This is a genomic window from Oceanobacillus sp. FSL W7-1309 (genome assembly GCF_038002145.1).
GTDB classification, from domain to species: Bacteria; Bacillota; Bacilli; order Bacillales; family Amphibacillaceae; genus Oceanobacillus; species Oceanobacillus profundus.
Map to the genome: position 1 here is coordinate 346,029 of NZ_JBBOBX010000002.1, position 57,671 is coordinate 403,699.

Here is a 57,671-nt window from a genome sequence, read left to right on the forward strand (position 1 = left end):
AATCATAATGAATCTGCAGAACGATATACGATAGAGTCTGCTATACTTTTACTCGAGAAAATGAAAACTAATTTTGAAGATGCTGAGAAAGCGGAATTAGACAAAACGTATCAACAAAAATTAAAGGATATAGAAAAAGAAAACGAAAAGCTGAAAAATCAATTATCACGTTATGATAACGCATGGCAGGAAATGAATAAGCTATGGACTTGGGTAAGAGAAAGTAAGCAAAATTAATTCAAGATGAATGTAGAAAGTGAAACCATGATCTAATTATACTTTCATAAATAGTAAAAAAAACCTGAATGGAGCCGATCCATTCAGGTCTTGCTTTTCATTAATTGGGGTTGATTTCCTTTTCTTGAACACCTTCAGGAAGCCAGATTAGTGGGTTTTCTCCTAAATCTCTTTCCATTTCATAATGGGCTTTTACAAATCCCATCTTTTCCCAGAAACCATGGGAATTTATCCGTGGACTTGTTTTGATCGGTAGTTTAGACTCTTTTGCAAAATCAACCATTAATTTTCCAATCCCTCTACCTTGGTAATCTGGTAGAACTTCAAGCTTCCATATTGTTAAATAGTCCTGTTGTGGTGAAAAGTAATAATCGTATTTTTTATTAACCTCGTATAAACTCATTCTTGCAATTAGATTATCACCATAGTAAATTCCAAAAAATGGAGACTTACTATCGTTTTCAATGATGTTATTTTGTAAGTCTTCCATCATCGTTAATTCTTGATTTCCATATTCTTTAAATCGCTTAAATTTTTCGAGTGTCTTATAATTGACTAAAAGATTTTCGACTTTTAAATGATCCATTAGCTTTCTCCCCTATCTAAAGTTAGTACCTATTTTCCCAATGTTCCTACCTGGAACATTGCGGAAGCGTTTACCTCATGTGAGTCAAGTGTCTGTATAAATACAGTATAATACAAAAATGATAATTTTTAAATAAATTGTAAACCTATGAATGTATAATCACAAAATAACTAGAAATTTTAATCCATCTTGTATGCTTATCTGTTACAATAAAAAATAAGTTTATTGGGATGGTATTTAAAATAATTGAAGGATAATAGAAAAGGAGAAAACAAAAGCACATGCTTGATTATTTCATTTATAGTATTGCGTTTTTTATTACAATTCCACTTGTTGCAACTATACTCATTTATATAATTTCCATAAAAAAACATGGAAACAAATTGCGAGCCTTGCATCAAGCTGTTAATTGGACAACTTGTTTTTATATTATCGCAGTCTCGATTATGCTAAAACTAATTGTTGGAAGCAGCTTTGCTGGCTGGATGGTTGTTTTATTTTTGATTGCTCTTGGGAGTGTAATTATATTCCAATGGAAAAGCCAGACTGAGATAGTTTTTCGGAAGGCGATAAAGATCATATGGCGATTGGCTTTCTTGTTGTATTTTACAATGTACATATTACTAACATTTATCGGGGTCATCCAGCGGTTAATAGGTTAAATGATGAAGTATAAACAGATTAGGTGAAATGGATGCAGTTTTTATGTACAATACAATTTGTACATAATGATATATAGAAGGAGAACGGAATCCATGCGAATCAACCCTATACAACTGAAGACTCAAAGTCAGCTGATAACGGATTACCGTAATAATGCAGGTACTATTATGGATTTCTTTGATTATCTACCTCATGATAATTACTATCAGCGAGTCAGAGATCTACATGAACGTACTTTTGAGCGGAAACAGTTAACGGATGTATTATTTACGATGAATAAGGAGTGGGGCGCACCAGCGTCAACTTTGAATAATATTGAAAGGTTAAAAGAAACGGATAGTGTTGTGGTGATAGGAGGACAACAGGCGGGCCTCTTAACAGGACCAATGTACACAATAAATAAGATTGTCTCTATTATCCAACTCGCCGGGCAGCAGGAGGAAAAGTTAGGGATTCCGGTAATTCCTGTTTTCTGGATTGCTGGGGAAGATCATGATTTTGAAGAAATTAATCATGTTTATTTACCTGATGCCAACAATATGAAAAAATATAAAATCCGTCATCGTTTAATGGATAAACGCTCTGTATCGAATATATCCATTAATCGATCCGCTCTCGTTGAATGGGTAGATGAATTGTTTGAGCAGTTGAAAGAGACCAAGTTTACGAAACGAATTTATGCTACTATTCATGAAGCTATTGAGTTATCAGACACCTATACAGACTTTTTTGCTCGAGTGATTTTTCATCTATTTAATGAAGATGGACTTGTCGTTGTTGATTCTGGCAGTGCTAAGACAAGACAGCTGGAAACAGAACATTTCAAGAAAATGATAAGGCATCAGGAGGAGATCAGTTTGGAGGTGTTTAATGCTTCTGAACGACTTGCTAAAGATGGATATGCTATATCTTTAGAGCTAAGTGAGGCGGTCGGCCATTTGTTTTACCATAAAGATCAGGAACGAATACTCCTTTTTAGAAATGATGAAGGGGAATGGGTTGGAAAACAGAATGAAGTGTGTTTTCAAACAAATGAATTAATTTCTATTGCTGAAAACTACCCAGAACGGTTAAGTAATAATGTGGTAACCCGCCCATTGATGCAGGAGTTACTATTTCCAACATTAGCATTTGTTGGCGGACCAGGTGAAATTGGTTATTGGGCTGCATTACAACCTGCATTTCATGCTTTGAATATCAAAATGCCGCCAGTTGTTCCTAGACTTTCGTTCACTATTGTTGAAGACAAAGTGAAGAAAGCATTGGAAAAATTTGATATTGATATAGCTGATGCTATCAATAAAGGTGTTCGCGTTACAAAGGAAAAATGGCTGCAATCAAAAAGTAATCCTCCAGTTGAAGATTTATCCATTCAAATGAAGGAAGTTATTGAGACAGCGCATCAGCCGCTAAGGAAATTAGCTAAGAGTATTCGAGCTGATATTGGCGATTTGAGTGAAAAGAACTTAGAATATCTATATCGCGATATTGACTTTTTAACAGAACGGATCGTGAAAGTTTTAGAAGAAAAGTATGAAAAAGAATTACGAACCTTTGATGAAATAGAAAGGACGTTACACCCGCAGGGGGGATTACAGGAACGGGTTTGGAATCCGTTGCCATGGATCAATACCTATGGGATAGAGTTTATTTCAGAGCTAACATATCGACCTTATGATTTTGAGAAAGGTCATTATATTATTTATATTTAATTGTTTTAGGGAAACTTTCACCACTATCCCCCACCATTTTATAAAACAATAAGAAGAAGCTGTCAAACGTTGATATGACAGCTTTTTCTTATTGTTATTATCTGGTAAAAAAGACCTATTTTAATAAGAGGTAGATATTTTTTATTAAATAAAGTGGAGGATAGTGGAGGGATGTGGTAATATAAAAAATATGAAAGTGGGGCGGACTAGATGTTCATGGGCGAATACCTACATAGCATTGATACAAAAGGTAGAATTATTGTCCCTTCCAAGTTTCGTGAAAATCTCGGAGCTAGCTTCGTGGTGACGCGCGGATTGGATAAGTGTCTATTCGCATACCCTATGGAAGAATGGAAAATTTTGGAAGAAAAATTAAAGAAACTCCCACTTACTAAAAAGGATGCCAGAGCGTTTACTCGTTTTTTCTTTTCCGGAGCTGTTGAATGTGAAGTGGATAAGCAGGGAAGAATAAATATTCCTCCAACGCTTCGCAAGTATGCAAACCTGGAAAAAGATTGTAACGTTATCGGCGTATCAAACCGTGTAGAGTTCTGGGCAAGTGACAGCTGGGAAGAATATGTTACAGATTCTGAGGAATCCTTTGGAGAGATTGCCGAAAATCTAATGGATTTTGATCTTTAATAATACGAAAGCTTAGGCGCAGGGCGCTGGAGCTGGACGTAATCTTCTTGGAAAAGCTTTTTCACAGAGCGGCTGGACATTAGTCGTAAATCAATAAAGTGGGTGTAAGTATGTTTGAACATTATAGTGTTTTAAGAGAAGAAACGATAAAGGGATTGGCGATTAATCCGAACGGTACATATGTAGATTGTACGGTAGGTGGTGGTGGTCACTCGCTAGAAATCGCCAAGAGACTGAGTGAAGATGGATTACTAATTGCATTTGACCAGGATCTTGATGCCTTAGAAGCTGCGAAATCAAGGTTGAAAGCATATGAGGATAGAATATTGTTTGTTCATTCCAATTTTCGAGGATTGGAAAAGGAACTGACAAACAGACAAATAACGTATGTAGATGGAATTTTATTTGACCTTGGTGTTTCCTCACCCCAGCTAGATAGAGGGGAAAGAGGATTCAGCTATCATCTCGATGCCGAGCTGGATATGCGTATGAATCAGACAGAAGAGCTGACAGCTTATGAAATTGTTAATACGTGGTCTTATAGTCAGTTGGTCTCTATTTTTTTCAATTACGGAGAAGAGAAATTTTCAAAACAAATTGCAAGGAAAATTGAGGCCTACCGTGAGAAAGAGGAAATAAGAACAACTCATCAATTGGTAGAAATTATTAAAGAAGGTATCCCCGCAGCAGCAAGACGTAAAGGTGGACATCCTGCAAAGCGGATTTTCCAAGCGTTGCGTATCGCAGTAAATGATGAATTGGCGGCATTTAATGATGCACTGCACCAAGCTGCAAAAATGGTGGGTGTAGAAGGCAGAATTGCGGTTATTACTTTCCATTCGCTTGAAGATAGACTTTGTAAACAAGCATTTAAGAAATGGAGCACGGAAAAGGATACACCAAGGAATTTACCAATAATTCCAGCAGAACATCAAGCGCCATTTAAATTAATTACAAGAAAACCAGTTATGCCAGGGGATTATGAATTAGATGAAAATCGAAGATCGCGTTCGGCAAAATTACGTGTTGTTGAGAAAGTAACTGAATGGAGAAATGAATTTACTTATGAAGAAGGGTGGAAGAAATAATGAGTGCTAACGGAGCCCGTAATTGGCAGCAAATCAATCCACAGTATACTCCAAACACAGAAAAAGAAAAGAAAGTTTCTGTTAAAGTAAAAAATAATGGATGGATAACTAAAGGTGAGAAAGTTATATACTCCTTTATTGGGGCGTGTCTCGTCATTTCCGGTATTTATATGGTGTCATTTTCTTCGACAACTGATACAATAAATAGGGAACTTCAGCAGCTTGAACAAACCGTTAATACGCAACAGGTAACAAATGATGGTCTCATGTTTGAAGTGAAGGAATTGTCAAGACCGGAACGAATTATCGAGATTGCAGACAAAAATGGATTGAAAATCCAAAATGCGGAAGTAAAGCAAGCGCAGACGTTTAACAACTAAGCAAGGGGCTTGACATATGAATAAAAACAAGACAACGCATTTGATGGCGGGAGTATTCATCATTATCTTTGTCGCTGTTTTCTTAATTCTAACTGGACGGTTTATATACATCCAGGCAACAGGCGAAATAAATGGTGTTTCATTGGAGGAATGGGCCGAACAAAAACGGACCTCATCCTTTACACTAAGTGCTGAAAGAGGAAAGATTTACGATAACAATGGAATGGTACTTGCGTACGATAGACCAACTTATCGAATGTATGCAATTATTGATGAAACGTATTCTGAAAAGTCAGAGGCGCCCCTGCATGTAGAAGATCCACAAAAAACTGCAGAAATATTGGCGCCTCTTTTAGATGTAGAGGTAAGTGATATACTAGATCCTTTGAAAAGAGGGCTTGAGAATAATAGATTCCAAGTAGAGTTTGGTAAAATCGGTAAAGAGATTCCGCAAAAGAAAAAAGATGAGATTGAAGAATTAAATATTCCAGGTATTCAATTTGAAGAGGAAGCCTTAAGGTACTACCCTAATGGAATGTTTGCATCTCATATCATTGGCTTTGCTCGGGAAACTGAGGTTGAAACAGAAGAAGGAATACGAGATGAAATTGTTGGGATAGCTGGTATGGAAAATGAAATGAATGAACTTCTTGGTGGAAAACAAGGTTATATTTCTTATCAGCGGGATAGATACAATAAAAAGTTATTGGATCCCAAGGAAATCATTCACCTACCTGAGGACGGCGATGATGTTTATTTAACAATCGACCAAAAAATTCAAACTTTAATGGAAGAAGCATTATCTCAGGTTGATGAGCAATACAATCCTAAGAAAATGACTGCTATTGTTATGGATCCGAAAACAGGAAAGGTGTTAGCGATGAGTAGTCGCCCAAGCTATGATCCTAACAATCCAACAAATGTTGAGAACTGGTATAACGATGTTATTTCCACTCCATTTGAACCTGGCTCTACGATTAAAATGTTTACTTGGGCAGCAGCGATTGAAGAAGGGGTTTATAATGGTGCAGAAAAGTTTAAATCAGGAAGCTATCAGCCAAATGAAAAGATTAACAAGATTAATGACCACAATGGTGGGAAAGGCTGGGGACCGATTTCCTACGATGAAGGCTTCCAACGTTCTTCCAATGTTGCAGCTGCAAAGCTTGCATGGGAAAAACTAGGTGCTGATACATTTTTAGAGTATTTACACGCTTTTGATTTTGACGAAGAAACAGGTATTGATTTGCCGGGAGAGGTAAGTGGACAGATTTTGTACAATTGGCCATTGGAAAAAATTACAACTGCTTTTGGTCAAGGAAGTACAACAACACCAATCCAGCAAATGAAGGCAGCGACAGCAATTGCAAACGGCGGAAAGATGCTTCAGCCTTATGTCATCGATAAAATTGTTGACTCATCAACTGGTGAAACGATAGAACAGAAGGAACCAAGAGTGGTTGGTGAGCCAATATCAGAAGGAACTTCACAGCAAGTGCTAGAATTACTAGATTCGGTCGTTAATGGGGAAAATGGTACCGGGAAATCATATCAGCTAGATGATTATACAGTTGGCGGAAAAAGTGGTACAGCTGAAATACCGAACCCTGATGGACCTGGTTATTTAACAGGAAGAGAAAACTACGTCTTTTCATTTCTTGGTATGGCTCCAATTGAGGATCCGCAGCTAATGATGTATGTTTCTGTACAGCAGCCTGAGTTAGAACCAACGGAAGCTAGGTCTGCTCCAGTTTCGTTTATTTTTAAAAATGTAATGGAAAATAGCTTGCACTATTTAAATATCGATCCAAGTAACGAAGAAAAAGATGTCGTCCAACAATTAACCGTTCCTAAAGTAGTTGGCGGGAATTCTTCAGAAATAGTTGCGGAACTGAAAGATAAAGGGTTAGAAGTCTCCCTGGTAGGGGACGGAGAATCCATTGTTTCTGCAAGTGTTGAGGAAGGAGAAACGGTATTTCCAAGTGAGCGTGTTATTCTAGTTACAGATGAACCTGTGATGCCCGATATTACCGGATGGTCTCTAAGAGATGTAATGAAATTAGCTGAATTAATGCAATTAAAGACAGAGACATTTGGTAATGGATATGTAGTGACTCAGAACATACCTAAAGGAACTCCGCTTAAAAAGAATGATTACTTAGGAATTGAATTATTACCTCCAAATGAGGAGAAAGATGAAGAAACAAATAATAATGAAGAGGGTACGGAGGGAATATCAGACGAGTCCACGTCTCAAGAAGAGTAAATTTAGTCTTCGAATAACAGTTATGTAGTTAAACAGTGTTCTATTCAGTTTTTTTTACTCATATAGTGATTACAAACCAGCCTGGGAAAAGGGGATGGAGAATGAAACGTGTATCCACTGTTACAGTAAAAAAACGAATCGTCACTGTTTTTCTTTTGGGACTTCTTCTATTGGCGATTATTATTATTCGATTAGGGTATGTGCAATTTGTTATGGGTGAACGATTAACCGGACAAGCACACGACCTTTGGACGCGGGATATTAGTTTTCAAGCAGAACGTGGCTACATATTGGATGCAGAAGGAGATATTTTAGCTGAGAATGTTACTGCGCCTTCGGTAATCGCGATTCCGCGACAAGTAGAGGAACCAGAAGATGCTGCAGGAAAGTTAGCAAAAATATTGGGCATGCCAGAGGAAAAGGTTTTAGAAAATTTAACGAAAAATGAATCGAGTGTAAGCTTTCGACCGGAAGGAATTAAAATTTCGGAAGAACAAGAAACAGCAATACGGGAATTGAATATGAAAGGTATATACTTGGCAAAGGATTCAAAACGACATTATCCATATGGAGATGACTTATCTCATGTTCTCGGTTTTACAGGGATTGATAATCAAGGACTAATGGGACTGGAGTTGTCGTATGAAGATAAACTTGCTGGCGAGCCTGGAAGCCTCTCTTTCTATTCGGATGCGAAAGGACGAAGGCTGGATAATTTAGCGGATGTTTATAAACCTCCAACAGATGGCTTGAATTTAAAGACAACAATTAATTCCAAGGTACAAGCTATTATGGAGCGAGAACTAGATGCAGCTGTTTTAAAATATAATCCAGATGGAGCATTGGCAATAGCTGTTAATCCGAAAACCGGCGGTGTTCTCGGCATGACAACCCGTCCAAATTTCCATCCGGAAAATTATCAGGATGTAGATGCATCGATATTTGGTAGGAATTTACCGATTTGGAGTACGTATGAGCCTGGTTCGACTTTTAAAATAATAACACTTGCTGCAGCATTAGAGGAAAAAGTGGTTGACCTTGAAGAAGACACATATCATGATACTGGGCATATAACGGTAGGTGGCGCAAAAATCCGCTGCTGGAAAAGTGGAGGACATGGACATCAAAGCTATTTAGAAGTTGTTCAAAATTCATGTAACCCGGGATTCGTAAATCTCGGCCAACTCCTAGGAACAGAAAAATTGTTTTCGTATATTGATGCGTTTGGATTTGGAAAGAAAACGGGAATAGACTTACAAGGAGAAGGCAATGGGATACTCTTTAATCCTGAAAATGTAGGTCCTGTCGAATTAGCCACTACTTCATTCGGGCAAGGGGTTTCTGTTACACCGATCCAGCAGGTGATGGCAGTTGCTGCTGCGATTAATGGTGGCTATCTATATGAACCATATATAGCGGAAGAATGGATAGATCCGGTCACAGGTGAAACCGTTGAAAAGGTAGAGCCGAATATGAAACAGCGTGTGATTTCAAGCGGTACTTCTGATGAAGTTCGCAGTGCACTAGAAAGTGTAGTTGCACAAGGAACAGGCCGGCCTGCATATGTAGATGGTTATCGTGTTGGTGGAAAAACAGGAACGGCGCAAAAGGTTGGTCCAAATGGTGGCTATTTAGAAAATAATTACATTGTTTCGTTTATTGGGTTTGCGCCAGCGGATGATCCGGAGATTGTTGTCTATGTAGCAGTAGATAATCCGAAAAACACCATCCAGTTTGGTGGTGTCGTCGCTGCGCCGATTGTAGGTACAATCATCGGGGACAGTTTAAGAGCAATGGAAGTTAAGCCAAGAGATGACGGTTTGGAAAAAGACTATCTATGGCCGGAACAGCCAAAAGTCGAAGTTCCAGATATGATAGGACAAACGAAACAGGAGCTGGCCGAATATTTACTTGATTTGACGATTGAGACTAATGGAGAAGGTGAATATATTGCGGACCAGTCTCCAAAACCAGGTACAAAACTGGAACCAGGATCTACCGTCAGAATTTATTTATCTGATGAAAAACATCGTTAATTGGACGGAAATTTGCTATAATAAGGGAAGTAAAAATCAGTAAATGCTTCTAAATTAAGACAACTATATAAAAGAGGGTGGAGAGCACCCTCTTAAAAAATACAATTATGTAGAATACATATGTTGGATATAAAATAGATAGGGTGTTTGCTATGAATTTAGATGAATTACTACATGTGTTACCTTTTTATAAAACAACATCGATGATTGATGAAATAAAAGTCGATGGTATTGAAATGGACTCACGAGAAGTAAAACAAGGAAGTGTTTTTGTTTGTATTCCTGGATTCACAGTTGATGGTCATGATTTTATAGACGATGCAGTAAAACAAGGAGCCGTTGCGCTAATTGTTGAAAAACTTGTTGAAGCTCCTGTTCCAGTTATTTTGGTAGACGATACAAATCGGGCGTTATCCATGCTCGCAGGTAAGTTCTTTAATTACCCAACATCAAAACTGCCATTAATCGGAGTTACTGGTACGAATGGTAAAACTACAGTTACGTATTTGTTGGAAGAGATTTTTAAACAACAGATGAAAAAAACTGGCGTTATTGGAACGATTCAGCTGAAAATTGGAGAGGAATCATATTCGATCTCGAATACAACTCCAGATGCTCTAAGCCTGCAACGAACATTCCACAAGATGCTTGGAGAAAATGTAGATCAGGCTATTATGGAAGTTTCTTCCCACGCATTGGATATGGGGAGAGTATACGGGTGTGATTATGATATTGCCGTATTCACCAATTTATCCCAAGATCACTTAGATTATCATTCCGATTTACAAGATTATCTTCGAGCTAAAAGCTTATTGTTTTCGCAGTTAGGAAATAACTATGATGAAAAGAAACGGAAATTTGCTATTTTAAATTCCGATGATGCGGCAAGTGATTTATTAAAACGCAGTACTGCGCAGCATGTAATGACTTACGGTTGTAATAATAAAGCTACTGTTATGGCTAACGGAATTCAGCTTGACGCTGCAGGAACATCCTTTACGTTAACCTCACCGGTTGGAGATATTGAAATCTCAAGTCGTTTAATTGGTATGTTTAATGTGTATAATATGCTAGCTGCAAGTACAGCGGCAATAGCTGCTAATGTATCATTAACGACTATTAAAACGGCACTTGAGCAGCTAGAAGGTGTAAATGGTCGTTTTGAGCCAGTTGTAGAAGGTCAGCGTTATGCAGTTATTGTTGATTATGCGCATACACCTGATTCGTTAGAAAATGTGTTGCAAACTGCAAGGGAATTTGCGAAGAATAATGTATATGTGGTCGTTGGATGTGGTGGAGATCGAGATCGTACGAAACGTCCGCTAATGGCATCAATTGCAGTAAAATATGCAGATCATGCATTTTTTACATCTGATAATCCAAGAACAGAAGACCCACAGTCGATTTTAGATGATATGACAGCTGAGTTAGAGGAAAGTAGTAGTTATGACGTAATCGTTGATCGGAAAGCAGCGATTTCTCAGGCTATCGAGCAAGCTACTTCAGAGGATATAATACTTATCGCAGGAAAAGGACATGAAACATATCAAATCATTGGACATACGAAATATGATTTTGATGATCGAGAAGTAGCGAGAAAAGCAATTCGCAATAAGGAGAAATATTGATGTTATTTACTACAAATTGGTTAGCTAAACAATTCCCCACTAATCAAGGGGGAATACAAGACAATATAACTATAAAACAAGTAACGACAGATAGCAGAGCAAAGGGGGAAGGTCTATTATTTGTTCCGCTTGTTGGAGAGAACTTTGATGGACATGAATTTGTCAAACAAGCAATTGACAATGGTGCCTGTGCTATTATTTGGGATGAAAGCAAGCATTTGCCAGATGACATCCTGCCAAACCTCCCAATTTACTTTGTAAAAGACACCCTGAGTGCACTTCAGGATTTAGCGTCTGCTTACAGGACTGAGATTGATCCGATTGTAATCGGAATAACAGGCTCTAATGGTAAAACAACGACGAAGGATCTGACTTCCGCTGTTGTAAAAACGACTTATCGAACTCATGCTACGAAAGGAAATTTCAACAATCATATTGGATTACCATTAACAATTTTATCAATGGATCGAAATACCGAAGCATTAATTGTAGAAATGGGTATGAGTAACTTCCAGGAAATTGATTTATTAACACGTATAGCTAGACCAGATGTTGCAATAATTACAAATATCGGTGAGTCACATATAGAATTCTTGGGATCACGTGAAGGTATTGCTAAAGCGAAGCTGGAGATTGTTAATGGTTTGGATGAAGATGGAGTACTAATTATCGATGGTGATGAACCGTTGCTCCGTGAGAAACACATAAACCAGAAAAAAATTGCGTGTGGCTTTGGTGCAGAAAATGATTATGAAATTTCAGAGGTTAAGATACATACAACGGGAACAGAATTCACGCTTTCCGATGGCATGACTTATCAAGTTCCACTTTTTGGCAAGCACCATACAAAAAATGCTGTATTTGCGCTTGCTATAGGCAAGCTTTTAAACATTCATGCAGAAAAAAGCAAGCAAGCTTTGCAAAACCTTGAGCTAACTGGAATGCGGTTTGAACTACTAAAAGGCATAAATGATGTATCCATCATCAATGATGCTTATAATGCATCCGCAACTTCAATGAAGGCAGCTATTGAAGTAGTGAAACAAATGAACGGATTTGAGGAGAAGGTGTTAGTGCTCGGTGATATTCTTGAGCTAGGAGATCGTGCAAGAGAATTTCATGAGTCGGTTGCCGAAGTAATTGAAGCACCTATCACTGTGCTCTTTACATATGGAGTCCATGCTGAATGGATTCAAGCAGCAGTTCAAGCGAAGAGCCTTAATCTAAAATATACTCATTTTGCATCGAAGGAAGATTTAGTTCAGGCACTTAACCCCTATTTAACAAAACATTCACTAATATTATTTAAAGCATCACGAGGGTTAAAATTTGAAGAAATGATCGAAGCTATTACTACTGATGAGAATTAGATTACTACAAGGCAAGATAAAATTTTACTAAAAGTACAACCTAAAAAATAAATGAAACGTATTGATTCATCCAATCTATTTGGACGGTTATGTATGAGGAGGAAAGAAAGTGAATTTAACTGTTTTATTAATCACATTAGCGATTGCATTTCTCATTACCGTTCTTTTATCTCCAATATTGATTCCATTTTTAAGAAGATTAAAGTTTGGGCAAAGCATTAGAGAAGAAGGACCAAAATCACATTTGAAAAAAACGGGTACCCCTACAATGGGCGGTATCATGATTATATTTAGTGTTATTATTACGTCAATTATAATGGCTGCAAGAGTAGATGAATCTGGAATTGGTTATGAATTATGGCTACTCGTTTTTGTTATCTTTGGATATGGGTTACTCGGGTTTCTCGACGACTTTATAAAAGTAGCGATGAAACGAAATCTTGGTTTAACATCATTGCAAAAGTTACTTGGGCAAATTGTTATTGCACTTGTATTTTACTTTATTTTACGTAGTCAAGGATTTTCAACAGCGGTTCAAATACCGGGAACGGATATTCAGTGGGAACTAGGCTGGGGCTATGCACTATTAATCATATTCATGCTTGTCGGTGCTTCTAACGCTGTAAACTTAACGGATGGTTTAGATGGACTGCTAGCTGGTACAGCTGCTATTGCGTTTGGAGCATTTGCAATCCTTGCTTGGTATGGTACTGGTCAAAACGAACCAGCCATCTTTGCATTGGCTGTGGTTGGGGCATTACTTGGATTTCTGGTATTTAATGCACACCCAGCAAAGGTGTTTATGGGAGATACAGGGTCACTCGCGCTTGGAGGAGCGATTGCAGCTATTTCTATTTTGTTGAAAATGGAAATTCTGTTAGTAATTATTGGTGGCGTCTTTGTTATCGAAACACTTTCTGTAATTATTCAGGTTATTTCATTTAAGACAACAGGAAAACGTGTATTTAAAATGAGTCCATTACATCACCATTATGAACTGCTCGGCTGGTCAGAATGGCGGGTTGTGACGACATTTTGGCTAGTAGGACTTTTATTTGCCGCACTCGGCATTTATATTGAGGTGGGCTTATAATGAAGAGATTAACAGAATTCCCTTATTCTAACATTGTTGTTTTAGGACTTGCAAGAAGTGGAACAGCAGCAGCTGAAGCCCTTTTAGCAAATGATAAAACTATTCGAGTTCATGATAAGCAAGCAACAGAGCAGGATGAGACTGTTATACGACTGAAAGCGATGGGTGCTGAAGTTATAATAGGCTCTCATCCTATTTCCATTTTAGATGGAATGGATCTTGTTATTAAGAATCCAGGTATATCCTATGATAATCCGATTGTAGCAGAAGCAATAAGACGAGATATTCCCATTATTACGGAAATTGAATTAGCTTATTATTTATTTGACGGTCCAATAATTGGAGTGACAGGCTCGAATGGGAAAACAACAACCACTACTTTGGTAACGGATATGCTTAAGAAAAGCGAACGGCCAGTTAGAGTGGCTGGTAACATTGGGATTGTTGCTACAGAAGCAGTGCAATCCATGCAAGATGATGAAGCTCTTGTGCTTGAATTATCGTCTTTTCAACTACAAGGGACTGAAAAATTCAGACCAACAACAGCAATCTTATTAAATATATTTGAAGCACATTTGGATTACCATAAAACGTTGTCCAATTATAAGCAGGCAAAGTTTAATATCTTTAGAAATCAGACGAAGGATGACTACCTCATTTATAATGCTGAGGATAAAGCTATTGCAGAGGAAGTAAAGGACGCACGTGCAAAACTCATTCCTTTTTCCGTTCACCAAAAGCTTGAAGCTGGTGCATGGATCGATGACAAGTATGTTTATTTTAAAAATGAAAAAATCATCGAATTGAAAGAAATTGTTTTGGTCGGAGAGCATAATTTGCAAAATATATTAGCTGCAATTGCTGCTGCAAAGTTAAATGGAGCAACAAATGAAGGTATTTATCGTGTATTAACGACGTTTTCCGGAGTAGAGCATCGTTTACAATTTGTTGAAAATATTAATGGACGATTATTTTACAACGATTCAAAAGCAACAAATATTTTGGCGACTCAAAAAGCATTAGATTCATTTAAACAACCGACGATTCTTTTAGCAGGTGGACTTGATCGGGGGAATGAATTTACCGATTTGAAGCCACACCTGAAACATGTTAGAGCTATGGTTGTATTTGGCCAAACTGCAAGCAAGTTAAAAGAGTTAGCCGCTGAAGTTGGGATAGAAAAAGTAATTGAATCTGAGAATGTCGAAGATGCAGTCCATGCAGCATATTCGATTTCAGAGGAAAATGAAGTTATTCTTTTGTCACCAGCGTGTGCAAGCTGGGATCAATATCGAACATTTGAAGAAAGAGGAGACATGTTTGTACAAGCCGTGCATAAGCTAATGTAGGGGCAAACACAAAAAATGATTCGGTTGGTCATAAACATTGAACAGAAGTAAGATATCTATACCGAGAGTCTTAATTATTAAAACGATATAGAGCATACTACAAATGCCCCTGATCCAAAATTGGAAAAGGGGTGTTTTTTTGTTAAATAAATTACTAAAGGAGCAAAAAAGGCCAGATCTGCCTTTGCTTTTTATAATCGTTATTTTATTAGTCGTTGGGATTGTCATGGTTTACAGTTCATCCTACGTTTGGTCTGATTACAAATTTAATGATTCCTTTTACTATTTAAAAAGACAGCTTCTCTTTGCTGGTGCAGGAGTGGTTGCGATGTTTTTTTTCATGGTCATTCCGTATTATACGTGGAAAAAATATGCAAATTTAATACTGCTATTTTGTTTTATATTATTACTGCTTGTCTTAATCCCTGGAGTAGGGTTGGTTCGAGGTGGAGCACAGAGCTGGATAGGGGTGGGTGCATTTAGTATTCAACCATCCGAATTTATGAAGCTCGGGCTAATCATTTTTCTTGCTGCGATCCTTTCTGCAAATCAAAAATATATAACTTCTTTTAAAAAAGGCTTTCTTCCATGTATTTTACTTGTTTTTACTGCTTTTGGTCTAATTATGCTGCAACCAGACCTTGGAACAGGAATGGTTCTTGTCCTTACATGTATGATTATGATTTTTGCTGCTGGTGCAAGGTTAACACATTTTTTTGGTCTTGCTGCAATTGGAATGCTCGGTTTTGTAGGCTTGATTGCATCTGCACCATATCGAATTAGTCGAATTACGGCATTTCTAAATCCGTGGGAGGATCCACTTGGGGATGGTTTTCAAATTATCCAGTCCTTATATGCGATTGGACCAGGTGGTTTAATGGGATTAGGATTAGGGAATAGCTTGCAGAAGTATTTTTATTTACCTGAGCCACAAACTGATTTTATTTTTGCTATATTAGGTGAAGAACTTGGATTTATTGGCGGAACTGTTATCATTGTTCTATTTTTCCTGCTTTTATGGAGGGGAATTAAAATTTCACTCGAAGCACCAGATCTATTTGGACGTTTTCTAGCACTTGGAATTGCAGGAATGCTTGCAGTACAAGCGATGATTAATATAAGTGTTGTGATTGGTCTGATTCCAGTTACAGGGATTACATTACCATTTCTAAGCTATGGTGGTTCATCTTTAACATTGACTTTATGCTCTGTTGGCGTTTTGCTAAATATTAGTATATATTCTAAGATTTAAGGTGAAGTTCTTTTCCGTTCCTTGCTTGGAAAAAATTCACAGCCCTGTAACTGGAAAAACTTGATAAAGTATGGTAAGTACACTACATCTTCCGCTATGTTTTATGATATAATTCATGTAACAGATAAAAACGGCTTTAAGATTTGCCGTTTTATTCTTTTGCTAACGTAAATAAATGTAAAAAGGAAGAAATGGGGATGAGTAAAAAGAATATTGTTTCGATTGAGGATCGTATTCCAAAATTGAAACAAGCACGTAAGAAAAAAGCAAACCGTCGACTTATATTTTATCTTTCAATCTTTTTTTTCTTGATATCTATCATCGTATATTTACAATCACCATTGAGCCATATTAAAACAATTGCCGTGAATGGAAATACGTATGTAACAGATGAAGAGATTATCGAAAGTAGCAATTTAACGACTGATACAAATATATGGACAATTAACCGAGCAGAAACTGAACAATTAATAAATAAGAACCCTATATTAGAGTCTGTAAAAGTAAGCAGAAAATTACCATGGACAATTGATATTCATGTAAAAGAACAGCAAATCATTGGATATATTCGTAACGAAACAGCGTATAAACCAGTATTAGGTAATGGTGAAATTCTAAATGTTACGAATGGGACGTTCAATGGCGAAGCTCCGCTAATTTATGGGTTTGATGATGAGGAATATCTACATAGAATGGCAGAGGAGCTAAAGGAACTCCCTGGTAGCATCAGGAATGTTATTTCGGAAATCCATTGGATCCCAACTGATGAAAATAAAAATACGGTGCTTTTATACATGAATGATGGTTACCTTGTAAAAGGAACGATTCGCGACTTTGCTGAAAAAATGGAAGTTTATCCGTCAATTGTTGCACAGCTTGATCCAGAGGAAAAAGGAATCATTCATATTGGAGTCGGTATCTACTTTGAGTCTTTTAATCAGGAAGAGGACGAAGATATGACAGAAATAGAAGGAATTCAAGACAATGAGGAATCAACAGAATCCGAATAAATAAATGTTGTGGTAGGAAAGTCATATAAATAGTTGTGTTTACGAAAGATATATAAGATACTCATAAAAGGTTGTTCAAAAGCCTAGGGAAAAGGACATATCGACCTTCGATGCATAAGCCGTACTCGTATTGGCCTTGCAGTGGGGCCAAAACTCCCCAGAAATTATGACTTTAGTAGACTTGGGTCTTTTCTTTCTCTTTTGAACACATTTTTTTAGAGGAATTTAGTTTTTTTAAAGCGTTAAGAAGGGATATTGCCACCTTTTGTGGAATAACCTATATATGTTTTATTTTTTTACTGATTTCCTATAAAATAGTAGATTATACAATAGATAAAAAAGGAAGTTCATAGAAACGACAGTAATACTGGAAGTTTCTGATTCTGGAGGTGCCTTTCGTTGAATAATAGTGAAATATTAGTAAGTCTTGATATAGGTACAACAGCGATTAAAGTCATTATTGGAGAAGTTTTGAACGATTCATTGAATATAATCGGGGTTGGGACCGCTAAATCAAATGGTATGAAAAAAGGTGCAGTTGTTGATATCGATCAAACGGTTCATTCAATCCGAAACGCGGTAGAACAAGCTGAGCGCATGGTAGGGATGCAGATTGAAAGTGTTGTCGTTGGTATAAACGGAAGTCATGTTCAATTACAGCCTTGTCATGGGGTAGTAGCAGTTCAAAGCGAAAACCGTGAAATTGGTGATGAGGATGTGACAAGAGTCATCGACGGAGCACAGGTAATCTCAATTCCACCAGAACGTGAAATTATTGATGTTATTCCAAAACAATTTATTGTAGATGGTTTGGATGAAATCACGGATCCGCGTGGTATGATTGGCGTTCGGTTGGAAATGGAAGGTACAATTATTACATGCTCAAAGACAGTACTACATAATATTTTAAAATGTGTAGAACGTGCTAACTTGCAAGTGTCTGATATTTGCCTTCAGCCACTTGCAGCCGGAACGATTGCTCTTTCAAAAGATGAAAAGAATATGGGGGTTGCTCTAATTGATGTGGGTGGTGGCTGTACTACCGTTTCAGTTTTTGGTAACGACCATCTAATTTCAACAAGTGTTATTAGCTTAGGTGGAGATAATATTACGAAGGATTTGTCTATCGGTCTAAGGACATCTACAGAAGAAGCAGAAGATATTAAACTGAATTATGGACATGCATTTTATGATCATGCTTCTGAAGAAGAAACATTTGAAGTTTCAATCATTGGAAGCAACACAAGAGAAACCTATAATCAGCTGCAAATTTCTGATATGATTGAAGCAAGACTGGAAGAAATTTATGCTTATGTAGAAAGAGAAATTAGAAAAATGGGTTACGGCGAGCTTCCAGGTGGGTATGTATTGACTGGTGGAACGAGTTCGATGCCAGGAAGTCTTGAGCTTGCTGAGGACTTATTCCGATCAAATGTACGCGTTGCTATCCCAGATTACATAGGTGTAAGAGAAGCACAATATACAGCAGGTATTGGAATATTGCAGTTCGCTTATCATAATGCGAAGATACAAGGAAAAGATTTGTATCCATCTGTAGTTGAAGATACAACAGAACCGAAACCAAAAAGACCGCAAAAACAGCCAAAGGTCAAAAAAGAAACGAAAGAGAATAAGAAAAAAGACTCTAGTTTTGCTAATTTATTTAAGTATTTCTTTGATTAAGAATAACTGATGTGAATTCAAAAGGTAATGGAACTTTTTGACAGATAAAAAATATAAAACTTTTATTATTTGCATAAGTGCAACGAAGTCATTTGCCTAAAAGCCTGGCAAACGCCAAGTTTTCTAAAAAGATCACATTGAAATTAGCTTCTGGTATTCTTGTAATTTTGCACATTAGGAGGAAAGAAATATGTTAGAGTTTGATACAAATATGGAGGAATTAGCGACAATTAAAGTTATCGGTGTAGGTGGCGGTGGAAATAATGCTGTGAACCGAATGATTGAGCATGGTGTTGAAGGTGTAGAATTTATAGCGGTAAATACTGATGCTCAGGCTTTGAATTTGTCTAAAGCAGAAACAACAATACAAATAGGTGGTAAACTGACACGTGGTCTTGGAGCAGGTGCAAATCCGGAAGTTGGAAAGAAAGCTGCCGAAGAGAGCAAAGAACAGCTGGAAGAAGTATTGCAAGGTGCTGATATGGTATTTGTAACTGCTGGAATGGGTGGTGGCACTGGAACTGGTGCTGCTCCTGTAATTGCACAAGTTGCTAAAGATCTTGGAGCATTAACTGTAGGTGTTGTAACACGTCCATTCTCTTTTGAAGGAAGAAGACGCTCTACCCAAGCAATTTCTGGAATTGATACACTTAAAGGAAGTGTTGATACATTAATCGTAATTCCAAATGATCGCTTACTTGAAATTGTAGACAAAAACACACCAATGCTTGAAGCATTCCGTGAAGCAGATAATGTGTTACGACAAGGTGTACAAGGTATCTCAGATTTAATTGCGAAGCCAGGTCTAATTAACGTTGATTTTGCTGATGTTAAAACAATTATGTTTGATAAAGGTTCTGCACTCATGGGAATTGGTATTGCAACTGGTGAAACGCGTGCAACAGAAGCTGCGAAAAAAGCAATTTCATCTCCACTACTGGAGACTTCTATTGATGGTGCACATGGTATCCTAATGAATATTACTGGCGGTACGAACTTAAGCCTTTATGAAGTTCAAGAAGCTGCAGATTTAGTTACTTCAGCAGCAGATAAAGAAGTGAACGTTATCTTTGGATCCGTTATTAATGAGAATCTAAATGATGAAATTGTTGTTACAGTAATTGCAACAGGTTTTGATGAGACTGTACAACCAAAAGCAGAAATTAAGCAAAAACAGCATCGTCCTATGGCTAGTCATAACCAGCATGCTGCCACGAGGGAAGAACCTGTTCAAAGAGAGCAGCGCGAGCAGCGTGAGCAACAACAGCCACAGCCTCGTGTTAGACAAGAGGACGACGAGCTTGATATTCCTACATTTTTAAGAAATCGAAACCGTAATCGATAAAAAATAACTTGTACGAAGACATAATAGAGCAGATGAGCTACATTCATCTGCTCTATTTTCAATTCCATAACCTCTATTCACCACCCGGCATAGCTTCCTCCAAAACAATCCTTAACATTGCCCTCGAGGCGTGATGAACATATTCTCTATTTTACAATTAATATAAACTTCTAATTAATGCGCATTGAGAGATTGTGCGAATACCCGCTCCGGAAACACACTACGCTTTTCGCGGGTGACCCGTGAGCCTCTTCGAACTCCGTTCTTCAGAGTCTCACTCTGGCCACGTATCCCGCAGAAGTCTACGTGTGTTTCCTCCGCTAGTGCTGGTTCACTGGCTATACTAACATGGTTTATCAAAATAAAAATGTTGTTCTAACCAGTCCGGGTGAGCGTAGGGCGGTGACTCCTGTGGGAACAGCACGTGTCTGAAGACTCGCAGGAAGTGGTTTTCTTCCGGAGAGGCTGAAGCCGTGCCCACGGAAAGCATCCGCCCGGAGCGATCCCGGACGGCGATTGTTCCACAGATTAAGCAAATATTCACTAGTTCGGATTTTCTTTCAAATGTGATGAAGCATCTAGAATAGTGTTAGTTTACGTTAGCGCAGCAGATCACAAAGCGTATATATGTGAAGGCTTTGTATTTATATAGGAAGAATTATACAATTCCAGTTATATTGGTTTAGCGCTATTTTTATGCATGTTGATTTTAGAAGTATTTGACATAAAACGCAAAAATCGATAGACAGTCAATCCGTATGAATATACGTTAGCTTTAAAAGAGACAAATTATCCCCGACAAACTTATAGACAAATAGTGAAAATTAGCTTTTATACGCACACAAGAAGTGACAGACTTTGCTTCCGCACTCTACTATACTCGTTAGTAATTCCTCAAATCTGGGGTTTCGATTATCTATGAAAATACCTCCTGAAAATAAATATTCCGAAAATGATTTGCCGGGAAGGAAGAGAGAAATTGACCATTTATCTTGATGCCGTCTGGGCATTGAATTTTTTTCTGGATTTAATGCTGTTAATGCTTACAAAAGCTTTAGCAAGGGATGCAGTAGGGAAAATACGAATCATTTTTGGGGCATTTATCGCTTCATTAATTGTACCCATTACGCTATTTTTTCCAGACTCCTTTATAAATGGGGTACTGGGTAAATTAATTTATTCATTCTTTATTATCTTATGTACCTTCGGATATGCAGGTTTTTATCGCATGATGAAATTATTATTATTATTTTACTTTACATCATTTGCAATTGGAGGTGGATTGACAGGGATATACTTTATGCTTGCAAACCCTGTGTCAATTACAGGCAATGGAATTTTAACATTTAATAAAGGATATGGTGATCCAGTTAGCTGGCTGTTTATCTTAATCGGATTCCCAATCGTATGGTATTTTACAAAGCACCGTATGGACGAGCATGCAAGTGAGAAAATTCGTTATGACCAATTATGCGAAGTGACCATTCAAATGAATAACAATTCATTTATGACCAAAGGGTTTATTGATAGCGGTAATCAGCTAGTTGATCCACTAACGAAAAGGGCAGTAGTTATTTGTGATGAAATATTTCTGAAGCAGTGGTTTTCTGAAGAAGAATGGAAGCAATTAGAGGAAGTGCATCATCATTTAGCACTTGATCAAGTTCCAGAAAAATGGCAGCACAAAGTACAAATGATTCCGTATCAAGGTGTTGAAGGAAAAAGTGGTTTCCTTTTAGCGATTAGGCCAGATCATATTGAAATACATTATGGGAGTCAGAAGCTTACAACAAGCAATTTACTAATCGGTATTCAGTTTGGCGTATTAGTTAGGGATCAAAGCTATCATTGTTTATTGCATCCGCAAATCATTAAATTAGCTACTATACAAACAGCATAAGGGAGTGGAGAGTATGGCTCTATGGAAAATCAAACTGAAATTGCGCTGGTACAAATTATTAATTAAATTAGGATTAAAGTCATCAGAAGTCTACTATATTGGTGGAAGTGAAGCATTGCCTCCTCCCCTTTCGAAACAGGAAGAACAAGAATTATTAATCCTATTACCGAAAGGCGACAAGGCAGCGAGAGCGATGCTGATTGAGCGTAACCTTCGCCTTGTCGTCTATATTGCACGTAAATTTGAAAATACAGGTATCAATATTGAGGACTTAATTAGCATAGGTACAATTGGCTTAATAAAAGCGGTAAATACATTCAATCCAGAAAAGAAAATTAAGTTAGCAACCTATGCATCAAGATGTATTGAAAACGAGATTCTTATGTACTTGCGTAGAAATAATAAACTTAAATCGGAAGTCTCATTTGATGAACCATTAAATATCGATTGGGATGGGAATGAGCTTCTATTGTCCGATGTTCTCGGTACGGATGAAGATATAATTACAAAAAACCTCGAATCAAATGTGGATAAAACTTTGTTGAAAAGTGCATTATCAAAATTAAATGCCCGTGAAAAACAAATCATGGAGCTGCGTTTTGGATTAATTGGTCAAGAGGAAAAGACCCAGAAGGATGTTGCGGATATGCTTGGAATTTCTCAATCCTATATTTCACGTTTAGAAAAAAAGATTATTCGCAGATTGAAAAAAGAATTTAATAAAATGGTGTAGCCATATTTTATAAGGTTTTCATCAACATTTTACAGTATTTCTAAAATCTGTACGTGCATAAAAACCCTCTGCCGGGGAGATACTGTCCTTGAACAGCATCACCGACTGGGAGGGTTGACTTAAATGACTAGACATAAAGTTGAGATATGTGGTGTTGATACATCCAAACTACCTGTACTTAAAAATGAAGAAATGAAAAAGCTATTTGTAAGAATGCAGCAGGAAGGAGATATTTCTGCTCGAGAAGAACTTGTTAATGGGAATTTAAGGCTTGTATTAAGTGTGATACAGCGATTCAATAATCGGGGAGAATATGTAGATGATTTATTTCAAGTTGGCTGTATTGGACTAATGAAATCAATCGATAATTTTGATTTATCACATAACGTAAGATTCTCCACGTATGCTGTTCCGATGATTATTGGAGAAATAAGACGATACCTCAGGGATAATAATCCAATCCGAGTATCTAGGTCCTTACGTGATATTGCATACAAAGCACTGCAGGTGAGAGAAAAATTAATTAGTAAGACATCAAAAGAGCCTACTCCTGCAGAAATTGCCGCTGAAATGGGAATTCCACATTCCGATATTGTGTTTGCTCTTGATGCGATTCAAGATCCTGTATCATTATTCGAACCAATCTACAATGATGGTGGTGATCCAATATTTGTTGTCGATCAGATTAGTGATGATAAAGACAAGGATTCAACCTGGGTTGATAAAATTTCATTAAAAGAAGGGATGCACCAATTAAATGAACGTGAAAAAATGATATTGAATAAACGATTCTTTCAAGGGAAAACGCAAATGGAAGTTGCTGATGAAATTGGCATCTCACAAGCACAAGTATCTCGTTTAGAGAAAGCTGCAATCAGTCAAATGAATAAGCAAATGTTTGAATAAAGATTTAAATAAATCATGCAAAATCAGGAAGGACAGGTTTTTCACCTGTCTTTCCTGATTTTTTCTGTGTAAAGATGAAATAAATTGATGTGTTCGCATATAGTTTAATAAGTACGTGTTCAAAAAGAGGAGGACGAAAAGGACCGAGCAGTATAAGGCGTCGATGCATTGAGCGGACGTTCTTGCGGACAGTAAAAGCGATTTTCTTCTGCAATGAGTGTAAAAGCAAGCCAACGATCTTCTCGCTTGTTGTTTTGACTTCGATATTGGACACAGTACGTGTCGGTACTTAATCGATGGTCTACTGCTCTCGAAGTGTCATTTTCAACGGACTATTTTGACAACTAATAAGGCAGGTGAGGACAATGATTAAATTATCAGAATTACAGTTGAAAGAAATTATAATAATTGATGATGGTAGAAGGTTTGGCCATATTACAGATTTAGAAATTGACGGTAATACAGGGAAAATTATTGCAATTGTCGTGGAAACGAAGGACAAAAAGAGTGGAATGTTAAGAAAGGCGGACGAATTATTGATTTCCTGGGATCATATTGTTCGAATTGGTTCCGATGTGATTCTTGTCAATGATGTCCAGGGACCAAGTTTATATGGTACGGTAAAATAGAGATTGCATGAAAAAGCTTAGTTGAAAGCCAAAATATGATAAAATAAGACAAGTCTATTTTTGCAGTAAAGAAAATATAAAAATTTCTTTACTGCAGAAGTGCACTGTAGCATTAGCCAAGAGGATTGGTGAATGCCAAGTTTTCTAATCAGGAGGATTATAATGAATGAAGTCTTTAAAGAGAAAGATAACGCATATCTCAACATAGAAAAGTGGCAAACAGAACACCCTGGACTTGTCGTGGGCTTTACTACTAGAAACGGTGGTGTAAGCGAGTACCCCTATCATACATTGAATTTTGGGTTCCATGTTGCTGATGAACAGAAGCATGTTATAAGTAACCGTGAACGATTAGCAGATAAGCTGAACTTTTCACTGCAAAACTGGGTGTCAGGGGAACAAATACATCGAACGGAGATTGCACATGTTACGGATCAAGATAAGGGGAAAGGTTCAACTTCTTATACAAGCTCCATTAAAGGCACGGATGGGCTCTTAACCAACCAAAAAGGAGTATTATGTACAGCTTTCTTTGCAGATTGTGTACCCTTATTTTTCTTCGATCCGATAACGGAATATATTGGAATTGCCCACGCTGGCTGGAAGGGATCTGTTAACCGAATTGCTGAGAAGATGGTGGAAGCTTTTGCAAAAGTTGGTGTGAAACCGGAAAACCTATTCGTAGCGATTGGTCCTTGTATTTCACAGCAGAATTATGAAGTAGATGAGCGGGTGATTCAATCGATTCGAGCAGGGGAGAGGGAAAATGCGGTACGTTCACTCGGCAAAAATCGATTTTTATTAGATTTAAAGCAATTAAATGTAGATATCCTTTTACAATCTGGGGTATTACGTCATAATATAGAGGTAACAAATTATTGCACTTATCGTGATGATGAATTATTTTTCTCTCATCGGAGAGACCATGGTAAGACTGGAAGAATGTTAGGGTTTATTGGATTTCAAGGGTGATTACATGATGGAGGAGTTATACGTATTATGGAAGTCGCAGCAAATTTGGCAGTCATTCAAGAGAAAATAGGACAAGCATGTAAAAATAGTGGGCGCAAACCTTCCGAAATAAACGTTATTGGGGTTACGAAATATGCTACAATAGAACGAACCGAGGAAGCAGTTGAAGCAGGAGTTAAAAATCTTGGCGAAAATCGAAATGAAGGTTTTTTAGAAAAGTATCATCACATTGCTGATAAAGTAACATGGCATTTTATTGGAACCTTGCAGTCACGAAAAGTAAAAGACATTATTGACAAAATTGATATGCTCCATGCTTTAGACAGGGCTTCACTTGCAAAAGAAATTAATAAACGAGCATCAGCACCTGTCGATTGCTTTATACAAGTAAATGTCAGTGGAGAAGCTTCCAAACATGGCTTGAGCGTAGAAGAGGTAATTCCTTTTATTGAGGAAATCGAGAAATACGAAAAAGTTCATGTAGTTGGATTAATGACAATGGCACCCCATATTGAAGACAAAGAGGAGATTCGGAAAGTATTTCGGGATTTAGCATTATTAAGAGACCGTATCAAAGCAAAGAAATTGCATCATGCACCATGTGAATTTCTTTCGATGGGGATGAGCAATGATTATGAAGTTGCGATTGAAGAGGGTGCAACCCATATCCGCATTGGCTCCCAATTAGTTGGTGAATGATCGCAAACTTAAGTAAAGAGGTGAGAGAATGAGTATTAAGAATAAGATTAAAAATTATTTCACCATGGATGACGAGTATGAGTACGAATATCAACAGGAAGAGATTACCCCAGAGAGTAAAGAAAGTACGAAGCAACAAACACAAAAGGTTGTAAGCTTAACTAGTATGCAGCAATCTACATCAAAAGTGGTATTATGTGAGCCAAGAACCTATAACGAAGCGCAGGAAATTGCAGATAACATTGTAAACAGACGTGCCGTTGTCATTAATTTACAACGCGTTGATCATCAACAAGCAAAACGTATTGTTGATTTTCTAAGTGGCACGGTATACGCTGTTAATGGTGATATTCAGAAGCTAGGCTCTGAAACATTTTTATGCACCCCGGACAATGTTGAAGTTTCAGGAACAATATCCGAAGCATTTGCCCAACAAGATGAATTTGAAAAAGGATGGTAGTAGTGGATGGTTGAATTATATACAATATTACATTATGCATTTGTATTCTATGGATATGCACTCATTGTGTATATTTTCATGTCATGGTTCCCAGGAGCAAGGGAATCATCCTTTGGTCAAATGTTGACCAAAATTTGTGAGCCTTACCTAGAGCAATTTCGTAAATTTATCCCACCAATTGGTATGATCGATATTTCGCCAATTGTTGGGATCCTTGTTCTTCATTTAGCTCGAGCAGGACTGCTTCAGTTTTTCCAAATGTTTTTATTTTAGAACGTATAGCGTTATTATGCTAAAAAGATTTTGACGAACAAAATGTTAAAGGAAGTAACAGGATGGATATTTACCAGCATTTTAGAAAAGAAGAACAGCCTTTTATTGATCAAGTATTGTCGTGGAAGGAACGCGTTGAGCAGACATTCCAGCCAAAGCTGACAGACTTTCTCGATCCACGCGAACAACAGTTAGTCGAAATGCTTGTCGGTTTGAATAATCCTGAATTAAAACTTGATAAGCATGGCGGAGGATTAAATACGGAACGAAAACGAATGGTAATTGCTCCTTTTTATGAGGAAATAGCAGAAGAATCTTTTCAGCTGACCTTATTGCAGACAACCTATCCAGATAAATTTATAACCATTGAACATCGGGATGTAATGGGCGCATTTTTATCAATGGGGATAAAGCGTACGAAGCTAGGAGATATTTATGCGGCAGACGGCCTCATTCAAATTGTACTGGCAGATGAAGTAAGTCCATATGTTACAGCAAATCTGAATGCAATAAAAAAAGCGACGGTTACATTTGGCGAGCAGCCGCTTACTCTTTTGAAAGAAAAACAAGAAAGATGGGTAGAAGCAGACAAAACAGTTTCTTCTTTAAGACTTGATGCTGTTATCAAGGAAATTTATCATATTTCAAGAAAAGATGCTTCAGCATTTATTGAAAAATTGCAGGTGAAAGTGAATCATAAGGTTGTTGACGATACTAAATTTCAACTGCAAGAGGGCGATATGATTTCATTGCGTGGAAAAGGCCGAAGCAAATTAACTGCTATAAATGGGATGACGAAAAAGGATAAATGGAAAATTAGTATTGCATCTTTAAAATAATTTATAGTTCTTGCAGGATTTCCTGTTTTTTTGTCGAATTGATTTAAATACAACTTTGAGAACATTCGATTTTACGTTAATATATTTATACCTTGAGGAGGTGGCCACTGTGCCATTAACACCATTAGATATTCATAATAAAGAATTTACGAGAAAAATCCGTGGTTATGATGAAGATGAAGTAAATGAGTTCTTGGATCAAGTGATTAAGGATTATGAAATGGTCATTCGAGAAAAGAAAGAGCTGGATGAGAAAGTGAACCAGCTGAATGAAAGACTCGGTCATTTTACAAATATTGAAGAAACCCTAAATAAGTCCATTCTTGTTGCACAAGAAACAGCAGAAGAAGTAAAAGGAAATGCAACAAAGGAATCCAGGCTTATTATAAAAGAGGCAGAAAAAAATGCTGACCGTATCATTAATGAAGCGTTAAGTAAATCGCGTCGTATTTCAATGGATGTCGAAGAATTGAAGAAGCAGGCTAAAGTTTTCCGCACAAGATTACGCATGCTTGTACAGGCTCAATTAGATATGCTTGGTACGGACGATTGGGAAGAATTATTTAAAACAGAGTTAGGCGAAGAACTCGAGTTGATTGAAAATGAATCATAGTTCTTGACGTTCTTAAAAATATTACATATAATTCATACAAGATATGTCAATTATAATAACAATACGTTGAAAGAGAAAGTATAAAAGGACGTTGCTGAAAAGCGAGCTAGGAGATGGTGTGAGCCTGGTACAGCACTCTTTTAGAAAATCACTCTTGAGTATCCATTGTGAAATTTAGTAGTGATGGACGGCTTATCCCCGTTACGGATGTCGAGTGAATTTAAAATATCAATTTTGAATTTATAAGGGTGGTACCGCGAGTCTTCTCGTCCCTTTTGGGATGAAGAAGGCTTTTTTGTATTCAAAAGCGCAAGCGCCATTAAATAACTTAAGGAGGAAGCATAAATGGATTATAAAGAAACATTATTAATGCCGAAAACAGAATTTCCTATGCGAGGAAATTTACCAAATAAAGAGCCAAAACGTCAAGAACAATGGGAAGAAGCAAATCTATACGAAAAGAGTCTTGAACGTACAAAAGAAAGACCGTTATTTGTTTTACATGACGGACCACCGTATGCAAATGGAGATCTTCATATCGGGCATGCATTGAATAAAATTTTGAAAGACTTTATTACCCGCTATAAATCCATGACGGGTTACCATGCCCCATATATTCCAGGATGGGATACACATGGACTGCCAATTGAAACAGCTTTAACGAAGAACAAGAAAGTCAAACGAAAAGAAATGAGTGTAGCTGAATTTAGACAGCTATGTGCAGAATATGCACTCGGACAAGTGGATAGTCAACGCACACAATTTAAACAGCTTGGTGTACGTGGTGACTGGGATAATCCATATATTACACTGACGAAAGACTATGAAGCTGCACAAATTAAAGTATTTGGGGAAATGGCAAAAAAAGGCTATATCTACAAAGGCTTAAAACCGGTTTATTGGTCTCCTTCTTCTGAATCGGCATTAGCAGAGGCAGAAATTGAGTATCAGGATAAGCGTTCAGCTTCTATTTATGTGGCGTTTGAAGTTCGTGATGGAAAAGACTTATTCGATGGTGGAGAGAAATTCATCATTTGGACGACAACACCATGGACCATTCCAGCTAACCTGGGAATTAGTTTGCATCCCGATCTAGAGTACAACGTAGTAGAAGCAAACGGTGAAAAGTATGTACTTGCACACGCTTTACTGGAAGATGTTGCTGAAGAACTAGGCTGGGAAAATGTAAAGGTCGTAAAATCATTTAAAGGTCAAGAAGCAGATCGTGTTGTAGCAAAACATCCTTTCTATAATCGTGACTCGCTCGTAATGCTTGGTGAACATGTAACGACTGATGCTGGAACTGGTTGTGTTCATACCGCTCCAGGACATGGGGAGGATGACTTCTATGTGTCAAAAAAATATGGCATTGAAGCATTTTGTCCAGTTGATGATAAAGGAGTATTTACGGAAGAAGCTCCTGGTTTTGAGGGTTTATTCTACGATGCTGCCAATAAAGTGGTTACCGAAAAACTGGAAGAAACAGGTTCACTATTAAAAATGAGCTTTATTACACATTCCTATCCACATGATTGGCGTACGAAAAAGCCGACAATTTTCCGTGCAACAGCTCAATGGTTTGCATCTATTAAAGACTTCCGTCAAGATATTCTTTCTGAAATTAAGGAAGTAAACTGGTATCCAAACTGGGGTGAAACGAGACTTTACAATATGGTGCGTGACCGTGAAGACTGGTGTATCTCAAGACAACGAGCATGGGGTGTTCCAATTCCTGTATTTTATGGTGAAGACGGTACACCGATTATTACAGACGAAACGGTTAATCATGTTTCTGAATTGTTTAAAGAACACGGATCAAACGTATGGTTTGAGCGTGAAGCGAAGGACTTGCTGCCAGAAGGATTTACATCAGAGTATAGCCCGAATGGTCAATTCACGAAGGAAACAGATATTATGGATGTTTGGTTTGATTCCGGCTCCTCTCATGAAGGAGTATTAATGAACCGTGATGATCATCGTAGACCAGCAGATATTTATCTTGAAGGAAGTGACCAATATCGTGGTTGGTTTAACTCCTCATTATCAACAGCAGTAGCAGTTACAGGGAAAGCACCTTATAAAACGATTATCAGTCATGGGTTTGTACTTGATGGTAACGGAAGAAAAATGAGTAAATCACTTGGAAATGTCATCGTGCCATCCAAAGTGCAAAAACAGCTTGGCTCTGATATTTTACGTTTATGGGTTGCTTCTGTTGATTATCAATCCGATGTACGTATTTCGAACGATATTTTGAAACAAACTTCAGAAGCATATCGTAAAATCCGTAATACATTCCGCTTCCTGCTTGCGAACCTTGCTGATTTTAATCCAGCAACAGATGCAGTAGCTGAACATGAATTGGAAGAAGTGGATCGTTACATGCTGCATCGCTTACAGAAATTGCTATCTGATGTGCGTGAAAGCTATGAGAAGTATGAGTATGCACCAATTTTCCACCAAATTCATAATTTCTGTGCAGTTGATCTAAGCTCGTTCTATCTAGACTTTGCAAAAGACGTTCTCTATATCGAGGCAGCTGACAATAAACGTCGTCGTAGTATTCAAACTGGCTATTATGAAGTATTGACAACATTGGTTAAGCTACTCACACCAATCATTCCACATACAACAGATGAAGTGTGGGAATATATCCCAGGGGCAGAAGCAGAGAGTGTACAATTGACAGATATTCCAGAACCAAGAGAAATTGCTGGAATGGACGCATTAGCTCCGAAGTGGAATCATTTTATGAATGTTCGTGATGATGTACTGAAAGCATTAGAAGAAGCACGAAATGATAAAGTTATCGGTAAATCATTAGAAGCAAAAATTACAATTGTTCCAAAAGATGAGGAAACAAAAGAAGTCTTAACAAATATGGAACATTTACATCAATTCTTAATCGTATCTGAAGCTGTTTTAAGCGAAAGCAATGCATCTGCAAAAGAATACAAGTTTGTTGATGTAGCTGTTGAAAAGCACCCTGGGGAAAAATGTGAACGTTGTTGGGTTGCTTCAGAAACAGTTGGCGAGGACCATGACCATCCGGAACTATGCTCGCGGTGTGCAGCAGTAGTAAAAGAGCATTATACCGAATAATGAAAAGCGTGTAATTCATAATAGCCCTCTTGAAATAAGGGGGCTATTATTATTGAAAAAGTGAAGAATAAAGTATACTATAAAAAAAGACTTGATAGAGGTTTTTAACTTCTTGTGAATACGGATGAAGCGGGGGATAAAAGATGATCTGGTATTATGTCATCGCGCTCTTTATTATCGGAATCGATCAACTAACAAAATGGATAATTGTAAGCACGATGGAACTTGGTGAGCGGATAACGGTAATCGAAAACTTCTTTTATATTACATCACATCGAAATTCAGGAGCAGCCTGGGGAATCTTACAAGGTCAAATGCTGTTTTTCTATATTGTAACAGCGGTCGTTGTAATCGGCATTATCTATTACATGCAAAAGTTTGCCAAAAACGATACATTACTAGCAATTGGCCTTAGCTTCGTTCTTGGTGGCGCAATCGGTAACTTTATTGATCGTTTATTCCATCAGGAAGTAGTTGATTTTGCTGATTTCTATATTTTTAATTATAATTTCCCTATTTTTAATGTTGCCGATTCTGCTTTAACTATCGGTGTTATTATCGTCATTATTGCAACGATTATGGATGAACGAAAGAAAGGAAAGGCCAAAAAATGACACAATTTCAACATGAAGTAACAGAGGAACAAAATAAAACAAGAGTCGATAAGCTGCTTGCTGCCATTAACCCAGAGCGATCTCGCTCGCAGATTCAGGGATGGATTAGTAAAGGGCATGTATTCGTAAATGAAGCGGAAGTAAAGGCAAATTATAAATGTCAAACAGGCGAAGTGTTAACATGGTCTATTCCAGAAGTTGAAGAGCTGAATATTCAAGGCGAGGATATTCCATTAGAGATTATTTATGAGGATTCTGATTTAATAGTAATTAATAAACCAAAAGGAATGGTTGTTCACCCTTCTGCAGGACATCAGACTGGTACATTAGTAAATGCACTCTTGCACCATTGTAAGGATTTATCCGGAATCAACAGTGTAGAAAGACCGGGAATTGTTCATCGTATTGATAAGGATACGAGTGGCCTGCTTGTCGTAGCGAAAAATGACCACACACACATGAAGTTATCAGAACAGCTAGCAACGAAGGAAGTAAAACGTAAATATGAAGCGATTGTCCATGGAGAGATCGGTCACGAATCCGGTATCATTGATGCACCAATAGGCAGAGATCCAAAAGACCGACAAAAAATGGGAATTGTTGATAGTGGTAAACCTGCAGTGACGCATTTTAAAGTTATCAAGCATTTTCCTGACTATACCCATGTAGAATGTCAGCTTGAAACAGGACGTACGCATCAAATCAGAGTACACATGAGGTATATCGGTTTTCCGCTTGTTGGTGATCCGAAATATGGCCAACGTAAAACACTAGATGCAGATGGTCAAGCTCTTCATGCGAAGACATTAGGCTTTACGCATCCACGAACAAATGAATGGATGGAGTTTGAAGTGGAAGCTCCAAAAGTCTTTCAAGAAGTCCTGGGAAAAATAAAGAATATGTATTGACAGATGATAATTAGTTTGTAATAATGAATGAAGATTAATAAAGGTGACCTTTAAATAATAGTCCTGTGAGGCTAAAAAGGAACGGTTTGTTCGTTAGGTATCGTATGTTCAAAACCCTTTTTTCCTACAGGAGAAGAGGGTTTTTATTTTTTATGCAGATAAGAAAGTATAAAACTTTCCTACCTGTATAAGTGCAACTAAGACATTCGCCTAAATGCTTTGCGAATGCCAAGTTTTCTAAGAAACGGGGTGCAAGTGATTGAATAAAAAAACAGAGATATTAGATACAGCTGCCATCAATAGGGCATTGACCAGAATGTCCCATGAAATATTGGAGAAGAATAAAGGCGGCGAAGATATAGTGCTTGTAGGTATAAAAACAAGAGGAGTTCCACTTGCTAAACGAGTTCACGATAAGATTAAGCAAATAGAAGCGATCGACGTTCCACTTGGTGAACTTGATATTACACTTTATCGTGATGATTTGGAAAAAGCGACAACAGATAATGAACCAGAAATTAAATCTGCAACGATTGATGTAGAGTTAACAGGAAAAAATGTTATTTTGATTGATGATGTCCTCTATACAGGACGCACAGTTCGCGCTGCAATGGATGCCGTAATGGATATTGGCAGACCGTCAAGAATCCAGCTTGGTGTACTTGTCGATCGGGGTCACCGAGAGTTGCCCATTCGCGCAGATTATGTTGGTAAGAATATTCCAACCTCTGATAAAGAGATTATAGTCGTTCAACTTGATGAAACGGATGAAGCAGAACATGTTTCGATCTATGAAAAATAAATAGTTACAACTTTTAAGCAAATCCAGAGAGATTTGAAAGGTTGTGTTAAGAAATGCGTGTATACACTACACGTCTACCTCTTTGCAGCCTTTTTGCAAAGAGGTTTTTTTATTGCTCTTGTAACTATTCAAATGGGAACCACTGTAGGTAACTGGAGACCCGTAATCACATCCATAAAGCATTGAAGTTCGACCCGAAATCCTAAAACGCTCACTTAAAAGGAGAGGATATGATGAGACATTTTATATCGGTTGATCAGCTAACAGAAAAGGATATTTATTCCATGATACAAAGAGCAGAGAGCTACCGAAACCAGAAGATGAAGGATTTGACTCGGCAATTGTTTACAGCCAATCTCTTTTTTGAACCTAGCACGAGAACAAAAATGAGTTTTATCGTAGCGCAACGAAAAATGGGATTTGAAGCACTTGATTTTCATGAGGACACATCAAGCGTACGAAAAGGAGAGTCGCTTTATGATACAGCAAAGACATTTGAAGCAATCGGAGCGAACCTTTTAGTTGTGCGCCATCCAGATGATAATTGGTATGAGGCGCTAGAAGGAAAGATTTCCATACCAATGATTAATGCAGGGGCTGGTAAGGCAGAGCATCCAACACAATGCATGCTCGACCTCTTGACGATTTATCAGGAATATGGACGGATCGAAGGATTGAAGATTGTAATCGTCGGGGACATCAAACATAGTCGAGTTGCTCACTCCAATGCAAAAGCACTTGCTAGATTGGGTGTAGAAGTATACTTATGTGCTGCTCCCGGATTTGAGGACCCAGAGCTTGAATTTCCTTATATTTCAATTGATGAAGCAGTAGAGATATGCGATGTTGTGATGCTTCTCCGAATTCAACATGAGCGACATGTGCAAAAAAATGAAACAAACAATTACTTGGATCTTTATGGATTAACAAAAGAAAGAGAAAAGAAGATGAAGGAGGAGGCAATTATTCTTCATCCAGCGCCGATTAATCGTGGAGTAGAAATTGATACCGATTTAGTAGAATGCAGACGCTCACGAATTTTTAAACAAATGGAAAATGGTGTCTATGTAAGAATGGCAATTATGTCACACGTATTAAATGAATGGGGGATTATGAATGAAAACTTTATTGAAAAACGCCAAAAAGTTAGCAGCTACTAATGAATTCGAAGTATGCGAAATTTTAATCGAAGGAAAACAAGTAAAAGAAATTGCACCTATTATTTCTGAAGAAGCAGACGAGATAATTGATTTACAAGGAAAGCTTGTTTTGCCAGGATTTATTGATGTCCATATTCATTTACGTGAACCAGGTGGAGAGCATAAGGAAACAATTTTGACAGGGACAGAAGCTGCAGCACGTGGAGGTTATACGACAGTATGTGCTATGCCAAATACAAATCCGGTGCCAGACAGTAAAGAAGCATTGGAAGCACTATGGGGAAAAATTAACACGGATGCGAAAGTTCGCGTTCTCCCTTATGCAGCAATAACAAAGGGACTAAAAGGGGAAGAACGAACAAATATTAAGGAATTACAGGAACTAGGCGCATTTGCTTTTACCGATGATGGAGTAGGCATTCAAACGGCTGACCAAATGCTTTCCGCCATGAAGGAAGCTGCAGCATGTGACGCAGCAATTGTCGCACACTGTGAGGATAATTCAATTGTGTATGGTGGTGTCACTCATGATGGAGAGGTTAGTGAACGGTTAAACCTACCAGGAATTCCTTCTTTAAGTGAATCGGTACAAATTGCAAGAGACGTACTGCTTGCAGAAGCTGCGAATTGTCATTATCACGTTTGTCATGTAAGTACAAAGGAATCTGTACGTGTAATCCGTGACGCAAAGCGAGCAGGTATCCATGTTACTGCGGAAGTCACACCACATCACCTACTATTAAATGAAGAAGACATTCGCGAAGCAGATACGAATTTCAAAATGAATCCCCCACTGCGTGCGAAAGAAGATCAGCAAGCACTAATCGATGGATTGCTTGATGGGACGATTGACTTTATCGCAACAGATCATGCACCACATGCAGCCGAAGAAAAAGCAAAAGGGTTTATCAAAGCTCCATTTGGAATCGTAGGACTTGAAACGGCATTCCCGCTTCTATATACACATTTAGTAGAGACAGGGAAGATTTCACTTCTGCAGCTAGTTAAATGGATGACGGCAAAGCCAGCAGACGTTTTTAACCTTCCGTATGGATCGTTTGAGGTTGGAAAGGTTGCAGATATTACAGTAGTTGACCTTGAAAAAGAAAATGTTATCGATAAAGACACGTTCTATTCGAAGGGAAAGAATACGCCATTCGACGGCTGGCGTGTTAAAGGTACCCCAGTCGTAACCATGGTAGAAGGTAAAGTAGTGTATAAGGAGGCAGTTCATGCGTAAAAGACAATTGGTTCTTGAAGACGGAACGATATTTATTGGTGAAGCGTTTGGAAGTGATTGTGAATCAAACGGAGAAGTTGTATTCAACACTGGAATGACTGGCTACCAAGAAGTAATAACGGATCCATCTTATTGTGGTCAAATTGTAACAATGACCTATCCAATTGTCGGAAACTACGGAATTAACAGGGATGATTTTGAAACAGTCACTCCTTTTATTAACGGATTAATTGTGAGAGAGGTGTGTGATGCACCGTCTAACTTTAGGCAGGAGGAGAACTTAGACCAATTTCTTAAAGCGCATGGTATTCCGGGAATCGCCGGGGTGGATACAAGAAAGCTGACCAAAATAATTCGAAAGCATGGAACAATGAAAGCTATTATTTCAAATGTAGATGTTTCATCAGAAGTGCTTATTGATCAAGCGAAAAATCTACTTCTCTCCACTGATCAGGTGAAAAAGACATCAACAGTTAAGCCGTATGTTGTTCCTGGACGTGGAAAGCGGATTATCATGGTTGATTTCGGTGCAAAACATGGAATCTTACGAGAATTAACGAAGCGTGACTGCCATATAACAGTAGTCCCTTATAATTACAGTGCAAAAGAAATTTTGCGGCTAAAGCCAGATGGATTAATGCTGACAAATGGTCCAGGAAATCCAAAGCATGTTCCAGAAGCAATTGAAATGATTAAGGTTATTTTAGGCAAGGTTCCGATATTCGGTATTTGTCTCGGTCATCAGTTACTAGCACTGGCATGTGGTGCAGACACAGAGAAGATGACATTTGGCCACCGTGGATCGAATCATCCCGTGAAAGATTTAAAGAATGAAAGAACGTACCTTACTTCACAGAATCATAGTTATGCAGTTAAAGCTGAATCGTTGAAACATACAGCACTTGAGCTAACGCAATTAGCGTTGAATGACAATTCCGTAGAAGGTATTCGACACAGGAATTACCCTGCTTTTTCTGTACAATATCACCCAGAAGCATCACCAGGACCTGAGGATACAAATGATTTATTTGATGTATTTTTACAGATGGTTGAAGAGGCTCAAGTGAAACGGGGGGAAGAAGTATATGCCTAAAAATACAGCAATCCAAAAAATATTGGTTATCGGTTCTGGACCAATTGTAATTGGCCAGGCAGCGGAATTCGATTATTCTGGTACACAGGCTTGTCAAGCATTGAAGGAAGAAGGATATAGTGTTATTCTTGCAAACTCAAACCCGGCAACGATTATGACAGACCATACGGTAGCTGACAAGGTTTATATGGAGCCATTAACAGTTGAATTTTTGACAAAAATCATTCGCAAAGAACAGCCTGACGCATTACTGCCAACACTTGGCGGACAGACTGGACTGAATCTAGCGATGGCATTAGACCAAAGTGGTGTTCTTTCCCAGTACAATGTGGAGTTGTTAGGAACAACATTAGAGGCCATTCAAAAGGCAGAAGACCGTGAGAAATTTAGAGATTTAATGCACGCATTAAAAGAGCCTGTTCCAGAAAGCAAGATTGTCAATACGGTGGAACAAGCGCTTGTTTTTGCCGCAGAAATTGGTTATCCATTAATTGTTCGACCAGCGTATACACTTGGTGGTACTGGTGGCGGGATGTGCTATAACGAGCTGGAACTAAAAGAAATAACGAAGAATGGGTTAGCACTATCGCCTGCTGATCAATGTCTTATCGAACGAAATATCGCTGGTTTTAAAGAAATTGAATATGAAGTAATGCGAGATAAGAATGACCAGGCAATCGTCGTTTGTAACATGGAGAATGTAGACCCTGTCGGTATTCATACTGGGGATTCAATTGTTGTTGCACCATCACAAACATTAAGTGACCGTGAGTACCAAATGCTCCGAAATGCTTCGTTAAGAATTATCCGTGCACTGTCCATTGAAGGTGGTTGCAATGTGCAGCTCGCGCTTGATCCGGATAGCTTTAATTACTATATAATTGAGGTAAATCCTAGGGTAAGCAGATCATCTGCATTGGCTTCTAAAGCAACGGGTTATCCAATTGCAAAAGTAGCTGCCAAAATTGCTGTTGGGTATACACTTGATGAAATTATCAATCCGATAACTGGTACGACGTATGCATTATTTGAACCAGCACTAGATTACGTTGTAACGAAGTTTCCTAGATTCCCATTTGATAAATTTACAGCTGGTGACCGCAAATTAGGAACACAAATGAAAGCAACTGGAGAAGTGATGGCAATTGGACGTAATTTTGAAGAATCTTTATTAAAGGGTATCCGTTCTTTAGAGCTAGGAACTGAAGAACTCTGGTTGAAATCTCTAACGAATCTCTCCGAAACAGAACTCATAGAGCGTATGGAAAAGGCAGATGATGAACGGATTTTTGTTATCGCTGAAGCATTTCGCAGGGGAATGACGGTGGAACGAATTTTTCAGTTAACAAAGATCGATCGTTTCTTTCTTGTGAAATTCGAGAAGTTAGTAAAGCTTGAGCAAGAATTGCAGGAACAGCACTTTTCAAAAGAAATTTTGAAAAAGGCAAAACGTGTTGGTGTCTCTGATGCACAGATAGCAAGAATGTGGAACATATCAATAGATGAAATTTATACATATCGAATGAATGAGAATTTGAAGCCAGTTTATAAAATGGTGGATACTTGTGCAGCTGAATTTGAATCAGCAACGCCTTATTTTTACAGTACATACGAGGATGAAAATGAATCGATTGCATCAAATCGTAAAAAAATTCTAGTCCTTGGCTCTGGACCAATTCGAATTGGTCAAGGAATCGAATTCGATTATGCGACTGTTCATGCGGTGCTTGCGATTAAAGAAATGGGCTACGAAGCTATTATTATGAATAATAATCCAGAAACGGTTTCTACCGATTTTAGTATCTCTGACAAGCTTTATTTTGAACCATTGACACTTGAAGATGTTATGCATGTAGTGGACTTGGAGCAGCCAGAAGGAGTTATCGTACAATTTGGTGGTCAAACAGCAATTAATCTAGCTGCGGGATTAGAGCGAAGGGGCGTTGCTATTTTAGGTACTAGCTTGGAAGCAATTGATCGTGCAGAGGATCGTGATAAATTCGAAACATTACTAGATGAATTGAATTTACTAAGACCAATGGGCAAAGCTGTCCAGAAGCTGGAACAAGTTTTGGAGGTTGCAGACGAAATTGGCTATCCAGTACTTGTAAGACCTTCCTATGTGATTGGTGGAAGCAGGATGGAAATTGTTTATGATGACGAAGAGTTACAAGCCTATCTAAGAAAGACAAATCATTTAAACGCAGAGCACCCAATTTTAATCGATAAATACCTTACTGGTATTGAAGCTGAAGTTGATGCTATAAGTGATGGCGAAACAACGATTATACCTGGGATAATGGAACATATTGAACGTGCTGGTGTACATTCTGGTGATTCCATGGCAGTCTATCCACCACAACGGCTAAGTGATTCGGTAAAACAAAAATGTATGGCAGCTGCTGAACAGATTGCTAAAGCACTTCATGTAAAAGGATTGATTAATATTCAGTTCATTATTCGTGGAGAAGACGTATATATTCTTGAAGTCAACCCACGAGCAAGTAGAACAATTCCGTTCCTAAGCAAAATTACAGGTGTAACCATGGCAGCTATTGCAACAAAATGTATTTTAGGAGAAAAATTGAAAGCTTTAGGCTTTGAGACTGGCATTCTACCAGAAGATAGCAATGTATCTGTAAAAATCCCAGTATTTTCCTTTGAGAAACTCCGAAGTGTTGATACGTTCTTAGGACCTGAAATGAAATCAACCGGGGAAGCAATCGGTTATGATAAGACACTGGAAAAGGCATTGTATAAAGGATTAATTGCTGCAGGCTATACTGTCCCACAAGATGGTGGGGTCCTATTAACAGTGGCGGATAAGGATAAAGCAGAAATGCTGAAAGTCGCTGAACGTTTTCATCAACTTGGATTCGTGCTTTATGCAACAGAAGGCACGGCTGCATATGTAAGAGAAGCAGGAGATTTCCCAATTATTGAAGTAGCAAAAATTGGATCAATCGAACCAAATGTACTTTCGATTATGGAGAATGGGGATGTTCAATTTGTAGTAAATACACTTAATTCGGGTAAAAAGCCAAGGTCAGATGGTTTCTTAATTCGTAGGCAGACGGTTGAACATGGTATCGCCTGTTTAACAAATTTGGATACTGCAAATGCCATTTTAAATGTGATTGATTCAACAACATTTAGCGCAAAACCAATAGGAGAAAAAGAGGCTATAAGACAATGATACAAAAGGAAAAAATGATAATTAAATCTGTAACGAATATTGCACTGGATACAATTGAAATGGTACTTGAAAATACGTTTATTAGTAAAACTGCTATTCCGGGTCAGTTTTTGCATGCTTCAATTGAGGGACATACCTTGCGACGTCCTATTTCCATTGCGGATATCGATCGAGAAAAAGAAACAGTTACCATCTTATTTAAAATTTTAGGTAAAGGTACCGAAAAGCTTGCAACCTATCAAGCTGGTATGTCCTTTAATGTACTTGGTCCGAGTGGAAATGGGTTTCAGATTGAGGATAAACAAGGAACATATCTTTTAATAGGTGGTGGGATTGGCGTTCCTCCATTGTACTACCTTGGGAAAAAACTTGCAGAAAAGCAATGTCAGGTCATTTCAATTCTTGGATTCCAGACAAAAACAAATGTATTTTATGAGGAAAAGTTTAGAGCACTTGGAGAGACCTTTATTGTGACAAATGACGGTTCATATGGTGAAACAGGTTTTGTTACGGACATCATTGAAAGAGCTGGGGACTTTGATTCTTACTTTTCCTGTGGACCAGTTCCAATGCTTAAAGCAATTACGAAAAAACTTCCTACAAAACCTGGATTAATTTCCTTGGAAGAGCGGATGGGCTGTGGAGTTGGAGCATGTATGGCATGTGTTATTCCCACAAATGACGGGAAAAGCTATCAGAAAATCTGCAGTGATGGACCAGTATTTCATGCGCAGGAGGTATCCTTATGACAAATTTAGCAGTACATTTACCCGGTCTTGAGTTGAAAAACCCGATCATGCCTGCATCAGGATGCTTTGGATTCGGAAGAGAATATAGTACATTTTATGATTTAAGCAAGCTTGGTGCAGTTATCATGAAAGCAGCAACTGGAACAGAGCGTTTAGGCAACCCAACTCCCCGTGTTGTAGAAACAGCATCTGGCATGTTGAACGCAATTGGTTTGCAAAATCCTGGAGTGAAAAACATCATTGAAAATGAAGTTCCATTTCTTGCAGCATACGATACAAGTATCATTGCCAATATTGCTGGCAGTACGACAACTGAATATGAAGCAGTTGCTCGTGCATTTAACGAAACAGAGCTTGTACATGCTATTGAGTTAAACATTTCATGTCCGAACGTAAAAGAAGGCGGCATCCAGTTTGGAACGGATCCAGCAATGGCAGCGACGGTCACTGAAATTGTTAAAAATGCTAGCAATCTTCCGGTTTATGTGAAGCTCTCACCAAATGTTACTAATATAGTTGAGATGGCGAAAGCGGTAGAAGCAGCAGGTGCAGATGGTTTATCAATGATTAATACATTGACAGGAATGCAAATGCATTTGCAGTCAAGAAAACCATTGATTGCGAATAAAACAGGCGGTTTGTCTGGCCCAGCTATAAAACCAGTAGCAATTCGTATGATATATGAAGTGAGACAGCATGTTAATATTCCGATTATTGGAATGGGCGGCGTGACAAATGCAGAAGATGTGCTTGAATTTCTATTAGCAGGAGCAAGTGCTGTAGCTGTCGGTACAGCGAATTTTTCCAATCCGTATATATGTCCTGAAATTATTGATGCATTGCCAGCAACATTAGAGCGCTATGGATTTGATTCAGTGGAAGAAGTAATTGGAAAGGGGATTATACCCGTATGAAGGAGAAAATTTACTTAGCATTAGATTTTCCAAATTGGCAAGCTACAAAGCAATTTCTTGATAATAACCAGCTTTACGGCATACCTGTGAAAGTTGGAATGGAGCTATTCTACCATGAGGGCCCTGCTGTTATTAAGAAGCTTAAAGAACGGAACCATCCTATTTTTCTTGATCTGAAATTACATGATATACCAACGACGGTAATGCGTGCTATGAGAAATATCGCTAGTCTAGGGGTGGATATGGTTAATGTACATGCTCTTGGTGGAGGTGAAATGATTCGTTATGCAAAAGAAGGGCTTGTTAGTAGTAACAATGAGAAGATCCCAAAACTAATTGCTGTTACGATTTTAACCTCAATGGAGCAGCAAACACTGAATGAACAACTAAGAATTTCGGGTAATGTGGTTGATAATGCTGCTTATTTCGCAGCTGTTGCTCATGATAATGGTGCAGATGGTGTCGTCTGTTCTGTGCATGAAGCGATGTCAATCAAGGCATTATGTGGAGATACTTTTTTAACTGTAACGCCAGGCATTCGTTTGGCAGATTCAGATAAAAATGACCAGAAACGGATTGCAACTCCGAGCTTCGCCAAGGACAATGGTTCAGATTACATTGTCGTCGGCAGAAGTGTTACAAAGTCGTCGAATCCGTATGAAGCATATCAGCAAATAGTCGAGGAGTGGAAGCATGGCATTAAAGGATGAATTAACAAGGGAGCTATTAGAAATAAAAGCAGTACAAATTAATGCAAATGATTACTTTACATGGACATCGGGAATCAAGTCGCCGATTTATTGCGATAACCGTTTGACGATGTCTTACCCAGCTGTACGTAAAAAAATCGTAACTGCGTTCGCTGAAAAAATCGCTGCAATGGAGGAAAAACCGGATATTATTGCAGGCTGTGCAACTGCTGGAATCCCTCATGCAGCGTGGCTAGCTGAAAAATTAGACCTTCCAATGGTTTATGTACGTTCAAAGCCAAAAGGACATGGGAAGGGAAATCAAATTGAAGGAAAAATATCCAGGGGACAAAAAGTACTTGTTATTGAAGATTTAATTTCCACTGGCGGATCCTCCATCGAATCTGCTACAGCACTCCAAGCAGAAGGAGCCGACGTTCTAGCTGTCTTTGCAATCTTTACATATGGATTAAAAAAAGCAACAGATCAATTTGCAGCTGAAGCAATTACCTTTGATACGATAACAAACTTTGATGCGTTAATAGAAGCGCTTGTAGAAGACGGCAAGCTGACTACAACCAATAAATCTGAATTACTAGAGTGGCGTAATAGTTTATAGTGTTTGATTTAAGTTTATTATAAGAAAGAAACTACGAACTAACTTCTCGGCTGTTTTCTTCAAGTATGTGCAACAATCGCCGTCCGGGATCGCTCCGGGCGGATGCTTTCCGTGGGCACGGCTTCAGCCTCTCTGGAAGAAACCCACTTCCGGTGAGTCTTCAGACACATGCTATTCCCACTGGAGTCACCGCCCTGCGCTCACCCGGCCTGGAAGCGCATCGATATCGTGTTTATTAATACCACAAGTAATAATTGGTGAGCATATACTAGCGAAGTATATTTCCGGAGCGGGCAGACGCACAATCCATTTAAATACACTAATCCACAGTTTATATAAAATATAAATAAAGCAATATTTATTTTGTTACAATCCTAGTTCATGTATTACTTTTCATACAATGCCATCCATTCATCAATTGCAAAGGATTGTATATCGCCTTCTGCATTAAATTTAAATTGATAATAATTCTGAATAGTTTCAGGTGCGTCATTAAGGTAGTGGGATACTTTTTCTATTTTGTCTGTAGAATCAAGAGTTCGGTGGACCCATTCAGCATATGGAAGAGTCTTTTTTCGCTTTGTTTCTTTTAACAGTTTTAATTTATTTCTTTCAAGCAACGACTTCCATTCGGGTATTTTTCGAGAACGAATATGGCTATCATCACGCATCTTTTCAAGGGCATTAATGAACGCATCATAGTGCTTATTTTCGGGTGCAATATTGTCGATGAAAAGAAATTTTCCCGAAGGTTTTAAAACGCGTTGTACTTCATCAATGAATTTCCCTGCGTCTGGAAAATGATGTGCAGCAATACGGCAGGTAACGATATCAAAATAATTATCGATAAATGGTAAATTTTCCGCGTCAGCAATAACATAATGCGTATTCGTTAAATCACTTAAATAATTGGCTGTATTTTCTAGCATTTCCTTTGTAATGTCAGTGGAAATTACTGTTTTAACATATGGTGATATAGTCTTTGTAACATGCCCTCCGCCTGTTGCAATATCTAATGCTACCATGTCTGACTTTAGCTCTAACCATTCCTTTAACAGCTCTAAATCGGTACCGCCAGCATGTGTACTGCTCGTTACATAGGCTTCTTTATTTTTGCCGAATATTTCCTGCACTTTAATTTTTTCTTTCATAATATTTCCCTCCTTCTATAAAGTTGAGATTATTCTTATATTTATTTTATGCTTATATGTGCGATAAGTAAAATACTGATATATAATCAATAGTAATCATAAAAAGTTATCAGGGGGTTTCTAATGAAAATCGATGACTATGAGTTACTATTGAAATTGAATGAAGTTGGAACAATTAGAGGGACAGCAAAGCTAATTCTTATTTCACAGCCAGCTGTAACACAGCGTTTAAAATTCATTGAAGCGCACTTTGGAGAGATGATTTTTATACGAACATCAAAACGGCTTATGCCAACACCGAGTGGTGAAATTATTTTAGAGCATGCGAAACAAGTTGTTGAAAGAGAAAGAGAGTTAAAGAATAAATTATCAGAGACAGGAAAAGATATCCAGGGAACATTGTCAATTGCTTGCTCCTCATTAATAAGTCAACGATTTCTCCCAGCCATTCTTGGGGAATTCACTGCTGCGTACCCGAAAGTGGCGATTGATCTTGTTACAGGAATTAGTGAGGATATAAAAAGGGATCATAAAAAATACCATGTTTGTATCATTCGTGGTGAAAAGTTGAAGGAAACAACATCCATAAGACTTTTTGATGATCCATTATATATGTTTGACACAGAACCCTTCCCTGATAATAAAATAAAAGAACGTCCGCTTATTTCGTTTAAAAGTGATGACAGTATGCATGAACTAGTAGATAATTGGCTTTATCATCACCAAGATCAAATCAAACCATTGAAAACAATGACCGTAGATCAAATTGAAACATGTAAGCAATTTATGAAGCAGGGGATTGGCATGGCGGTATTACCTAAAAGTGTATCCTCTTCATTGATGGATACATATCCGCATATCCCACTAGAGTTAGACGGAGAGGTTGTAGCACGTTATACGTGGCTTAGCTACCAAGAAGGAATCCGCAAGCTGCCACAAGTTGATAAATTTATAGCAGCACTTACGAATACGACTTTTCTCACATGATGGCGTTTAAATTCTGCCATTCGATCATGATTTTCTAGACGATGTTTAACAATGGTGTGGAAAAGGAATGGTATACGTAAATACGAGAAAGGGGAGTGAACGTTAATGAGCGATGTAATTTTCACTGCAAAAGCAACAGCAACAAATGGACGCGATGGTCATGTAAAATCAGATGATGGCTTAATCGATTTGGAACTAGTTAATCCCGCATCAAATAAAGATGATAAGCAAGGTTCAAATCCAGAGCAATTATTTGCAGCTGGTTATGCAGCTTGCTATGATGGAGCGTTAAATTTAGTTGCATCAAAGCAAAATCTAAAAATTGATTCAGAAACAACAGCAGAGGTAAGTTTTATGAAAGATGAAACAGATAATGGATATAAAATTGGTGTGACATTAAATATTGAAATCGAAGGATTAAATCCAGAGGAAGCCCAAGATTTAGCAGAACAAGCCCATCAGGCATGTCCATATTCAAAGGCTACAAGAGGAAATATTGAAGTGAAATTAAATCCACAAGTAGTATAATATTGTTGTTTATATTTAAAAACGCTTCGACGATAAATAAGTGGTTGTAATTATTCCACGAAAGTTAAAGCTATAAAAAGCTGACTCTAATTCATTTTCGAAAATGATTTCGAGTCAGCTTTTGATTTTCTCGATTCTGTCACTATTTTTTTTTACTTAATTTGTCGACAGTATCTTTGGATGGTGTAACATAGATTGTTTTTTGGTTATCGTATGTGACATACCCTGGCTTGGCCCCATTAGGTTTTTTAACATGTCTTATTTTCGTATAATCGACCGGAACAGAGGATGAATTCTGCGATTTACTGAAATAGGCAGCTAGTTCAGCAGCTTCCAAAAGTGTTTGTTCACTATACTCTTTTGCTCGAATGATAACATGGGAACCTGGAATATCTTTTGTATGCAGCCAAGTATCATCTCGGTGGGCAAGCTTCATGGTGGCATATTCATTTTGCTTGTTATTTTTTCCTACGACAATTATCGTACCATCAGACGCCACATACGTTTCAGGTTCTGGTATTCTTGGTTTGTTTTTGTGTTTAGCGCTAAATTTTTGCTTTTTCAAGTATCCTTCTTCACGCAGTTCTTCACGTATTTCTTCTATATCTTCGACCCGTGCAACGTCGATCTGTTGCAGTAATTGATTAACATAATTTATTTCTTCTTCTGTACGGATGATTTCTTTTTCAACCACCCGTTTTGAGTTTTTAAGCTTCTGGTATGTCTTATAAAATCCTTGAGCATTTTCACTCGGTGATTTATTTGGGTTGAGCTCGATTGTTAGCTCTCTTTGATCCGGATCATAATAATCAATCACATTGATGCTCGCGTCTCCTTGTTTAACAAGGTGCATATGTGCAGTAAGTAGTTCTCCCATCTTTTGATAATGCTCTGCTTTTTCTGCCTTTTTAATTGTTTGCTGATGCTTTTTTAATTTACGTTCATTTTTGCTTTTTTCGTTTTTGATAAAACGATATAAGTCTTTCGCTTGTTGTTTAACTCGATCACGCTCTGCTTTTCCGGAAAAGAAAGAATCCAACATCTTATTAACCGATTGAAATTTGGTAGTCTCTCCATTGAAAGCAGAGATTGGAATAACGTGAAAATCTTCTTTGCCGGCTCGGTAAATTGCCGGTGTGTAATCATGATCGAGTAGCTGCTGCTGCACTTCCGCAAATTTTTCAATATAAACCTCATTAGACCCGAAATTGGTACGCGTTACAATTTCCTTTGTAATTAATGGGGAGAACCCTTCCAAGATTCCGACCATTTGCTGATCAATTTTTCCAGCATTGAAATCAAGTTTCCGTATCAATTGTTCTCCGTCAATTTCAAGTGGGTTTAATTTATTTTGTGAAGGAGGCAGTTTATAAACTTGCCCCGGTAAAATCGTACGATATCGATTTTGTGCCATGGAAATATGCTTGATGCTATCAATAATATGTCCTTTTTCTTTATCAACAATCATTACATTACTATGCTTTCCCATTAACTCAACTACGAGTAATTTATGACTTATATCTCCAATTTCATTCCGTGTTTTTAACGTGAAGGTTACAATACGTTCCATGCGAAATTGTTCAATTGCTTCAACAATGGCTCCTGAAAGATGTTTTCTTAAAACCATGCAAAACATTGGCGGCTCTTTTGGGTTCGTGTATGTATCTTCTGTTAAATGAAATCTTGCATAGGTGGGGTGAACAGAAAACAATAAGCTATGATTTTTTCCTTGGCTTCTAATCGTAAAAACTAACTCCGTCTGTGTTGGCTGATATATTTTATTGATTTTCCCATGTACTATTTCTTCTTGTAATTCTTCTGTTATTGCTCTCGTTACAATTCCATCGAATGGCATAACATCACCTCAAAAGCAATTATAGCATTTTTTTGGATGAGTATGCATAGATATGGAATTAGCTTGTACTATTTAAATGCCGGAGGAATGCAGATGAATTGGTATCAGTTAGATGCAGAAAAGGTAGAGGAGAAGCTTCATGTATCAGCAGACAGAGGGTTATCAGGAAAGCAGGCTAATGAGCGGAGAAAACAATATGGTGAAAATATTCTGGAAGCAAAGAAAAATACATCCAAATGGTTGATCTTCCTTAAGCAATTTCAGGATTTTATGGTCCTTGTTTTGCTCGCTGCTACGCTAATAGCTGGATTGCTTGGAGAATTTGTTGATGCTATTGCGATTATGGTTATCGTATTAGTCAATGGTTTTATCGGTTTTTTTCAGGAACAAAAGGCAGAAAATTCCCTGGAAAAGCTAAAAGAATTATCAGCTCCAATGGCAAATGTGCTGCGTAATGAGAGCTGGGAGAAAATATCCTCAAGAGAAGTAGTTGTAGGGGATATTGTTAAGGTAAATAGTGGAGACCGTATTCCTGCTGATATTCGTATTATTCGATCAAATGGGATGGAAACAGAGGAATCCGCACTAACTGGTGAGTCTCTTCCCGTTGCGAAACATGCAACAGCAATCATTAAAGATGATCTGGATGTACAGGATCAAGTCAATATGGGCTTTATGGGAACACTCATTACAAGAGGCTCAGGTGTAGGTATCGTTGTTGGAACTGGTATGAACACGGTGATGGGGCAAATTGCATCTTTGATGGCGAATACGAAAAAAATGATTACACCACTAGAAATGAAACTAGCAGAGCTCGGAAAGATATTAATCGTTGTCGCTATACTCCTTACTGTACTTGTTGTAGGCCTCGGAGTGATACAAGGACATCCAATGTATGAGATGTTTCTGGCAGGGGTTTCGTTAGCGGTTGCTGCGATACCAGAAGGTTTGCCGGCAATTGTGACAGTAGCCTTGTCACTAGGTGTGCAACGTATGATTCGTAAAAAAGCACTTGTAAGAAAATTATCAGCTGTAGAGACGCTTGGCTGTGCATCGGTGATTTGCTCAGATAAGACGGGAACAATGACTGAAAACCAAATGACTGTTAAAGAAATTTTCCTGAATGGGGAATACCTTTATGTTTCGGGAGATGGCTATCAGACTCAAGGTGACTTTTTCCTGCATCGTGAGAAAGTAGAGCCTTCATTGCCAAATTTAGAAACGATGCTTTCATATGGAATGCTTTGCAATAACGCTTCGATAGTAGTGAAAAAAGGGAAAAATTATATTGATGGAGATCCAACGGACGGTGCACTTCTTGTTGCGGCAAAAAAATTCGGACTGACAGATGAGCTTGGTAAAAAATTTCGGATCATTAAAGAGTTTCCATTTGATTCAGACCGAAAACGAATGAGTGTAGTCCTAGAAGACGAAAATCAAATGCGCTTTTTAATAACGAAAGGTGCACCGGATGTACTCTTACCTAGATCAGCCTTCTATATGGATAAAGATAGTCGAAAGCTATTAAATAAGGAAAACAAAGCACTTATTGAAGGTGCAATAAATGAGATGGCAAATAAGGCCTTACGAACAATTGCCATTGGTATGAGAAACATTTCAAATAATGTGTCACTAGATTCAGCTCTATTGGAAGATGAATTGACGCTTATTGGTTTATATGGTCTGATGGACCCTCCAAGAAAAGAAGTAAAGTCTGCAATTAGAGAGTGTAAGGAAGCTGGAATTAAAACAGTTATGATTACAGGTGATCATGTCAATACAGCTAGAGCAATTGCTGAAAACCTACAGCTGCTTCCGACAGATGGACTTGTCCTTGAAGGGCATCAGCTTAATCGAATGTCAACAGATGAGCTTAGCAATGTAATCGAGGATACGTATGTCTTTGCTCGGGTTACACCAGAGCATAAGTTAAAGATTGTAAAAGCTTTTCAAGAAAAAGGACATATTGTTGCAATGACTGGAGATGGCGTTAATGATGCACCAGCAATTAAAGCAAGTGATATCGGGATTAGTATGGGTGTTACTGGTACAGATGTAACAAAGGAAGCGTCTTCCTTGATCTTAATGGATGATAATTTTGCTACAATCAAGTCCGCTATTCAAGAAGGAAGAAATATCTATGAAAACATTCGGAAATTTATTCGATATTTACTTGCTTCTAACGTAGGTGAAATACTTGTTATGCTATTTGCGATGTTACTAGGAATGCCTTTACCACTTATTCCGGTACAGATTCTATGGGTGAACTTAGTAACAGATGGTCTTCCGGCAATGGCCCTTGGGCTAGACCAAGCGGAAGAAGATGTGATGAAACGTTCACCAAGGAATCCTAGGGAAGGTATTTTTTCAAGAGGTCTAGGCTATAAAATTATTAGCAGAGGGATTTTAATCGGGATTGTTACGTTGATTGGATTTATGATTACGTATCAAAATAATCCGGACAATTTAATGTTTGCTCAAACAACTGCTTTCTCAACTCTTGTTCTGGCACAGCTAATTCATGTGTTTGATTGCCGGAGTGAACATTCTGTATTTGCTCGAAATCCTTTTGAGAACATTTATCTTGTTTTTGCAGTAATTTCATCCTTGCTTTTATTATTAGTAGTCATATACTGGCCGCCTTTACAGCCGATTTTCCATACTGTCAGTCTATCATTGAGAGATTGGTTGCTAATTATCGGATTAAGTGCAATCCCAACCGTTTTATTCGGCTTCACAAAAAAATAAACATCATTATACTGCCCGAAAATGTGTCTAACTTACATTCTCGGGTTTTTTATTGCAGTTCTTGCATCGTACTTGAAAGAAACTCCGAACTAGTGATTATTTGCTTAATCTGTGGAACAATCGCCGTCAGGGATCGCTCCGGGCGGATGCTTTCCGTGGGCACGGTTTCAGCCTCTCCGGAAGAAAACCACTTCCTGCGAGTCTTCAGACACGTGCTGTTCCCACAGGAGTCACCGCCCTACGCTCACCCGGACTGTTTAGAGCATGACCTTGTTCAGTGTATTCTATTAATAATAAGCAGTGAGCCAATACTAGCGTAGGAAATATACGTAGACTCCTGCGGGAGGAAGGGCATCGGTGAGACTCCGTAGTGCGGTAGCACAAGGAGGCTCACCAGCCCCCGCGGAAAGCGAAGTATATTTCCGGAGCGGATATACGCACAAACATTATGTGTTAATTCGAAGTTTATATCTATTATATAATGTAAAATAAAGGAAGCTTACCGATTTGAATGGTATAATAGGTTTATAATTCTTGAGATTAACGTATAATAAAGGATGGATGTGATTGACATGCCGTTAAGCATGACGGGTTATGGAAGAAAAGTATTACATATCGAAAATACGATGGTTACAATTGAAATTCGCAGTGTGAACCATCGGTTTCTTGATATAGCAATCAAACTACCACGGACTTTTTTATTTTTAGAAGATAAACTAAAAAAAACCGTTCAATCTCAGTTTACTCGAGGGCGAATTGAGGTTTATATCAGCATTGAAGGAGATGGGTTTTCCAACCGAACGCTACAAGCAGATTGGGAATTAATAGATCAGTATGTGACTCATCTCGACAGAGCAAAGCAAAAATACCACTTGAATGGTGAGATTCCACTAACAGTTTTATCATCAATGCAAGACTTTTTTCATATTAAGGATACTGGTGGTTCTTTGGAAAAAGTACATCAGCTTATTCTGGAAGGAACATTGGATGCATGTAAGCAAGTTTCGGTTATGCGACAGGAAGAAGGAGTCTATTTAACAAATGATTTGACAGAAAGGCTCCGTTCAATCACTGAAACGGTGTTACAATTGCGTACGAAAAGAGATATCGTACGTAAGGAATATCAAGAAAGAATTATGGAACGTATTCATGTTTATGTAGATGATGAAATTTCTAAAGATGGGAAATTCTATCAAGAAATTGTCTTGCTGGCAGAAAAAGGGGATATTACAGAAGAAATAACAAGACTATTAGGTCATATCGAGCATTTTGAGAGAACGATGAATAGCAAGGAAGCCGCAGGTAGAAAACTTGACTTTATTATTCAAGAGATGCACCGAGAAGCAAACACAATTGGTTCAAAATCAACTGATGTTTCAATCAGTGAATGGACAGTTTCGCTCAAAAGTATGATCGAAAAAATGAAGGAACAAGTGCAAAATATAGAATAATAAAGGCTTTGTCTGAAAACCATTGTGAGCAAATATAGTTAATATAAAATAATGCTTCAATTCATATCAAATTCCTTGAAAGATATGCAATAAACCTTTACTGTTTTATTTTTTAGTGTAAATTTCCACTAGGATAAAGTATAATATAGATAATCTTGCCTTGATAATAAGATTGTATATAGATTTTTTACGGTATGTGAATAAAATATATAAAAAACAAAGCGAAATTTGTTGGCAGATAAGTTAGTCTAAACCTTTCTTATTTGCATAAGTGCAATGAAGGCATTTACTGGTGCATGCCAAGTTTTCTAAGAACTTTTGCAAGGGGGAAGTCAGTTGAGCTTGAGTTTAATTAATATCGGTTTTGGAAATGTGGTGTCGGCAAATCGTATTATTTCGATTGTGTCACCAGAATCTGCACCGATAAAACGGATTATTACAGTGGCTAGAGAAAATAATAAATTAGTAGATGCTACATATGGAAGACGAACTCGCGCTGTGATCATAACAGATAGTGACCACGTCGTTCTATCTGCTGTTCAGCCGGAGACGGTTGGACAACGGGTAATTAGCAATGATGAAATTTCAGATGAATAGATTATCCATCTATTCTTTAGAGCTTTAGGAGGTACTATGTTGATTGAAGAGAAAGGGATTTTATTTATTCTTTCTGGTCCTTCAGGTGTTGGTAAAGGAACAGTAAGAAAAAAACTATTTGAGGAAGCATCGGAACTGCAATATTCCATTTCGATGACAACAAGAGATATGCGCCCGGGTGAACTCGATGGAATCGATTATTTTTACAAATCCATTGAAGAATTCGAGACGCTAATAGAGCAAAATCAGCTATTAGAATATGCGAAATATGTAAGTAATTATTATGGTACTCCACGTAAATATGTTGAAGAAACGTTAGCCAAAGGGCAAGATGTCTTTTTGGAAATTGAAGTGCAAGGTGCCTTACAGGTAAAAGAGAACTTTCCTGAGGGCGTATTTATTTTTCTTTTCCCGCCGAGCCTAGAAGAACTTAAAAATCGTATTGTGAATCGTGGTACTGAGTCACAGGAATTAGTGGTTAATCGATTGAAGGAAGCTCGAAAGGAAATTGAAATGATGGATGCTTATGATTATGTTGTTGTAAATGATCGTGTTGAGCATGCGGTAGACAAGGTAAAAGCAATTATTAAAAGTGAGCATTTAAAACGAGAACGAGTTGCTAAACAGTATAAAAAAATATTGGAGGATGAATTAAAATGATGTTAGAACCATCAATTGATGCATTGCAAGAGAAAATAAAATCAAAATATACACTTGTTACGTTGTCAGCAAGACGAGCAAGAGAATTAAGTGATACAAAGGATATGATGATTGAAAAACCAAAATCTCATAAGTATGTTGGAATGGCGTTGGAAGAAATAGAAGCTGAAAAATTATATATTGCAAAAGATAATAAATAATGAAGTTTACCCTCCGTTCTTTTCTCACGGAGGGTATTCTTGTCATTGCGTCATTTATAAAGTAGCTTTATACAAGATATATGTATTGCGATATGTTATAACTAAATTAATGCAATAGTTGTAGTGTGATAATAAAAAATGCGTCTTGAACGAATGAAAAAAACAGAAGATATACTGTTCTTTAATTGACAGAAAACCAACTGAGCCTAAGGTAGTGCTTATAATATTTAATAGTGTAACTACATATCATCGCATTTGAAGGCAATTGCGAACTAACTGCTTTGGTAGGAGCAACTGTCGTCGTCCGGAATCGCTTCAGACGGATGCGCACCTTAGCGCACGGCTTCAGTCTTTCCGGAAGAAAACCACTTCCGGTGAGTCTTCAGACACGTGTTATTCCCGCAGGACAAGGAATGCTCCGTCAGCTTTTACATCGCACGAAGAAAATTGGTTTTTATTTTAGAGGAGTCACCGGCCTACGCTCATCCGGACTGGTTAGAGCGACGCTTTTGTTTTTGATAACGTTGTTGTAATAGCCAATAAGCCAGTACGAGCGAAGTGTATTTCCAAAGCAGTGCAAAAGCTCTATACCCCATCGCACATTTGTTCGCGGTTTAATCCTGTTATGTAAAAACAACAACTTTATTTTGATAGGAAAAGTACTCGTAGTCCAATTTTTTACTAAACTTGCTTAAGTACAAGGATAGTATGTTTTAGGGATGTTTCCAACTAGATATTAGGTTTGAAAGGGGTAAAATAAATGGTTAATCAAAAAAATATTCTACTCGGAGTTTCTGGTGGAATTGCCGTGTATAAAGCATGTGCGCTTGCCAGTAAATTAACTCAAAAAGGCGCAAATGTGAAAGTAATGATGACAGAAAGTGCAGCTAAATTTGTTTCACCATTAACGTTTCAAGCTTTATCAAGAAACCCTGTATATATTGATACATTCGATGAAAAAAATCCAAAAAAAATTGCTCATATTGACGTTGCAGATTGGGCAGATATTGCAATTATTGCACCCGCGACCGCAAATATAATTGGTAAACTTGCAAATGGCATTGCTGACGATATGTTATCAACAACACTATTGGCTACGGAAGCGGATGTTTACATTGCACCTGCAATGAATGTTCATATGTATGCCCATCCTGCAGTTATACAAAATATGAAACAACTTGAGGATTGGGGCTACCACTTTATCGAACCCGGAGCAGGTTACTTAGCCTGCGGGTATGTTGGAAAAGGTCGATTAGAAGAACCTGAAAGTATAATTGAAGCAGTTGAAAGTCATCAGCTTAAAGAGCAAATGCTTGCCGGAAAAAAGGTGCTAATATCGGCTGGTCCAACACGTGAAAAGGTTGACCCTGTACGCTTTTTTACAAATCGATCCTCAGGAAAAATGGGTTATGCACTTGCAGAAGTTGCTGCAGAACTAGGTGCTGAAGTGACACTTGTTTCTGGTCCTGTTTCGGAGCGTATTTCACACCCAAAGGTTAAACGGGTTAGCGTATTGACTGCTGAAGATATGTATAAAGCAATGCACGCACATTTTGCAGACCAAGATATTGTGATAAAAGCTGCTGCTGTAGCAGATTACAGACCAAAACTTGTACATGAACAAAAAGTTAAAAAACAAGATGGTAATTGGCAAATTGAAATGGAGCGTACGAAAGATATTCTAAAATCACTTGGTGAAATGAAAACAAATCAATTCTTGGTAGGGTTTGCTGCTGAAACAAATAACCCACTCGAATACGGAGAGAAAAAGTTATTGCAGAAGCATTTAGATGCCATCGTTGTGAATGATGTATCAGCAGAAGGTGCGGGTTTTGAAGGGGATACCAATATGGTGACCTATTTAAATAAAGCGATGCATCAAGATGAGGTTTCTATAGCTTCAAAAAGGGAAGTAGCAGCAAGAATCTTAGAATTTATTGACCGTGATATGAAGGATGAATGAATTTGAATATAGCTAGAGTTATTGTTGATGTACCGTCAAGTTCAACGAACCAAACGTTTGACTATGTAATACCTGAAAAATTTCAAGAAATGCTTACAGTAGGGATGCGTGTAATTGTCCCCTTTGGCCCCCGTAAAATCATGGGGTTTGTTGTAGATAGAGTAAGTGAATCTTCTTTTACCAAACTAAAAGAAATCATAAATGTTTTAGATTTCACACCAGTGTTGACAGAAGAATTGCTTGAACTCGGAAAATGGGTGGCTAATGAGACGCTTAGCTTATCGATTACTGCATTACAAGCAATGCTTCCGCAAGTATTAAAGTCGACCTATGAGAAGGAACTTGTGCGTATGACAGAGGAGCAGCTTCCTGAAGCGTTTGAACTATTATTTGCTGGTCGAGACTACATTCCATTTGCGGAGTTTGAAGCAGCCTCTATTCGTTACTACCAGCTTCAAAAGTTAATTGAAGCAGGAGATATTTCCGTTGATTATCTTGTGAAATCTCGTATTACCAAAAAGCATGTAACAATGGTTAAACCTACAAAAGATATGTACTTGTTAGAGGAAGCATTACACGATTTAAACAAAAATGCGAAAAAGCAAAAACTCCTCCTTTCGTTTTTTATGGAATATGAAAAGCCGATTGAACAGCAGGAATTATTAAAGAAAGTAGGGACCACCAAAAGTACAGTTAAGACGCTCGTTGATAAAGGTTTGCTGGAAACCTACCAACAGGAAGTAATGCGTGACCCCTATCAAAATCGTGAATTCGAGAGAACAACACCACTGACTTTAACCAAACAACAAGAGGAGGCAATTGCACCGATTAATGATGCAGTTCAAGCGGACAAGCATGATGTTTTCCTGATTCATGGGGTTACAGGCAGTGGTAAAACAGAAATTTATTTACAAGCGATTCAAGAAGTCTTGAATAAAGGGAAAGAAGCAATTGTACTTGTGCCGGAAATTTCATTAACACCGCAAATGGTCAACCGGTTTAAAGGCAGGTTTGGCTCCATGGTTGCTGTAATGCATAGTGCGCTTTCAGCAGGAGAAAAATATGATGAATGGCGCAAAGTTCAGCGAAAAGAAGTGAAAGTCGTTGTCGGGGCTCGTTCAGCCGTTTTTGCTCCATTCGAGAATTTAGGAATTATTATTATTGATGAGGAACATGAAACGACCTATAAACAAGAGGATCAGCCACGCTATCATGCGCGTGATGTTGCTATTCATCGCGGGAAAACCAATAGCTGCCCAGTTATTTTGGGAAGTGCCACTCCAGCTTTAGAATCTTATGCAAGAGCCAGTAAAGGCATTTACCAGCTAGCAACTTTAAGTGAGCGGACGAATCAGATGGACATGCCGGAAGTGAAGATAGTTGATATGCGGCAGGAGTTACATGCTGGAAATCGTACAATGTTTTCCAGAGACTTAATGGAAAAGATGGAACAATGCCTTGAAAATAGGGAACAAATCGTATTGTTGCTTAACCGAAGAGGCTATTCAACTTTTATCATGTGTCGAGACTGTGGACATGTAAAAGAATGTCCACATTGTGATATAGCTTTAACGTATCATAAAAACAGTAATCAAATGAAATGTCACTATTGTTCTTATGAAGAAAGGGTACCTGTTGTCTGCCCAGAATGTGAAAGTGATTTAATTCGCTATTTTGGTACAGGGACACAACGTGTGGAGGAATCATTAACAAAGCTTCTACCTGAAGCAAGAGTGATTCGTATGGATGTTGATACTACTAGAAGAAAAGGCGCACATGAAAAGCTGTTAAAGCAATTCGGGGAAAAGCAAGCAGATATATTATTAGGAACACAGATGATTGCGAAGGGGCTAGACTTTGAGAATGTTACACTAGTTGGTGTTCTGACAGCAGATTCAATGCTGCACCTTCCAGACTTCCGTTCATCAGAGAAAACATTTCAACTGTTAACGCAAGTAAGCGGTCGTGCTGGAAGGCATGAACTTCCTGGAACGGTAATCGTTCAAACATATACACCAGAGCACTATAGTATTGAGCTGGCAAGTCAGTATGACTTCCAAACCTTTTATAAACGGGAAATG

The 57,671-nt window shown here is 38.0% G+C and carries 50 protein-coding genes and 1 other annotated feature (2 of these 51 cut by a window edge); of the genes, 47 read left to right on the forward strand and 3 right to left on the reverse strand.

The genetic code is table 11. The features are described from left to right. On the forward strand, nt 1–237 hold the 3' end of the coding sequence (locus NST46_RS14385; RefSeq protein WP_095308486.1) for an RsfA family transcriptional regulator. 249 nt of this gene lie to the left of the window's left edge; the window shows 237 of its 486 coding nt (coding positions 250–486); its start codon lies beyond the left edge, outside the window; its stop codon occupies nt 235–237. Nucleotides 238–337: 100 nt separating this feature from the next. Here NST46_RS14385 and NST46_RS14390 read toward each other — a convergent pair whose 3' ends face one another. Continuing rightward, nucleotides 338–823 (reverse strand): N-acetyltransferase, encoded by a 486-nt coding sequence (locus NST46_RS14390; protein ID WP_095308487.1) that lies wholly within the window; start codon nt 821–823, stop codon nt 338–340. Between the two features lie 281 nt (nt 824–1,104). Between NST46_RS14390 and NST46_RS14395 the strand changes: the two genes are divergently transcribed. The 37 genes from NST46_RS14395 (at nt 1,105) to pyrE (ending at nt 43,450) form a co-directional block, all read left to right on the forward strand. Continuing rightward, nucleotides 1,105–1,485 carry a DUF3397 domain-containing protein gene (locus NST46_RS14395; protein WP_118888967.1) on the forward strand — a complete coding sequence of 127 codons (381 nt, stop codon included), beginning with the start codon at nt 1,105–1,107 and terminating at the stop codon, nt 1,483–1,485. Nucleotides 1,486–1,578: 93 nt separating this feature from the next. Further along, the gene (gene bshC, locus NST46_RS14400) at nt 1,579–3,198 is read left to right on the forward strand and encodes a bacillithiol biosynthesis cysteine-adding enzyme BshC (protein WP_095308490.1); all 1,620 of its coding nucleotides are present in this window, start codon (nt 1,579–1,581) and stop codon (nt 3,196–3,198) included. 210 nt (nt 3,199–3,408) lie between these two features. Beyond that, complete coding sequence (gene mraZ, locus NST46_RS14405; RefSeq protein WP_095308491.1) at nt 3,409–3,840, forward strand: division/cell wall cluster transcriptional repressor MraZ; 432 nt, start codon at nt 3,409–3,411, stop codon at nt 3,838–3,840. 110 nt (nt 3,841–3,950) lie between these two features. Then, the gene (gene rsmH / locus NST46_RS14410; protein ID WP_340002007.1) at nt 3,951–4,928 is read left to right on the forward strand and encodes a 16S rRNA (cytosine(1402)-N(4))-methyltransferase RsmH; all 978 of its coding nucleotides are present in this window, start codon (nt 3,951–3,953) and stop codon (nt 4,926–4,928) included. Next, entirely contained in the window at nt 4,928–5,308 is a 381-nt protein-coding gene (gene ftsL, locus NST46_RS14415) for a cell division protein FtsL (protein WP_095308493.1), read from the forward strand. Before rsmH ends, ftsL begins: the two co-directional genes overlap by 1 nt. A gap of 16 nt (nt 5,309–5,324) precedes the next feature. Then, entirely contained in the window at nt 5,325–7,574 is a 2,250-nt protein-coding gene (locus NST46_RS14420) for a penicillin-binding protein (protein ID WP_251658671.1), read from the forward strand. 101 nt (nt 7,575–7,675) lie between these two features. Beyond that, the gene (locus NST46_RS14425; RefSeq protein WP_251658673.1) at nt 7,676–9,610 is read left to right on the forward strand and encodes a stage V sporulation protein D; all 1,935 of its coding nucleotides are present in this window, start codon (nt 7,676–7,678) and stop codon (nt 9,608–9,610) included. Nucleotides 9,611–9,762: 152 nt separating this feature from the next. Next, nucleotides 9,763–11,238, forward strand: coding sequence for a UDP-N-acetylmuramoyl-L-alanyl-D-glutamate--2,6-diaminopimelate ligase (locus NST46_RS14430; RefSeq protein ID WP_341137402.1), 1,476 nt, complete (start codon nt 9,763–9,765; stop codon nt 11,236–11,238). After that, entirely contained in the window at nt 11,238–12,608 is a 1,371-nt protein-coding gene (locus tag NST46_RS14435) for a UDP-N-acetylmuramoyl-tripeptide--D-alanyl-D-alanine ligase (protein ID WP_251658677.1), read from the forward strand. Before NST46_RS14430 ends, NST46_RS14435 begins: the two co-directional genes overlap by 1 nt. Nucleotides 12,609–12,717: 109 nt before the next feature. Further along, nucleotides 12,718–13,701, forward strand: coding sequence for a phospho-N-acetylmuramoyl-pentapeptide-transferase (gene mraY / locus NST46_RS14440; RefSeq protein ID WP_095308499.1), 984 nt, complete (start codon nt 12,718–12,720; stop codon nt 13,699–13,701). Beyond that, complete coding sequence (murD, locus tag NST46_RS14445; RefSeq protein ID WP_341137403.1) at nt 13,701–15,050, forward strand: UDP-N-acetylmuramoyl-L-alanine--D-glutamate ligase; 1,350 nt, start codon at nt 13,701–13,703, stop codon at nt 15,048–15,050. The genes mraY and murD overlap by 1 nt, the downstream gene beginning before the upstream one ends. A 178-nt stretch (nt 15,051–15,228) precedes the next feature. Next, a complete protein-coding gene (gene spoVE / locus NST46_RS14450) occupies nt 15,229–16,302 on the forward strand; it encodes a stage V sporulation protein E (protein ID WP_379601015.1) in 1,074 nt (357 codons plus the stop codon). A gap of 197 nt (nt 16,303–16,499) precedes the next feature. Then, on the forward strand, nt 16,500–17,312 hold the full coding sequence (locus NST46_RS14455; protein ID WP_341137404.1) for a cell division protein FtsQ/DivIB: 813 nt from the start codon (nt 16,500–16,502) through the stop codon (nt 17,310–17,312). A gap of 399 nt (nt 17,313–17,711) precedes the next feature. Then, complete coding sequence (ftsA, locus tag NST46_RS14460) at nt 17,712–18,995, forward strand: cell division protein FtsA (protein WP_095308503.1); 1,284 nt, start codon at nt 17,712–17,714, stop codon at nt 18,993–18,995. Nucleotides 18,996–19,185: 190 nt separating this feature from the next. Continuing rightward, nucleotides 19,186–20,340 carry a cell division protein FtsZ gene (ftsZ, locus tag NST46_RS14465; protein ID WP_095308505.1) on the forward strand — a complete coding sequence of 385 codons (1,155 nt, stop codon included), beginning with the start codon at nt 19,186–19,188 and terminating at the stop codon, nt 20,338–20,340. A 979-nt stretch (nt 20,341–21,319) separates the two neighbouring features. Then, nucleotides 21,320–22,240 (forward strand): sigma-E processing peptidase SpoIIGA, encoded by a 921-nt coding sequence (gene spoIIGA, locus NST46_RS14470; protein WP_095308506.1) that lies wholly within the window; start codon nt 21,320–21,322, stop codon nt 22,238–22,240. Between the two features lie 13 nt (nt 22,241–22,253). Further along, complete coding sequence (sigE, locus tag NST46_RS14475) at nt 22,254–22,973, forward strand: RNA polymerase sporulation sigma factor SigE (RefSeq protein WP_095308507.1); 720 nt, start codon at nt 22,254–22,256, stop codon at nt 22,971–22,973. Nucleotides 22,974–23,096: 123 nt separating this feature from the next. Further along, nucleotides 23,097–23,879, forward strand: coding sequence for an RNA polymerase sporulation sigma factor SigG (gene sigG / locus NST46_RS14480; RefSeq protein WP_095308508.1), 783 nt, complete (start codon nt 23,097–23,099; stop codon nt 23,877–23,879). Between the two features lie 365 nt (nt 23,880–24,244). Next, nucleotides 24,245–24,508, forward strand: coding sequence for a YlmC/YmxH family sporulation protein (locus NST46_RS14485; RefSeq protein ID WP_095308509.1), 264 nt, complete (start codon nt 24,245–24,247; stop codon nt 24,506–24,508). 162 nt (nt 24,509–24,670) lie between these two features. Continuing rightward, nucleotides 24,671–25,480 (forward strand): peptidoglycan editing factor PgeF, encoded by an 810-nt coding sequence (pgeF, locus tag NST46_RS14490; protein WP_303448223.1) that lies wholly within the window; start codon nt 24,671–24,673, stop codon nt 25,478–25,480. 27 nt (nt 25,481–25,507) lie between these two features. Continuing rightward, the gene (locus NST46_RS14495; RefSeq protein WP_187393136.1) at nt 25,508–26,179 is read left to right on the forward strand and encodes a YggS family pyridoxal phosphate-dependent enzyme; all 672 of its coding nucleotides are present in this window, start codon (nt 25,508–25,510) and stop codon (nt 26,177–26,179) included. Between the two features lie 28 nt (nt 26,180–26,207). Further along, nucleotides 26,208–26,639, forward strand: a complete 432-nt coding sequence (locus tag NST46_RS14500; protein ID WP_095308513.1) for a cell division protein SepF — start codon at nt 26,208–26,210, stop codon at nt 26,637–26,639. Between the two features lie 6 nt (nt 26,640–26,645). Then, nucleotides 26,646–26,912: a YggT family protein gene (locus tag NST46_RS14505; protein WP_095308514.1), complete on the forward strand. Its 267-nt coding sequence runs from the start codon at nt 26,646–26,648 to the stop codon at nt 26,910–26,912. A gap of 62 nt (nt 26,913–26,974) precedes the next feature. Further along, a complete protein-coding gene (locus tag NST46_RS14510) occupies nt 26,975–27,751 on the forward strand; it encodes a YlmH family RNA-binding protein (protein WP_095308515.1) in 777 nt (258 codons plus the stop codon). Nucleotides 27,752–27,860: 109 nt separating this feature from the next. Beyond that, complete coding sequence (locus NST46_RS14515; protein ID WP_095308516.1) at nt 27,861–28,364, forward strand: DivIVA domain-containing protein; 504 nt, start codon at nt 27,861–27,863, stop codon at nt 28,362–28,364. Nucleotides 28,365–28,421: 57 nt separating this feature from the next. Further along, nucleotides 28,422–28,641, forward strand: a binding site (T-box leader). Nucleotides 28,642–28,709: 68 nt separating this feature from the next. Further along, nucleotides 28,710–31,466 (forward strand): isoleucine--tRNA ligase, encoded by a 2,757-nt coding sequence (gene ileS, locus NST46_RS14520; RefSeq protein WP_095308517.1) that lies wholly within the window; start codon nt 28,710–28,712, stop codon nt 31,464–31,466. Nucleotides 31,467–31,609: 143 nt separating this feature from the next. Next, complete coding sequence (lspA, locus tag NST46_RS14525) at nt 31,610–32,080, forward strand: signal peptidase II (RefSeq protein WP_095308518.1); 471 nt, start codon at nt 31,610–31,612, stop codon at nt 32,078–32,080. Beyond that, nucleotides 32,077–32,988: an RluA family pseudouridine synthase gene (locus NST46_RS14530; RefSeq protein WP_095308520.1), complete on the forward strand. Its 912-nt coding sequence runs from the start codon at nt 32,077–32,079 to the stop codon at nt 32,986–32,988. Before lspA ends, NST46_RS14530 begins: the two co-directional genes overlap by 4 nt. 259 nt (nt 32,989–33,247) lie before the next feature. Further along, nucleotides 33,248–33,790 carry a bifunctional pyr operon transcriptional regulator/uracil phosphoribosyltransferase PyrR gene (pyrR, locus tag NST46_RS14535; protein WP_118888956.1) on the forward strand — a complete coding sequence of 181 codons (543 nt, stop codon included), beginning with the start codon at nt 33,248–33,250 and terminating at the stop codon, nt 33,788–33,790. A gap of 233 nt (nt 33,791–34,023) precedes the next feature. Further along, entirely contained in the window at nt 34,024–34,950 is a 927-nt protein-coding gene (locus NST46_RS14540; protein WP_095308522.1) for an aspartate carbamoyltransferase catalytic subunit, read from the forward strand. Beyond that, a complete protein-coding gene (locus NST46_RS14545) occupies nt 34,907–36,190 on the forward strand; it encodes a dihydroorotase (protein WP_095308523.1) in 1,284 nt (427 codons plus the stop codon). The genes NST46_RS14540 and NST46_RS14545 overlap by 44 nt, the downstream gene beginning before the upstream one ends. Further along, a complete protein-coding gene (locus NST46_RS14550; protein WP_095308524.1) occupies nt 36,183–37,283 on the forward strand; it encodes a carbamoyl phosphate synthase small subunit in 1,101 nt (366 codons plus the stop codon). Before NST46_RS14545 ends, NST46_RS14550 begins: the two co-directional genes overlap by 8 nt. Further along, entirely contained in the window at nt 37,276–40,479 is a 3,204-nt protein-coding gene (gene carB / locus NST46_RS14555) for a carbamoyl-phosphate synthase large subunit (RefSeq protein ID WP_095308525.1), read from the forward strand. Before NST46_RS14550 ends, carB begins: the two co-directional genes overlap by 8 nt. Continuing rightward, nucleotides 40,479–41,228, forward strand: a complete 750-nt coding sequence (locus tag NST46_RS14560; RefSeq protein WP_275669470.1) for a dihydroorotate dehydrogenase electron transfer subunit — start codon at nt 40,479–40,481, stop codon at nt 41,226–41,228. The genes carB and NST46_RS14560 overlap by 1 nt, the downstream gene beginning before the upstream one ends. Continuing rightward, nucleotides 41,225–42,142 (forward strand): dihydroorotate dehydrogenase, encoded by a 918-nt coding sequence (locus NST46_RS14565; RefSeq protein ID WP_118888952.1) that lies wholly within the window; start codon nt 41,225–41,227, stop codon nt 42,140–42,142. Before NST46_RS14560 ends, NST46_RS14565 begins: the two co-directional genes overlap by 4 nt. Then, a complete protein-coding gene (gene pyrF / locus NST46_RS14570) occupies nt 42,139–42,852 on the forward strand; it encodes an orotidine-5'-phosphate decarboxylase (protein WP_095308529.1) in 714 nt (237 codons plus the stop codon). Before NST46_RS14565 ends, pyrF begins: the two co-directional genes overlap by 4 nt. Then, the gene (gene pyrE, locus NST46_RS14575; protein WP_251658697.1) at nt 42,836–43,450 is read left to right on the forward strand and encodes an orotate phosphoribosyltransferase; all 615 of its coding nucleotides are present in this window, start codon (nt 42,836–42,838) and stop codon (nt 43,448–43,450) included. Before pyrF ends, pyrE begins: the two co-directional genes overlap by 17 nt. Nucleotides 43,451–43,836: 386 nt before the next feature. Here pyrE and NST46_RS14580 read toward each other — a convergent pair whose 3' ends face one another. Continuing rightward, nucleotides 43,837–44,601: a class I SAM-dependent methyltransferase gene (locus NST46_RS14580; RefSeq protein ID WP_187393137.1), complete on the reverse strand. Its 765-nt coding sequence runs from the start codon at nt 44,599–44,601 to the stop codon at nt 43,837–43,839. 123 nt (nt 44,602–44,724) lie between these two features. Between NST46_RS14580 and NST46_RS14585 the strand changes: the two genes are divergently transcribed. Together NST46_RS14585 and NST46_RS14590 are read left to right on the forward strand one after the other, a co-directional pair. Beyond that, nucleotides 44,725–45,588: a LysR family transcriptional regulator gene (locus NST46_RS14585; protein WP_095308532.1), complete on the forward strand. Its 864-nt coding sequence runs from the start codon at nt 44,725–44,727 to the stop codon at nt 45,586–45,588. Nucleotides 45,589–45,693: 105 nt separating this feature from the next. After that, nucleotides 45,694–46,116 carry an organic hydroperoxide resistance protein gene (locus NST46_RS14590; RefSeq protein WP_095308533.1) on the forward strand — a complete coding sequence of 141 codons (423 nt, stop codon included), beginning with the start codon at nt 45,694–45,696 and terminating at the stop codon, nt 46,114–46,116. A gap of 142 nt (nt 46,117–46,258) precedes the next feature. Here NST46_RS14590 and NST46_RS14595 read toward each other — a convergent pair whose 3' ends face one another. Next, nucleotides 46,259–47,971 carry an Rqc2 family fibronectin-binding protein gene (locus NST46_RS14595; protein ID WP_341137405.1) on the reverse strand — a complete coding sequence of 571 codons (1,713 nt, stop codon included), beginning with the start codon at nt 47,969–47,971 and terminating at the stop codon, nt 46,259–46,261. A gap of 93 nt (nt 47,972–48,064) precedes the next feature. On the opposite strand from NST46_RS14595, the gene NST46_RS14600 reads away from it, so the two are divergent. From NST46_RS14600 to priA, 7 genes are all read left to right on the forward strand, one after another. Further along, on the forward strand, nt 48,065–50,719 hold the full coding sequence (locus NST46_RS14600) for a cation-translocating P-type ATPase (protein WP_341137406.1): 2,655 nt from the start codon (nt 48,065–48,067) through the stop codon (nt 50,717–50,719). 557 nt (nt 50,720–51,276) lie between these two features. Further along, nucleotides 51,277–52,170, forward strand: a complete 894-nt coding sequence (locus tag NST46_RS14605; RefSeq protein ID WP_341137407.1) for a YicC/YloC family endoribonuclease — start codon at nt 51,277–51,279, stop codon at nt 52,168–52,170. Between the two features lie 336 nt (nt 52,171–52,506). After that, entirely contained in the window at nt 52,507–52,767 is a 261-nt protein-coding gene (gene remA / locus NST46_RS14610; protein ID WP_095308538.1) for an extracellular matrix/biofilm regulator RemA, read from the forward strand. A gap of 39 nt (nt 52,768–52,806) precedes the next feature. Next, the gene (gmk, locus tag NST46_RS14615; protein ID WP_341137408.1) at nt 52,807–53,427 is read left to right on the forward strand and encodes a guanylate kinase; all 621 of its coding nucleotides are present in this window, start codon (nt 52,807–52,809) and stop codon (nt 53,425–53,427) included. Further along, entirely contained in the window at nt 53,424–53,627 is a 204-nt protein-coding gene (gene rpoZ / locus NST46_RS14620) for a DNA-directed RNA polymerase subunit omega (protein ID WP_095308540.1), read from the forward strand. Before gmk ends, rpoZ begins: the two co-directional genes overlap by 4 nt. Before the next feature lie 760 nt (nt 53,628–54,387). Next, on the forward strand, nt 54,388–55,590 hold the full coding sequence (gene coaBC / locus NST46_RS14625) for a bifunctional phosphopantothenoylcysteine decarboxylase/phosphopantothenate--cysteine ligase CoaBC (RefSeq protein ID WP_341137409.1): 1,203 nt from the start codon (nt 54,388–54,390) through the stop codon (nt 55,588–55,590). Nucleotides 55,591–55,592: 2 nt separating this feature from the next. Then, on the forward strand, nt 55,593–57,671 hold the 5' portion of the coding sequence (gene priA / locus NST46_RS14630; protein WP_341137410.1) for a primosomal protein N'. Its footprint extends 330 nt past the window's final position; only the first 2,079 of its 2,409 coding nucleotides appear in the window; its start codon is at nt 55,593–55,595; the stop codon falls past the right edge of the window.

Coding starts and splice junctions, on each gene's coding strand:
- ftsL (WP_095308493.1), top strand. CDS start 4,928: ATGAGTGCTAACGGAGCCCGTAATTGGCAGCAAATCAATCCACAGTAT.
- NST46_RS14565 (WP_118888952.1), top strand. CDS start 41,225: ATGACAAATTTAGCAGTACATTTACCCGGTCTTGAGTTGAAAAACCCG.
- NST46_RS14395 (WP_118888967.1), top strand. CDS start 1,105: ATGCTTGATTATTTCATTTATAGTATTGCGTTTTTTATTACAATTCCA.
- sigE (WP_095308507.1), top strand. CDS start 22,254: ATGGCTCTATGGAAAATCAAACTGAAATTGCGCTGGTACAAATTATTA.
- ileS (WP_095308517.1), top strand. CDS start 28,710: ATGGATTATAAAGAAACATTATTAATGCCGAAAACAGAATTTCCTATG.
- rsmH (WP_340002007.1), top strand. CDS start 3,951: ATGTTTGAACATTATAGTGTTTTAAGAGAAGAAACGATAAAGGGATTG.
- NST46_RS14455 (WP_341137404.1), top strand. CDS start 16,500: ATGAGTAAAAAGAATATTGTTTCGATTGAGGATCGTATTCCAAAATTG.
- ftsZ (WP_095308505.1), top strand. CDS start 19,186: ATGTTAGAGTTTGATACAAATATGGAGGAATTAGCGACAATTAAAGTT.
- NST46_RS14510 (WP_095308515.1), top strand. CDS start 26,975: ATGGATATTTACCAGCATTTTAGAAAAGAAGAACAGCCTTTTATTGAT.
- NST46_RS14390 (WP_095308487.1), bottom strand. CDS start 823: ATGGATCATTTAAAAGTCGAAAATCTTTTAGTCAATTATAAGACACTC.
- NST46_RS14550 (WP_095308524.1), top strand. CDS start 36,183: ATGCGTAAAAGACAATTGGTTCTTGAAGACGGAACGATATTTATTGGT.
- pyrF (WP_095308529.1), top strand. CDS start 42,139: ATGAAGGAGAAAATTTACTTAGCATTAGATTTTCCAAATTGGCAAGCT.
- NST46_RS14485 (WP_095308509.1), top strand. CDS start 24,245: ATGATTAAATTATCAGAATTACAGTTGAAAGAAATTATAATAATTGAT.
- NST46_RS14580 (WP_187393137.1), bottom strand. CDS start 44,601: ATGAAAGAAAAAATTAAAGTGCAGGAAATATTCGGCAAAAATAAAGAA.
- NST46_RS14420 (WP_251658671.1), top strand. CDS start 5,325: ATGAATAAAAACAAGACAACGCATTTGATGGCGGGAGTATTCATCATT.
- NST46_RS14425 (WP_251658673.1), top strand. CDS start 7,676: ATGAAACGTGTATCCACTGTTACAGTAAAAAAACGAATCGTCACTGTT.
- NST46_RS14430 (WP_341137402.1), top strand. CDS start 9,763: ATGAATTTAGATGAATTACTACATGTGTTACCTTTTTATAAAACAACA.
- NST46_RS14500 (WP_095308513.1), top strand. CDS start 26,208: ATGAGTATTAAGAATAAGATTAAAAATTATTTCACCATGGATGACGAG.
- murD (WP_341137403.1), top strand. CDS start 13,701: ATGAAGAGATTAACAGAATTCCCTTATTCTAACATTGTTGTTTTAGGA.
- pyrE (WP_251658697.1), top strand. CDS start 42,836: ATGGCATTAAAGGATGAATTAACAAGGGAGCTATTAGAAATAAAAGCA.
- pgeF (WP_303448223.1), top strand. CDS start 24,671: ATGAATGAAGTCTTTAAAGAGAAAGATAACGCATATCTCAACATAGAA.
- mraZ (WP_095308491.1), top strand. CDS start 3,409: ATGTTCATGGGCGAATACCTACATAGCATTGATACAAAAGGTAGAATT.
- coaBC (WP_341137409.1), top strand. CDS start 54,388: ATGGTTAATCAAAAAAATATTCTACTCGGAGTTTCTGGTGGAATTGCC.
- NST46_RS14540 (WP_095308522.1), top strand. CDS start 34,024: ATGAGACATTTTATATCGGTTGATCAGCTAACAGAAAAGGATATTTAT.
- NST46_RS14595 (WP_341137405.1), bottom strand. CDS start 47,971: ATGCCATTCGATGGAATTGTAACGAGAGCAATAACAGAAGAATTACAA.
- rpoZ (WP_095308540.1), top strand. CDS start 53,424: ATGATGTTAGAACCATCAATTGATGCATTGCAAGAGAAAATAAAATCA.
- NST46_RS14530 (WP_095308520.1), top strand. CDS start 32,077: ATGACACAATTTCAACATGAAGTAACAGAGGAACAAAATAAAACAAGA.
- sigG (WP_095308508.1), top strand. CDS start 23,097: ATGACTAGACATAAAGTTGAGATATGTGGTGTTGATACATCCAAACTA.
- NST46_RS14590 (WP_095308533.1), top strand. CDS start 45,694: ATGAGCGATGTAATTTTCACTGCAAAAGCAACAGCAACAAATGGACGC.
- carB (WP_095308525.1), top strand. CDS start 37,276: ATGCCTAAAAATACAGCAATCCAAAAAATATTGGTTATCGGTTCTGGA.
- bshC (WP_095308490.1), top strand. CDS start 1,579: ATGCGAATCAACCCTATACAACTGAAGACTCAAAGTCAGCTGATAACG.
- NST46_RS14505 (WP_095308514.1), top strand. CDS start 26,646: ATGGTTGAATTATATACAATATTACATTATGCATTTGTATTCTATGGA.
- NST46_RS14585 (WP_095308532.1), top strand. CDS start 44,725: ATGAAAATCGATGACTATGAGTTACTATTGAAATTGAATGAAGTTGGA.
- NST46_RS14605 (WP_341137407.1), top strand. CDS start 51,277: ATGGATGTGATTGACATGCCGTTAAGCATGACGGGTTATGGAAGAAAA.
- NST46_RS14600 (WP_341137406.1), top strand. CDS start 48,065: ATGAATTGGTATCAGTTAGATGCAGAAAAGGTAGAGGAGAAGCTTCAT.
- NST46_RS14545 (WP_095308523.1), top strand. CDS start 34,907: ATGAAAACTTTATTGAAAAACGCCAAAAAGTTAGCAGCTACTAATGAA.
- NST46_RS14495 (WP_187393136.1), top strand. CDS start 25,508: ATGGAAGTCGCAGCAAATTTGGCAGTCATTCAAGAGAAAATAGGACAA.
- lspA (WP_095308518.1), top strand. CDS start 31,610: ATGATCTGGTATTATGTCATCGCGCTCTTTATTATCGGAATCGATCAA.
- NST46_RS14435 (WP_251658677.1), top strand. CDS start 11,238: ATGTTATTTACTACAAATTGGTTAGCTAAACAATTCCCCACTAATCAA.